This is a genomic window from Xylophilus sp. PBN-3R (assembly GCF_057747805.1).
Map to the genome: position 1 here is coordinate 828,850 of NZ_CM173225.1, position 56,116 is coordinate 884,965.

Here is a 56,116-nt window from a genome sequence, read left to right on the forward strand (position 1 = left end):
GCGCTGGTGGCGGTGCTGGCCGGGCCGACCACCAGGATCATCGGGAAACGGCCCATCAGCGTGACCGGGGCCAGCTCTTTCTCGGGGTTGTAGCTGAGCGACTTGTAGAGCACCGGGTTGAAGATCAGGGTGCCGTTGTCGGCCGACAGCACGGTGTAGCCGTCGGCTGGCGAACGAGCGACTTCAGCTGCGCCCAGGGCGGTGTTGCCGCCCGGCTTGTTGTCCACCAGCACCGGCTGGCCGACCGCGTTCGACCAGGGCTGTCCGATGGTGCGTGCCAAAAAGTCCGAGCCACCGCCGGCCGCGTACGGCACCACCCAGCGCACTGGTTTCGTCGGAAATGTCTGCGCCATCGTGGCGGTGGAAGCCAGCAGCGGCAGCGCCAGCAGGCAACTCGCGATCAGTTTGTTCATCCAGGTCTCCGTCTCTTTCTTGTCATGGGAAAATACGAATAGCGTAATTTTTGTACGCATTGCGTAATCTCGAATCTGGCGTTTACCCTTGAGCCGATGTCCGACCTTCCCATTGCCAATCGCCGCCAACGTGTTCAATCCGCCGAAACCGGCATGGCCGTGCTGAAGGGCCTGGCGCGGCTGGGCGGCCGGGCCACGTTGAGCGCACTGGCGCAGCACGTGGACGAGAGCCCGGCCAAGGTGCACCGCTACCTGGCCAGCCTGGTCGAAGAAGGTTTCGTGGCGCAGGACGCGCATTCGCCGCAGTACTACCTGGGGCCCGAGGCGATCCAGATCGGCCTGGCCGCCATGCGGCAGGCCGACCCCATCCGGTTCGCCGAACAATCGCTGATACGACTGCGCGAAAGCCTGGGCATGACCTGTTTCGTGGCGGTGATGGGCAACCGGGGTCCGACCATCATGCGGATGGAGGAACCCGGCCTGCCGGTCACGCTGAATGCCCGGGCCGGCTCGGTGATGCCGCTGTTGTGGTCGGCCACCGGGCGTGTGTTCCTGGGCCTGCTGGACGAAGCCCGGGTGCGGCAGATGGCCGACGAAGAACTGGCCGCCGCCACGCCGGGCCAGCGCGCCGCCTTGCCGGCGCGCAAGCCGGTCGAGACCATCCAGGCCGAGGTACGCCAGCTGGGCTGCGGCATCGTGGTCGACACCTACCTGCGCGGCATCAGTGCGGTGGCGGCACCGGTCTACGATTTCAACGGCCGGGTGTGCGCGGTGATCTGTGCCCTGGGCGCGACCGGCGGGTTCGATGCATCGTTCGGCGGCACGGTAGCCGAAGCGGTGCTGGCCGAAGCCACCGACACCAGCGCGCGGCTGGGGGCGGCAGCGGCAGCCTGAAGGCGCATCAGACCGGCAGGCCCTTGGCGCGCAGGGCGGCGTCGAAGCGCTCCGGGTCCGACGTGCCGGCCAGATTCTGGGCGCGGATCTTCGCTTCCTTCTCCAGGTGCGCACGGGTCTTCACCAGGACATCCGCCGCATCGGCCGACGGAATGGCGACCACGCCATCGGCATCACCCACGATCAGGTCGCCCGGCAGCACCACCATGCCGGCCACGCTGACCGGCACGTTGATCTCGCCCGGGCCGTCCTTGCTGGGGCCGCGATGGGTGTGGCCGCGGGCGAAGATCGGCATGCCGTCCTCGGCCCATTCGGTGAGGTCGCGCACCGCGCCGTCGATGACCAGCCCGCCGAGCTTCCTGACGATGCAGGTGGTGCGCATCAGCCCGCCGACCAGCGCCTGGCTGACGTCCCCGCCGCCGTCGATCACCAGCACGTCGCCGGGCTGCACCATCATCAGCGCCTTGTGGATCATCAGGTTGTCGCCGGGACGCACCCGTACGGTGACGGCGGGGCCGCACAGCACCGTGTCGAGCCGTGCGTGGTACTGGCGCAGGCCGATGGTGCCGACGTTGCGGCTCATCGCATCGCCGATGGCGGCCGCCGGCATGGTGCGGAAACCGTCCACCACTTCAGGTGACGGGCCTTCGGCGCGCGGATTGATGCGGTAGCCCGGGGGCCATTGTTTGTGGTCTGCGGTGGTCATGGGAATGTCTCTTCGAAAAACGTGCTCTTCGGAAAATGGATTCAGACGGTGGCGGTCAGCACCTGCGGATTGACGCAGGCCGACGCATCCGCTGGTTCGCCCTGCAGCCAGCCGAGCACATTGCGTGCCGCACCGCTGGCCATGCCGGCCAGGGCTGCAGGAGTGGAGCCGCCTGCATGCGGTGTCAGCACCACGTTGGGCAGGGCGGCGAGTTCGCTGTCGGCGGGCAGCGGTTCGACGGCCATGGTGTCGAGGCCGGCAGCAAAAAGCCGGCCCGAACGCAGGGCGGCGACCAGCGCCGGTTCGTCCACCACCTCGCCGCGGGCGGTGTTGATCACGATGGCCTGTGCCGGCAGCCGCTCGATCTGTGCCGCACCGATCATGTTGCGGGTGTGTTTGTTCAACGGCACATGCAGGCTCAGCACGTCGGACAGCGGCATCAGCGCGTCGACGCTGTCGACAAGCCGCACGCCCGCAACCGGACTCTGCTTGCCGGACAAGGCCGGGTCGAAGGCCGCGACCTGCATGCCGATGGCCTGGCAGACGGTGGCGACCCGCTGGCCGATCTGGCCGAAGCCGGCCAGCCCGATGGTCTTGCCGCGCAGTTCGATGCCGTCCTGCGCGCGGCTCCAGCGGCCGGCATGGAGTTCGTTGTTCATCCAGCCGAGGCGGCGGGCGGCGGCGAACATCAGTCCAAGAGTCAGTTCGGCCACCGACTGCGCATTGGCGCCCGGTGTCACATAGACCGGTATGCCCCGTGCGGTGGCGGCCTCGACGTCGATGTTGGGCACACCCACGCCGTGCTTGGAGATGACCTTCAGCGTCGGGCACGCGTCGATGGCCTTGCCGCTGAGCTGCACGGTGCGGGAGATGACCGCGTCGACCGGTTCGGTCGCCAGGATGTGTTCCACCTCGGCCACTCTGTCGCCGTCCTGCATGTAGATCACACGGCAGCCGGCGGCGGCGAGAAGGTCTGCGCCGGCCCTGGCGAGTCCGGGAGCGGTCACGAAGATGGTGAAAGGCATGGCGTTGTCTTGGGGAAAATCGAAAGCAGGCTCTTGCGGCCTGCGGTCGCCCGAATTTTGTGGGCATCGATCGATGCGGTCCAATTTAAAATCTTCCGCTTCTGAATCGTTTTGGTGATCAATACAGATGGACCTGCGCGACCTTAAGTACTTTCTCGCCGTGGCCCAGGCCGGCAACACCCGGCGTGCGGCCGAGCAGGTGTTTCGCAGCCAGCCCACGCTGACCAAGGCTATCGACCGGCTGGAGGCTTCGCTGGACGCCAGGCTGTTCGAACGTGACGGCCGGGGCCAGCGCCTCAGCGCTGCAGGCCAGGCACTGATGGCCCGCGCCGCGCCGCTGTTGCACAACGCCGATGCGGTACGCAACGAGATCCAGGCGCTGGGGCGGGGCACCGCCGGCCTGGTGCGGCTGGGGTCCGGCCCGCTGGGAGCCGAATACCTGTTGCCGCGCATCTGCGGCCTGCTGCTGGCCGAGGCGCCCGATGTGCAGCTGAACCTCACCATCCGCATGAACTACGAACTGCGAGAAGAGCTGCGCGACGGCCGCATCGACATGGTGTTGGGCTTCGTGCCGGAGCGTGAAGACGAGTTCGATTGCGACACCCTTCTGGAAGACATCGTGGTGGTGGTCGCGCGCAAGGACCATCCGGTTTTCCAGCAAGGCCGGCCGTCGCTCGAGTCGCTGTCGGCTTACCGCTGGGCGCTGCCCAACAGCGCTGTCGCCAGCCGTGTGTGGCTGGACCAGGCCTTCACCAGCCGTGGCCTGCCGCCGCCGTCGACTCAGATAGAGACCAATTCGATTCCCCTGGTGCCGCAGGTCATCGCCGGCACCGCGCTGCTGAGCTTCGTGTCGCGCCGGACCTTGAAGGCCAACGCCACACGGCTGCGGGAGGTGCCGCTCGCCGCCACCACGCTGATACGCAATTTCGGCCTGACCTATCCGCGCGCCAAGCCGCTCTCACCGGCCGCCACCCGGCTCATCGCCTTGCTGCATGCGCACGGCAAGAGCCTGTTCGACGCGGTCGAGGGCTAGGCCGGCAGCGGCTGCCGGTTCATGCGTGCGAGTAGAGCGCCAGGCCTTCGGCCGGCAGTTCCGCGACCAGCACGGCACCGGTCTGCGATTCGATCATCACGAGTTCGCGGCTGCCCGGCCTGAAGCACAGGTTGGTGACGGTGGCGCCCACCGGGCTGCGCACGTAGTGGGTGATTTCCCCGCGCGGGTTGACGACGAAGGCGCCGCCCAGGCTGGCATGACCGACCAGCAGCCGGCCGTCGACGTCGACCGCCAGTCCGTCCGGCCCGCTGCTGCCGAAGAAGGTGCGGAAGGCGCCGACCTTGCTGGTGCCGCCCGCCGCCGGCAAGGGCGTTCGCCAGATGGCGTTGGCGCGAGTCGCCGCAAGGTACAGCGCACTGCCGTCGGGTGTCAGCGCCAGACCGTTGGGGCTGGGCACGTTGTGCAGCAGGGTGTCGAGCCTGCCGTCGGTCTGCATCCGGTAGACGCAGCCGCTCGGGTCCTGCAGGCCGGTCTGGCCCTGGTCGGTGAAATAGCAGCGGCCGGTGTTGTCGAAGGTCAGGTCGTTGACGCCCTTGAAGGATTCGCTGCTGCGGGTAGCCAGCACGGACCCGGGCTGTGCCGCGCCAGGCTGCAGCTTCAATATTCCGCGACGGTAGTCGGCGATCCACAGGCTGCCGTCGCGGTGGAACGCGCTGCCGTTGGGCCAGCCGTCGTACTGGCAGGCCAGGTGCCAGCGCAGCTGGTCGTCGATGCAGAAGATGCGGCCGTTGGGAATGTCGGTCACCCACAGCCGGCCTTCGCGGTCGAAGGAAGGGCCTTCCAGAAAACTGTCGATCGCCTGTCCCGGTTTGTTGGCCTCGCTCCAGGCACTGATGCGCGGCTGGCGGAGGTTGTCGGGCAGGCGGGTGAGCACCCTGGCCTCGATGATTTTCGGCGGCTCGAAGGATAGGTTCCACATGGTTCGGATACCGGGTTCTATTGCGGTGTGAGGCCGGCGGCACGGGCGGCGGCGGTCCACTGCACGGTGTCCTTGCGGATGCGTTCGGCGAACCCCGCCGGAGACTGGCCGCCGGGTTGGGCGCCTTGTTCGACCAGTCGTTCGCGCAGGGCGGGTTCGGCCAGCGCCCTGACAACGGCCTGCTGCAGCTTGTCGACGATCTGCGGGCTGGTGCCGCGTGGCGCCGCCAGCCCGAACCAGTTGCCGATGGCATAGCCGGGCAGGCCGGTTTCGGTGAAGGTGGGCACCTCGGGCAGGGCTGCCAGGCGCTGGGTGCCGGTGACCGCCAGGGCCCGCACCTTGCCGCCCCTGATCTGCGGAATGGCGGTCGGGCTGGCGGTGATCAGCACGTCGACCTGGCTGGACACCAAGCCCAGCATGGCCTCGCCCGCGCCCTTGTAGGGCACATGGGTGAGCTGCACGCCGGCTTCCTTGTCGAACACCTCGGCCTGCAGATGGGTGGAACTGCCGGCGCCGCCCGAGCCGAAATTGAGCTTGCCAGGGTTCTGCCTTGCGGCCGCCAGCAACTCGGCGAGGCTGCGGTAGGGTGAGTTGGCCGGCACCACCAGCACCACCGGCGTCTCCAGCAGCGTGGTGACCGGCACCAGGTCGCGTGCATGGTCCCAGGGAAGTTTGGAGAACAGCGCCGGCAGCATGGTGTAGGCGGTGTCGTTGGTCAGCAGCGTGCTGCCGTCGGGCGGCGCCTTCGCCACCAGTTGGGTGCCGATGGTGCCGCTGCCGCCGGCCTTGTTCTCGACGAAGAATGACACGCCGAACTGCTCGGTGAGCTTCTGCGCGACCTGCCGCGCAGCGTAGTCGGTGGTGCCGCCGGCTGCATAGGGCACGACGATGCGGACCGGTTTGTCAGGCCATTTTTCCTGTGCGTGGATGCTGCCTGCGAAAGTGGCAAGCGCAAGGCTGGCGCCCAGCACGAACGCCGGACGAAATTTGAAAACCATGATTCGTCTCCTGTTTTTCGGTGAACCCCGGGCGGCCCTGCCGGCCGACGCTTCAGTCCAGCTTGATGCTGGCTTCGCGGATCAGCGTGCCCCACTTGGCGTATTCGGCCTGGACCAGCTGCGAGAACTGCTGCGGCGTGCCCGGTGTCGGCACGCTGCCTTCGGCGGCCAGCCGGTCCTGCGCATCCTTGCGGGCCAGGATCTGCACCGTCTCGCGGTTGATGCGGTTCACCACCTCGGCCGGCAAACCTGCCGGGCCGACCAGCCCCAGCCAGGTGACCGCCTCGAAACCGGCGTAGCCCTGTTCGGCCACGGTCGGCACCTGGGCCAGTGCCGGCAGTCGTTTCGCGGATGTCAGGCACAGCGCCCGCACCTTGCCGGCCTGCAGCTGGGTCATCACCGAAACGCTGTTGCCGAAATAGCCGGCGACCTGGCCGCCCAGCAGGTCGGTCATGGCGGGGCCGGCGCCCTTGTAGGGCACCTGCAGCACCTGGATGCCGGCGCGGCGTGCCAGCATCTCGCCGGCCAGGTGGCCGACCGTGCCGTTGCCGGCCTGGGCGATGCTCAGGGTGCCGGGTTTGTTCTTTGCCGCCTGTACGAAGTCGGCCAGCGTCTTGAAGGGCGAGTCCGCGCGCACCACCAGCACCACCGGCTGTTCGGCCACCGAAACGATGGGTGTGAAGTCCTTCAGCGGGTTGAAGGGCATGTTGGCGTACAGCGCCGGGTTGATGGCCAGATTGGACGCCTGGCCCATGCCGATGGTGTAGCCGTCCGGCGCCGACTTGGCGACCGCGTCCAGCCCGATGTTGCCGGCCGCGCCGGGTTTGTTGTCCACCACCACCGTCCAGCCCAGCAGGGTGCTGAACTTGTCGGCGATCAGGCGCGAGGTGGTGTCGGTGCCGCCGCCCGGCGGGAAGGGGACCACGAACCGGATGGGTTTCGAAGGCCAGGGCGCCTGTGCAAAGGCGGTGATGCTGGCCGCCCCGAGGCTGGCAAGGGTGGCCACGCCAGCGGCGCTCCGGATCAATTGGCGTCGTTGCATTGGATGTGTCTCGGTTGTTCTGGATTCAGGGCGAAATTCTGAAAGCTGCAACCGATACCGTCCAATGCAATGTTTTCCGTCAATGAATGCTTCTGGTGATCAATAGTCGCGGCGCCTCAGATGCTGCGGCCCCAGCTCCGACGGGCTGAGCACACCCAGCATCGCCATGTTGCGGGCGATCTCCGTCGCCAGGATGCCGATGGCATGGGTGACACCCGGCTGGCCGCCCACTGCGCCCGCGTAGTTGAAGGGCCGGCCGACGAAAACGAACTTCGCACCCAGGGCCAGCGCCATCAGCACGTCGTTGCCGCGCCGGATACCGCCGTCGATCATCACCGGATAGTCCGGTCCCAGGGCGGCTGCCACCGCCGGCAGGGCGCGCAACGACGCCAGCGATGCGTCGAGCTGGCGACCGCCGTGGTTCGACACGATCACACCGTCTGCGCCGTGGTCGCGGGCCGTCAGCGCGTCTTCGGGCGACAGGATGCCCTTGAGCACCAGCCGGCCCTTCCAGCGGGCGCGGATCTGCGCGACATGGCTCCAGTCCAGGTGGTCGCGTGCGCCGAATTCGCGCATCACGTTACGCGCCACGATGGGTGCGCCGCGGGTGGCGTGCGAGTTCTCGAAGTGCGGCATGCCGTGGTTCACCAGGGTGCGCATGGCGGTGCCCAGCAGCCAGCGCGGATGGGTGACGCCGTCCCAGGCCAGCCGCAGGTCGGGCCGCAGCGGTGTCGAGAAACGGGCGCGCACATTGTTCTCGCGGTTGCCCGACACCGGCACGTCCGCGGTCACCACCAGGGTGCGGAAACCGGCGGCTTCGACCCGGTCGAGCAGGGCCGCGATGCGTGCCGGTTCACCGGGAACGTAGGCCTGGAACCAGGCGCGCGGATTGGCCTTGGCGATGGTTTCCATCGGGATCAGCGAGGAGCCGCTCATGATGTCCGGGATGTTGGCTTCGGCGGCGGCCTGGGTCTGGATCAGGTCGCCCCGGTAGGCCGACAGGGCGCTGACACCCATGGGGGCGATACCGAAAGGCGCATCCCACTGCTCGCCGAACAGGCTGGTCGACAGGCTGCGTTCGGAGGTGTTGGTGAAGACACGCGTGACCCAGTCGTGGTCGGCGAAGGCATCGTCGTTGCCCCGCATGGCGCGGTCGGTTTCGCAGCCGCCGCTGACATAGGCGAACACCGGGCCGGGCAGGTGCTTGCGGGCCATGGTCTCGAAGTCGGCCAGCGACAGCACGCCCCGCAGGCGCTTGGGCACCACCCAGCCGCCGGCCGCCGTGTGGCGCGGGGAGGTGTGGCTGGAGACGGGATAGTCCTGCAGCCTGCGGCGGGCAACGGCCGGGGCGACCGGGATGGATTGGGTTTGTGTTTGCATCGTTCGATGCTAGTGAGCATCGCGCCAGACGTGGGCGATGATTCGTCGTTCCATCCGCAAGAAAATCTCGACATGAAACTGCAGTTCCTGGCCACGCTGTCCGCCGTCGTGTCGCACGGCAGCCTGTCGGCGGCGGCCGAGCAGGTGAACCTCACACGCAGCGCGGTCAGCCTGCAGATGAAACAGCTGGAGCTTTATTTCGGCCAGCCCTTGTTCGACCGGTCCGGCCGGCATGTGCAGCCGACCGCCTTCGCCCGAGAGGTGGCGCGCACGGTCGACCGGTCCATCGCCGACATCGAGGCGCTGCGCAACCCGGCCGGGCGGGCGCCCGCCGGGCGAGTGCGGCTGGGCATCACCGAGTCGGCGCAGACCACCTTGCTGCCGCCGGCCTTCATCGACCTGCAGCGGCGCGCCCCCGGCATCGAACTGCAGATCGAGCGGGGTTCGACGCCGGGCCTGCTGGACGACCTGAAGGCGGGGCGCATCGACGTCGCGGTGCTGATACGCCCGCCTACCGGCGGGTCGAGCCGGCTGCTGTGGGCCGACCTGCTCAGCGAACGTATGGTGCTGGTAGTGCCTGGCAGCCTGCCGTCCGCGTCGCCGGTGCGGATCCTGCGCGAACAGCCCTGGATCCGCTTCGACCGGCGGCTGATGGCGGGGCGCATCGCCGCGCAGTTCGTCGATGGCCTGGTGCCGAACCGCCAGCCCCTGCTGGACCTGGGCGGAATCGATGCCATCGTCGCCATGGTGGGCGCCGGAGTGGGAGTGTCGGTGCTGCCGCCGCTGCGGCCGGAGCATCACATGGCTCACGCGGTCCGCGAGATCAGCCTGGGCCCGAAGGCGCCGGTGCGGCAGATGTCGCTGGTGCGGCGCAAGGCCGAATCCGATCACCGGCTGCTGGATATCGTGGAGGCTGCCTTCGTGGCGGCGGCCAGGACCGAGGCGGCCTAGACGGTCGGTGCACGCCCGCCCAGGCGGCGGCTGGCCTCGCCCGCGGTTTCCTTCAGGGCCACTGCAATCGGCCCCTCCAGCGCCGTATTGAAGGTGCCGCGCGGGCCGATGGAAACAAGCGCCAGCACCAGCTCTCCGCCCGGCCCGAAGACCGGCGCCGCCATGGCGTTGATGCCTTCCACGATCTCGCTGACCGAGCGGCCCAGGCCGGTGGTGCGTACCTCGGCGAGCAGGCGCTGGAAGTCCTTCCACGAAGGCACGGACTCACGCGCGGGTGCGCCGGCGCTGGCGCGCGGCGGGGCCCTGGCGGCATCGCGTTCGGCTTCCAGCAGGCCGCGCATCCGCGCCGGTTCGAGGTAGGCAGCGAACAGCCGCCCCGATGCCGTGCCCGCCAGCGAAAAAACAGTCCCGTGGCGCAGGCTGGCGAACACCACTTCGGGCGATTCTTCGACCCGCACGATGGTCGGCCCGCGTGCACCCCACACGGCGATGGCGACCGTCTGCCCGATGCGTTCCGCCAGCGGTGCCAGCAGCGGCGTGGTCACATGCACCGGGCTGGATTGCTGCAGGCTGATCAAGCCCATCTCCAGCGCCAGCGCGCCCAGCGCATAACGCCCGTCGTCCTGCTGCGCCACCAGCCCCAGCCGGCCGAAACTCACCAGATACGGATGCGCCTTGGCGGCCGCCATGCCGGCGCCACGCGCCAGGTCTTTCAATGCCATCGGGGCGCCGTGGTGGGCGAGGGCCTGCAGCAACTGGCCGCCGACCTCGACGGACTGGATGCCGCGCTGGCCGCTGTCGGAAGGGATGGTTTCGGTGTTGTCGTTGCTCACCGCGGAATTAGACCCGCGATCCGTTCGATGTTTCAACTAATTCGTTAGGCATAGATAAATACCCTGGTCCGTGAAAACCATGATTCGTCTATCCTGAATGCGTTAGACGGAGACTCATCATGACCCTCACGACTGTCCAGGCCTATCAGAGCGGGTTTGGCAACCAGTTCGCCACCGAAAGCGTTGCCGGCGCCTTGCCCCAGGGGCGCAACAGCCCGCAGAAGCCGCCGATGCACCTGTACCCGGAGCTGGTCTCGGGCAGCGCATTCACAGCGCCGCGGAACGAAAACCTGCGCACCTGGCTGTATCGCCGCCAGCCGTCGGTCGTCTCGGGCCGCTACCGGCCCTATGCGCAGCCGCTGTGGACCAGCGGCGCTGCGGGCGGGGCGAGCATGGCACCGGACCCGCTGCGCTGGAACCCTTTTCCCATCCCGCAGGAACCCACCGATTTCGTCGATGGCCTGCGCACCCTGATGGCCAACGGCGACGTCGAGGCGCAGAGCGGCATGGGTTCGCTGGTCTATCTGGCCAACCGGTCGATGGACCGCAAGGCCCTGGTCAATGCCGACGGCGAGATGCTGCTGGTGCCCCAGCAAGGCCGGCTGCTCCTGACAACCGAGATGGGTGTGCTGGAGGTGAAACCCGGCGAGATCGCACTGATCCCGCGTGGTATCGCCTTCAAGGTCGGCCTGCCGGACGGCCCGTCGCGTGGATATGTCTGCGAGAACTACGGCGCCCACTTCCGCCTTCCCGAACTCGGCCCCATCGGCTCGAACGGCCTGGCGAATGCGCGTGATTTCCAGGCCCCGATCGCAGCGCCCGAAGCAGGCGAGGGCATGGAGGGACCCTACGAGATCGTCAAGAAATTCGGCGGCCGGCTGTGGACCGCACCACAGACCCACACGCCCTTCAACGTGATCGCCTGGCACGGCAACCTGACGCCGTACAAATACGACACGGCCAACTTCATGGTCATCGGCTCGATCAGCTTCGACCACCCGGACCCGTCGATCTTCACCGTGCTGACCTCGCCCAGCGACACGCCCGGCACCGCCAACTGCGACTTCGTGATCTTCCCGCCGCGCTGGCTGGTGATGGAAGACACCTTCCGCCCGCCCTGGTACCACCGCAACCTGATGAGCGAATTCATGGGCCTGGTCTATGGCCAGTACGACGCCAAGCCCGAGGGCTTCAAGCCGGGCGGCGCCAGCCTGCACAACTGCATGGTTCCGCACGGCCCGGACGAAGACAGCTACGAACGCGCCAGCGGCAACGACCTCAAGCCGCACAAGCTGGAAGGCACCCTGGCGTTCATGTTCGAGAGCCGCTACCGTTTTGTGCCGACCGCCTTTGCGATGGACGGCGGAGCGCTGGACATGAACTATCCGGAATGCTGGCAAGGCCTGCCGGACCAGTTCGCACCCTGATCCTGAAAAACCAAACACCAAGAGACAAGAAATGACCGTTCTGCAACCCCGCCGCAATCTGCTGGTGGCCGCCATGCTGGCCGTCACGTCCACCGCCACCTCGTTCGCATTTGCCGCCGACTTTCCCCAGAAACCCATCCGTTTCATCGTGCCTTACACACCCGGCGGCACCACCGATCTGGTGGCCCGCACGGTCGGCCAGAAGATGTCCGAGAAACTCGGTCAGCCGGTGCTGATCGACAACAAGGGCGGGGCCGGCGGCAACATCGGCATGGACGCGGTGGCCAAGGCGCCCGCCGACGGCTACACCATCGGTTTCGGCGCCATCAGCACCAATGCGCTCAATCCGCATGTCTACAGGAGCATGCCCTTCGATCCGCGCAAGGACTTCACCGCCATCAGCCTGCTGGGCAATTCGACCATCGTGCTGGAAGTCCCCGCCACGTCGCCCATCAGGACCGTCGCCGACCTGACCGCCGCCGCCCGCAAACAACCCGGTCTGCCCTACGCGACGGCCGGTGCCGGCACCTCGATGCACCTGGCCGGCGTGATGTACGCCCAGGCGGTCGGCGCCGACATGACCCTGGTCGCCTACAAGGGCAGCGGCCCGGCCATCAACGACCTGCTGGGCAACACCGTCGGCGTGATGTTCGACAACTTGCCGGCCTCGTTGCCGCACATCCAGTCGGGCCGCCTGCGTGCCCTGGCCGTGGCCGGGGCGCAGCGCTCGCCTTCGTTGCCCAACGTGCCGACCATGGCCGAAGCCGGGCTGCCGGGTTATGCGCTGGAACCCTGGTTCGGTGTCTACGGGCCGGCCAATATGCCACCGGCCGTGGTTGCCGTACTCAATCAGGCGATCGTCGAGGCACTGGCACAGCCCGATGTGAAGGACAAGCTGGCGCAGGCCGGTTTCTCGCCGAAATCGTCCACGCCGCAGCAACTGGAAAGCCTCACCCAGTCCGAATACCAGCGCCTGGGCGCCGTCGCCAAACGCGCCGGCATGTCTGCCGAATAACGTTCCAACCGACCTCAAGCCGACCCATGACCGAATCCAGAATCGACAGCACCCACGACGTTTCCCTGCAGAGCTGGGTGACATCGGCCAACGCGGCCGACACCGATTTCCCCATCCAGAACCTGCCGTTCGGCATGTTCCGCACTGCGGGCAGCGACGAGGCCTTCCGGCCCGGCACCGCCATCGGCGACCAGGTCATCGACCTGCTTGCGCTGGTCGGGGCCGGCCTGCTGACCGGCGATGCCGCGGCCGCCTTGCAGGGCACGGACACCGGCAGCCTCAACCCGCTGATGGGCCGGGGCCGCGCCGCGCGTGTGGCCCTGCGCCTGGCGCTGTCGGAAGGGCTGCGTGCCGGTGCCTCGAGGCAGGCCGACTGGCAGGCAGCGCTGTTGCCGCAGGCCCGGGCCGAATACGCCATGCCGGCCCGCGTCGGCGACTACACCGACTTCTATGCCGGCATCCACCACGCCACCACCGTCGGCAAGCTGTTCCGCCCCGACAACCCATTGCTGCCCAACTACAAATGGGTGCCCATCGGCTACCACGGCCGGGCTTCGTCGCTGCGCACCACCGGCCTGCAGTTCCACCGTCCCAAGGGCCAGACCAAGGGACCGGACGATGCCGCACCGAGGATGCAGCCGAGCCAGCGCCTGGACTACGAACTGGAGCTGGGCGTGTTCGTCGGCAAGTCCAACGAAATGGGCGAGCCGGTTTCCATCCAGGATGCCGAAGAGCACCTGTTCGGCCTGACCCTGCTGAATGACTGGTCCGCTCGCGACATCCAGGCCTGGGAATACCAGCCGCTGGGCCCCTTCCTGTCCAAGAGCTTCGCCAGCACCCTGTCGCCCTGGGTGGTGACGCTGGAGGCGATGGAACCCTTCCGCATGCCCTTCACCCGGCCGGAAGGCGACCCGCAACCGCTGCCCTACCTCGACAGCGAAGAAGTACGCGCCCGCGGTGCGCTGAACCTCGAACTCGAAGTCTGGCTGCAGACCGAAAAGATGCGCACCGAAGGCCAGCCGCACCAGCGCCTGATGCGGTCCAACTTCAAGGACACCTACTGGACCATGTCGCAACTGTTGGCCCACCACACCGTCAACGGCTGCAACCTGCAGCCGGGCGACCTCATGGGCAGCGGCACGCTGTCCGGCGAAGACCCCAGCCAGGGCGGATCCCTGCTCGAACTGTCGATGGGCGGCAAGAACCCGCTGGTGCTGGCGAACGGTGAGAAACGCACCTTCCTGCAGGACGGCGACAGCGTGATGCTGCGCGGCCGCAGCAGCCGTGAAGGCTTCCGCAGCATCGGTTTCGGCGAATGCGAAGGCCGCGTGCTTCCGGCACGTGCGTGAATCGGTAGGCCATCGCCCGCATGAAGCTCTACAGCTACTTCCGCAGCTCGGCCAGCTACCGGGTGCGCATCGCGCTCAACCTGAAGGGGTTGGACTACGACTACCTGCCGGTTCACCTGGTGCGAGGCGAGCAGTCTGGTGCCGCCTATCTGGGCGTGTCGCCCGACGGGCTGGTGCCGCTGCTGGAAACCGACGATGGCGAGCATCTGTCGCAGTCGCTGGCCATCGTCGAATACCTCGATGAAATGTTTCCGCAGGTGCCGCTGCTGCCTGCCGACCCCACCGGCCGGGCGCGGGTGCGGGCCATGGCGCAGACCATCGCCTGCGAAATCCATCCGGTCAACAACCTGCGGGTGGTCAGGTACCTGACGCAGGAGCTGGGCGTGGACGATGCGGGCAAGACCGCCTGGTACCGGCATTGGGTACGGGTGGGACTGGAAGCCTTCGAAAGGCAGCTTGCGGCGGTACCCACCGATGCGCGAGGTCGTTTCTGCCATGGCGACATACCCACGCTGGCCGACTGCTGCCTGGCGCCGCAGGTGTTCAATGCCCGCCGCTTCGAATGCGACCTTTCAGGCTTGCCATTGACGATGGCGGCATACGAAGCCGGCGCGGCGCTGGAATCTTTCAAGGCCGCTGAGCCGGGTGCCTGTCCGGACGCCGGCTGAAAAAGCCCAAAGGGCCGATACACTACGGCCTTCGTTTTTCTGGAAGATCGGTGGCAGGTCTCCCAGTTTCCTCACCTGTCGACCGGGTGCGGAAGTCTGCATGGACAGGAACAGGAAGCGTGGCAGAGTGGTCGATTGCACTAGTCTTGAAAACTAGCAAACCGAAAGGTTTCCAGGGTTCGAATCCCTGCGCTTCCGCCAACTCCCGGCAGCACCCCAGATCGGCCCGAGGGCCGGACTCCACTTCTGCGATGGCGGAGCAGCAGGTTCAACTGGCGTGCAACTCGCAATATTCGAAAAACTCGTCCAGCTGGCTGGACTTGTCGAAGAACGCATCGGCACCGAGTTCGAGGCAACGGCGCTTCATGTCCTTGGTCGCGTAGTTGGTGAGCACCACGACCTGTGAATCAGGCTTGCGTGCCTTGCAGTCGGTGATGACTCCGAGGCCCGAACCCTCCTTCAGGAACAGGTCGACGATCACCAGGTTCCACAGGCCTTCGTGCCTCTGGAGCCATTCCATGGCTTCTGCCTGCCCTTCGGCGAAGGCCACCACGCTGACGCCACCCAGCTCGGCCAGGGTGGGGATGAGGTTGTTGCGGATGACCGCGTTGTCTTCGACAAGAAAAGCTGGGACTGGCATGTGGTGTACGTCTTTTGCCATGACGATAGGTGTTCGAGCCACCCGCGTCACAGGTCAATGGTGCTTCCCGGTCGTAGGACGAAACCGGCAGCGGCCGGATCGTCCTATTGACGGGGATACGCAGGAACGTGGCCGTTCAGCACCAGGAAACTCGAAACCATCAGCATCAGTTCGATGTTGATCTGTTCGGGATCCCGCGGCACCACGTCGTAGTGGCAGAGGGTGCCCAACACTTCACCGGCACTGTCCATCAGCGGAACACCGCAATAGGTGCGCACGACGTCCTGGGCCGGATGTCCGGTGACCCGGTCGTCGAGCATCGCGTCGCCGGTCATGAAGGGCTCTTCGGTGTCCCGCACGATGGTGCAGTAGGTCGCGGTCTCCGGCACTTCGTCCGCATTTTGCTGGTCCGGCTGTTCCCTGTCGAAATGCGCCGCCGCCGCAGCCATGCCTTCCTCGAATCGCCAGAGGCCGATGAACCGGTAGTCGGTCAGTGCAAGCAGCTGCGAAAGCGCGGGGCGCAGGCCTTCCGATTCGAATGCACGCCGGAATTTCTGGTAGGACTCGGAGGTGGTCGGGGCGGTGGTGGGCATCTGGGTTTTTCTCGGGGCGACATTTGCGGGGGCGGTGGAGTGTCCCATTGCCAGGGTGTGCTGGCTGTAGGGAAGTTCACTGCCACGGGCGGGGCGGCTTCCTACGTGGGCCGGAACCACGCGCGGGACAAGCTGCCGCGCCGAAGATCGGTCGACCTGCGCCTCCAGCACAAGGCGACCCACCGATGACAAGGGGTAAACCCTAGGTGTCTAAAATGCCACCCGCCGCTAGAACGGCAGCCATCCAGTCCGCCTGCACCAGCTCCGAAAACCGGCTCCACGGCAGCGACTCAACATAGGCCCGGCATCACGGGCGGATGTCACCCCCCCAACCAGACAAGACAAGCGTCGGAGGAGACCGGCCGGCCATCGCTGCAGCACGTGATCGTGCGCGCCTGGGCCGGATGTTTTGTTGTCCATTGAAGCGAGATTGAGATCAGGTCATGAAAAGAAGAATGTTCCCGGCTGTGCTGGGCTTGGTGGTGGCGGCCGGTGCGCTGTCGTTCGCCCCACTGTCCGCCTCGGCGGCCGAGCCCCGCAAGGTCGATGTGCTGCTGGTCGGCGGCGGCATCATGAGCACTACGCTGGGCATCTGGCTCAACGAACTCGAGCCGGGCTGGTCGATGGAAATGGTCGAGCGCCTGGACGAAGTCGCCAAGGAAAGCTCCAACGGCTGGAACAACGCCGGCACCGGCCATTCGGCCCTGGCCGAGCTCAACTACACCCCCGAGAACAAGGACGGCAAGGTCGAGATCTCCAAGGCGATCGAGATCAACGAGGCCTTCCAGGTGTCGCGCCAGTTCTGGTCGTGGCAGGTGAAGAACAAGGTATTGAACAACCCGCGTTCCTTCATCAATTCGACGCCGCACATGAGTTTCGTCTGGGGCGACAACAACATCGCTTTCCTCAAGAAGCGTTACGACGCGCTGCAGGCCAGCCCGCTGTTCCGCCCGATGCAGTATTCGGAAGACCCGGAGCAGATCCGCAAGTGGGTGCCGCTGATGATGGCCGGGCGTGACCCGAAGCAGAAGCTGGCCGCCACCTGGACGCCGATCGGCACCGACGTGAACTTCGGCGAGATCACCCGTCAGTTCGCCGGTTATCTGCAGGGCAGGCCCAATTTCTCGATGAAGCTGTCGAGCGAAGTGCAGGACATCACCCGCAACGCCGACAACTCCTGGCGCGTCAGCTACAAGAACCTGAAGACCGGTGCGGTCACCGAGACCGACGCACGTTTCCTGTTCATCGGCGCGGGCGGCGGTGCGCTGCACCTGCTGCAGAAGTCAGGCATTCCGGAAGCGCGTGAATACGGCGCCTTCCCGGTGGGCGGCTCCTTTCTGGTCACCGAAAACCCGACCGTCGCCATGCAGCACCTGGCCAAGGCCTACGGCATCGCGTCGGTGGGCGCGCCGCCGATGTCGGTGCCCCACCTGGACACCCGGGTGCTGGACGGCAAACGCGTGATCCTGTTCGGACCCTTCGCCACTTTCTCGACCAAGTTCCTGAAGGAAGGCTCGTACCTCGACCTGCTGACCAGCACCACCGGCCACAACGTCTGGCCGATGACCAAGGTGGGCGTCGATCAGTTCGACCTGGTGCAGTACCTTGCCGGCCAGCTGATGATGTCCGACGACGACCGCTTCAATGCACTGAAGCAGTACTTTCCCCAGGCCAGGAAGGAAGACTGGCGCCTGTGGCAGGCCGGCCAGCGGGTGCAGATCATCAAGCGTGACGCCGAAAAGGGCGGCGTGCTGAAGCTGGGCACCGAAATCGTGGCTTCCAGGGACGGCACCATCGCCGGCCTGCTGGGCGCATCGCCCGGCGCCTCCACCGCGGCGCCCATCATGCTGAGCGTGCTGGAGAAGGTCTTCAAGGACAAGGTCGCCACGCCCGCCTGGCAAGAGAAGATCCGCCAGATCGTGCCGAGCTACGGCACCCGGCTCAACGACAGCCCTGCCGCCGTGGTCCAGGAATGGAACTACACCGGCGGTGTACTGCAGTTGACCCCGGCGCCGGCTATCGACATGTCGCCCACGCCCCAGCCGGCCGTGAAGGGTGAACCCGCCCGCACCAAGAGCCAGCCGGCTCGCGACATGGCCCTTTAAGGCCTTCAAGGACGAGGCCGCCCGACCCCTTCGCAGGGTCAGGCCTGGCTGGCGATCAGCTCGGCGATCGCCACGCCCATCTCGGTGGTGGACGCCGTGCCGCCCATGTCGGGTGTGCGCGGGCCGTTCACCAGCACGGTCTGGATGGCCTTCACCATGCAGTCGTGCGCCGCACGGGCCGGGCCTTCGCTTTTGCCCAGGAAGTCGAGCATCAGCGCACCCGACCACACCATGGCGACCGGGTTGGCGATGTTCTTGCCGTAGATGTCCGGCGCCGAGCCATGGACCGGTTCGAACAGCGACGGAAACACACCTTCGGGGTTCAGGTTGGCGGAAGGCGCCAGGCCGATGGTGCCGGTGCAGGCCGGGCCCAGGTCCGAAAGGATGTCACCGAACAGGTTGGTGGCGACCACCACGTCGAAGCGGTCGGGCTGCAACACGAAACGCGCCGACAGGATGTCGATGTGCTGCTTGTCCATCGCGACCTCGGGATAGTGCCTGCCCATGGCTTCGGCGCACTTGTCCCACCACGGCATGCTGATGGCGATGCCGTTGCTTTTGGTAGCGACGGTCAGTTTCTTCTTGCGGGTCATGGCCAGTTCGTAGGCGTACTTCAGCACCCGGTCCGAGCCCTTCCGGGTATAGACCGATTCCTGGATGACCATCTCGCGGTCGGAGCCTTCGAACATCACGCCGCCCAGCGAGGTGTATTCGCCCTCGGTGTTTTCTCGCACCACGAAGAAGTCGATGTCGCCCGGTTTGCGGTTGGCCAGCGGGCAGGGCACGCCTTCCAGCAGGCGCACCGGGCGCAAATTGATGTACTGGTCGAACTCGCGGCGGAACTTGAGCAGCGAACCCCACAGCGACACATGGTCCGGCACCGTGGCGGGCCATCCGACCGCGCCGAAGTAGATGGCGTCGAACCCTTCGAGCTGCGCCTTCCAGTCGTCGGGCATCATTTTTCCGTGCACCGCGTAGTAGTCGCAGCTCGCCCACTCGAAGGTGGTGAAGGCGATGTCGAGGTTGAAACGTTGGCGGGCGGCTTCGAGTGCGCGCAGGCCCTCGGGCATCACTTCCTTGCCGATGCCGTCACCGGCGAGAACGGCGACCTTGAACTGTTGGGCTGGCATGTCTTTTTGTCCTGGATGGTTGGGGAACGGGTGAAAACGGAGAACAGTGGCCTGCATTCTCGATTGGTCATGCAATACATTCAATCCGGTTTTGCATGAATGCTTTGTCAACGAATCGTGATCAACGACAAGATTTCCGCCCCTTTTTCCGGACCTGCCGCGCCGGCCATCGAAGACCTTCGGGTGTTCGTGGTGCTGGCCCGCAAGTCGAGTTTCGTGGCAGCGGCCACGGCGCTGGGTGTTTCGCGGGCCTACGTCAGCAAACGCATGCAGCTGCTCGAGAAGGCGCTTGGCACCCGCCTGTTGCACCGCACCACCCGCCAGGTGACGGTGACGGAAGAGGGCGATAAGGTCTATCGGTGGGCGCTGCGCATCCTCGACGACATGGAGCAGCTGATGCAGGAGGTGGCGGTCACCCGGCGGTTGCCGCGCGGCACGTTGCGCATCAGCAGCAGTTTCGGCTTCGGCCGCAAGGTGGTCGCGCCCATGCTGTCGCGGCTGAACGAGGCCTACCCCGAACTCCAGGTGCGGCTGGAGGTGTTCGACCGGCTGGTCGACGTGGCCGCCGAGGGCGTGGACCTGGACGTGCGTATCGGCGATGAGATCGCGCCGCATCTCATCGCCCGCCAGCTGGCATCCAACCACCGGGTGCTGTGCGCTTCACCGGCCTACATCGCCCGGCGCGGTGCGCCGCAGAACCTGGCGGAACTGGCCGGGCATGACTGCCTGGTGATCAAGGAACGCGACCATCCCTTCGGCGTGTGGACGCTGCAGTCCGGCGGACGGACACATACCGTGAAAGTGAGCGGGCCGCTGTCGTCCAACCATGGCGAGATCGCGGTGCAGTGGGCGATGGACGGCAAGGGCATCGTGCTGCGTTCGCGCTGGGACGTGGACCCGCTGCTGCGCGACGGCACGCTGGTGCAACTGCTGCCGGGCCATGTACAGCCAGCCAATATCTGGGCCGTGTATCCGTCGCGGCTGGTGCATTCGGCCAAGGTGCGGGTGTGCGTCGAATACCTTCAGAAATGCTTCGAGCAGGTTCCAGCGGACAGGGTCGGGTGATGCGCCGGCGCATCACTTTCGGGGCCTCCAAGGTTTACCCGAATAGTTATTAAATATATCGACTTGGAAAATCGGCTCCTCGGACGGCATCCACACAAGGTGCCGGCGAACCCACTTATTCGGAGGAGATTCCAGATGATCGGTCAGCGTTTGATCAAGAGCGCGGTTGCTTTGGCTGTTTTGGCAGCATCCGTCGGCGCCATGGCGCAGTCGTCAGTCACCTTGTTCGGTGTCGTCGACGTCGCCATGACCCGTGTCAGCGGCGACGGTGCGGGCAACCGCATCGGCCTGTCGAGCGGCAGCAGCGCTCCCAGCCGGCTGGGTTTCCGCGGCACGGAAGACCTGGGCGGCGGCTTGTCGGCCGGCTTCTGGCTCGAAGGTTCGCTGGGCGTCGATGCCGGCACCGGCACCGCCGGCGGCGCCCTGTTCTTCCAGCGCCGTTCGACCGTCAGCCTGGCCAGCAATACGCTGGGTGAGCTGCGCCTGGGCCGCGACTTCGCACCCACCTGGTGGAACCTGGCGCAGCTCGATCCTTTCGGCGCACGCGGCATCGGCACCACCCAGGCAGCCAACAACTTCGGTTATGCGACCACCTGGAACAACAACACCATCGGCTACATCCTGCCGCAGAACCTGGGCGGCTTCTATGGCCAGTTGCAGTACGCGTTCGGCGAGAAGAACAGCACCTCGCCCAACGACAAGCAAGGCAACTTCATCGGCGGCCGTTTCGGCTACCAGAGCGGCCCGCTGAACGTGGTGGGTTCTTACGGCCAGACCAAGCAGATCATCGGCACCTCCGATGTGGCGCCCATCGTCATCGGCCGTGACCTGAAGGTCGCCAACATCGCCGCCACCTGGGACTTCGGCGTGGTCAAGCCCATCGTGTTCTACGGCACCGAAAAGGTCGACGGCAACCCCACCGGCAACAACCAGCTGAACTCGCTGCTGATCGGTGCCACCGCGCCCATCGGCGCAGGCGAACTGCGCGCCACCGTGGCCCGCTACGACATCAAGGACAGCGCGAACGACTTCAACAAGTTCGCACTGGGCTACGGCTACAACCTGTCGAAGCGCACCCAGGTCTACGGCACCGTGGCCCGCCTGGCCAACAAGGGCGCGGGCACCCGCAGCCTGTCGGCCGACGGCCTGGCCACCCTGGCACCGATCCGCGCAGGCGGAAATTCCAACGGCTTCGAAATCGGCATCCGCCACGCCTTCTGATGGCGCAAGGCCCGGGGCCGTCCGCACGGCCGCCGGGTGCTTGTTACCCTGCTGGGTCAGTTGATCTGGAACACGTCGATGACCACCTGTGTCGCGTACCGGCTGCCCATTCCAACCGCCAGCGTGCGGTTGAGGTGCCGCCAGTCCGGCGCGCCGGTGGTCAGGCGGATGGCCGTCCGGAAGAAGTATTCGTGCGGCGCGACCGCCTCGCCGGCCGCCAGGCGTTGCATCACCTCGGGTGCGCCATGACGCAGGCCCCGGCTTTCCACTTCCACCCGCGCGCCGTCGCTCAGTTCGAGCACATATCGGGCGTCGATTTCCAGCACGTCGTCGGCGCGGGCGATCTGCCAGTCGACACCGCCCTGCATCACCACGCCCTCGAAATGCGGCCCTTCGACCCGGCCGCCGAGCAATTGCACGAACCTGCGTTCACCGAGCGGAGCCTGCCCCAGCGACACCAGCGGACCGACGTCGCAGACGATGCGGCAGAGCGCCGTGGGCGCCGGGAAAACGGGAATGGTCATGTCTTGCATGGCCCGACATTAATGGACCGCAGATGCCGTGCCGTCATCCGAAAGGACGACGTCGTGCGCCGGGGGCCACATGGCTAGCTGCACCATCGCGCCGTCGGTCTTCAGGCCCGAACAGCAACTGCTGGCGCGGGTCATATCGCACATCGGCGCACCGGCTTTCGCGCAGGACACCCTGGCCGGGCTGGGCGGCCTGCTGGCCATCGGTTCCTGGTCGGTCTATGAGCTGATGCCGGGCCGCGCCCCGCACATGCATCTTTCGTCCAGCCTGCTGCCGGTGGACACCACGGCGGCGTGTTTCGCCATCTACCGCAATGAAGGCCTTTACCGCACCGACCGCAGCTTCGACGTCGCCCGCCAGTCGGCCGCCGCGGACGGCGCGGTGCTGCTCAAGACCGGCGCCGGCGACCTGGCGGAACCGCACCGCCAGGCCATCTACGAACGCCACGCCATGCTCGAACGGCTGTCGGTGGTGCAGCCAGGTGCCGGCGGCGGCGTGCTGGCGGTCAACCTCTACCGGCACCAGGGCCAGGGCTGTTTCGCGGCGGCCGACATCGAACACCTGGCAGCCGTCGCCCTGCCGCTGGTGGCCGCCGTGCGGCGCCACATCGACTGCCGCAGCGAAGACGACCCCGCAGCCGGCGCGCGCGAATGGCTGCGACGCCACCGGCCCGGCCTGACCGACCGCGAACTCGACGTGCTCGAACTGCTGCTGCGCGGCCTGACCTACGATGGCATCGCCGCGCAGCTGGACCTCGGTGTCGGCACCGTCAAGACCTACCGCGCACGCGCTTTCGAGCGGCTCGGCATTCATTTCAAGAACGAACTCTTCGCACTGGTGATGCGGGCCTGAGCTGTCATCTTTTCGACCGACAGCAGGACGGTGCCGTGCGGCCACACTGACCTCTTCAAAAAAAAAAAGAATCGGAGACAACCATGCTGCGCCGCCAACTACTGCTTTCCAGCCCCCTGATCGCGCTGCTGCCGATGGCCGCCTTTGCCCAGGCATACCCCGACCATGCGGTGAAACTGATCATCGGTTTCCCCGCCGGCACCGGCCCCGACGTGGTGGGCCGCACCCTGGGCCTGCAGCTCCAGGAAAAACTCAGGCAGCCGGTGGTCGTCGACAACCGCGCCGGTGCCGGCGGGCAGATCGGTGCGCTGGCCGTGGCCAAGGCAGCACCCGACGGCTACACCCTGCTGCTGGCCGAAGTCGGCTCCATCAGCATCGCGCCGGCGGCCTACAGCAAGCTGGCCTACGACCCGGTGAAGGAACTGGTGCCGGTGGCCGAAGTGGTGCGGTCCGACTTCGTGCTGGTGGTGCCGCCGCAGTCGCCGGTGAAGGATGTGAAGGGTTTCATCGCCGCCGCCAGGGCCAATGGCGACCGGGTCAACTTCGGTACTTTCGGAGCCGGCACACCGGGGCATTTCGGCGCGGAGATGTTCGGTGAACAGGGCGGTTTCCGCATCGAACCCATTCATTACCGCAACACAGGCGACGCCATCACCGCACTGGTTGCAGGCGATGTGCAGGGCGCATTCGTCACCACCGCGCTGGCCGCGCCGCAGATCAAGGCCGGCAAGGTGCGCGCCCTGGCCACCACCGCGCAGGCCCGCAGTGGCCAGTTGCCGGATTTACCGACCTTCGGCGAGGCCGGCATGCCCAAGGTCGATTTCTCCGCCTGGTTCGCCCTGATGGCACCGGCCGAAACGCCCGCCGCCACGCTGGATCTACTGAACCGCGCCGCCCTGGACGCACTGCAATCCCCCCAGGTGCGACGCACGCTGGAGGAAGCCGGTTTCACCATCACCGGCACCAGCCGCGCCGACAGCGCACGGATGCTGAAAGCCGAGTCCGGCCGCTGGGCAGCGGCCGTCAAGGCTTCGGGGTTCAAGGCCGATTAAGCCGGGTTGATCGCGGCGGCGAGGCCGCCCCAGGTTTCGCGGAACAGCGCGGGGTCCATGGTGCGGACCTCGCCCATCACCGGCTTGAACGCCATGTGCGCCAGCACGTCGCGTTCGATGTCCACCCCCGGCGCCACCTCGGTCAGCACCAGTCCTTCGGTGCCCAGCCGGAACACCGCGCGTTCGGTGACGAAAACCACTTCCTGCTCGCGCCGGGCCGCATCCAGTCCGTTGAAGGTGACCTGTTCCACCTGGTCGATGAACTTGCGCGAACGGCCTTCCTGGACGATGGTGAGCCTGCCGTCGCCCACTTCGACCTTCAGCCCGCCGGCGGTGAAGGTTCCGCAGAACACCAGCTTCTTCGTCGATCGGGTGATGTTGATGAAACCGCCGCAACCCACCGGCCGGCCGTTGAACTTGCTGACATTGACGTTGCCGCGCGCATCGGCCTGCGCCAGCCCCAGGAAACTCGCGTCCAGCCCGCCGCCGTCGTAGAAGTCGAACTGGCTGGTCTGCTCGATGATGGACTGCGGGTTGTAGCCCAGCGCGAAGTCGCCGCCCTGCGCGGGAATGCCGCCGTTGACGCCGCTTTCGACGCTCAGCTTCAGGAGGTGCGCCACGCCTTCCTCGGCCGCCACCGAAGGCACGCCGGCCGGAATGCCGATGCCCAGGTTGGTCACCGCGCCGGGGGTCAGTTCCAGCGCCGCGCGGCGGGCGATCACCTTGCGTTCGTCCAGCGCCATCACCGGCAGGCCGTGAATGGGGATGCGCACATCGCCGCACAGGGCCGGGTCGAACGCGGTGGTGATGGTCTGCATGTGGTTCTCGGGTTTGCCGATCACCACGTAGTCGACCACCAGGCCCGGGATCTTCACCGCCTTGGGATGAAGGCTGCCGGCCGCCACCACACGCTCGACCTGCACGATGACGATGCCGCCGCAGGCGCGCGCAGCCTGGGCGATGGACAACTGCTCCAGCAGCACACCTTCCTTGTCGAGCGTGATGTTGCCGTCTTCATCCGCCACCGTGCCGCGGATCAGCGCCACATCGACCTGCGGGCACGGGTAGTGAAGCCATTCCTTTCCCGCGAATTCGACCCGGCGCACCAGGTCCTCGGTGCAGGCGGTGTTGAGTTTTCCGCCCTCCAGGCGCGGGTCGACGAAGGTACCCAGGCCGACCTTCGTCAGCAGGCCGGGCGAGCGGCTGGCGATGTGGCGGGTAAGTTGCGACAAGGAGCCCTGTGGGAAGTTGTAGGCCTCCACCTCGCCGTCGAACACCATCTTCATCATCTCGGCGCCGGTCTGTCCGAAGTGGCCGGCCACCACCCGCCGCACCATGCCGGGATGGGCGAAATGGGTCATGCCGCCATCGCGGCTGTTGCCCACCGCACCACAGGCCCAGGTGGCCAGGTTGCGCGGGTGGCCGGTGTCTAGGAAGCAGCGTTCGATGCCCTTGAGGATTTCTTCCGGCAGGCTGCTCATGGCCAGGCCGCCGAGGAACAGCGTGGCGTCGTCGCGGATGAGTGCGCCGGCCTGTTCGGGGGTGATGACTTTCATTGTTTCTGTCTCGTTTTCTTGTAGATGAATTTCAGCGCGAAACCGATGCGCTGTCGGTGACTCGCAGCACGATCGCCATGCCGGTGTCGCCAGCCGCGCAGCCGGTGAACAAACCCGTGCCGCCGCCGCGCAGCACCAGTTCCTCGATGAGTTCGATCACCGAGCGCAGGCCGGTCGGCGCTTGCGGATGGCCCCACACCAGCGAACTGCCGTAGTTGTTCATGCGTTCCCAGGCAAAACCGGTGTCGCGCGCCAGGGCGATGTCGTTGATGGCGAACGGGTTATGGGTGTTCACCGCATCGATGTCCGCCATCTGCAGGCCGGCCGCCCTGAGCGCGTTGAGGCAGGCGGGCGAGGGGGCCATCGGCATGTGGCCGGGCTCCACGCGGGCCATGCCGAAACCGAGAATCTCGACCTCGATCTCGGGCCGCGACGACATCGTGCGGGCCTGTTCACGGGTGGTGACGATGGCGCCGGCATGGCCGTCCGCCGGATGCGTCTGGCCGCCGTAGGTGATGGTGCCGTCGGGTCGCACCGGCTTGAGTTTCGCCAGGCCTTCCGCGGTGGTCGGAAAGATGCCTTCGTCCTCCGACAGCGACCCCTTCTTGCCCAGCGGCACATCCACCATGTAGCGCTGCTGGAAGGCCCGGTCATCGGCCAGCGCCCGCTGGTATTGGCCGTAGCGGTGCAGCTTGACAGCATGCTGTTCGGCGGTGTCGATGCCGTAGCGGCGGGCCACGTTCTCGCCGGTTTCGAGCATGGCGTTCTTCGCGTACGGGTCGAACGCCATGTTGTCGATCACCCAGTTCTCGGACTTGCCGTAACCGCCCGGGCCGGCCGGATTGGGGTAATGCACGACCGGGCCGTTCGACTGCTTGTCGGCCATCACCAGCAGGGCACAACTGGCGCTGCCCAGGGCGACCTCTTGCGCGGCCATCTGCAGCGCACGCACGCTGGTGGCGCAGGCCTGCTGCACCGTCGGGCCGCCGACCCGGTCGATGCCCATCAGGCCGGTGACATAGGGCAGGCCGTAGAAACTGCCGGGGTAGGGATTGGTGTGGCCCAGCACGGCCAGGTCGATCGCCGCGGTGTCGATGCCCCGGCTGTCCAGGGCGGCGCGGGCGATGCGGGCGGCCAGCGGCAGCGGGTCGAGCGTGGACAACGAACCCTGCCATTTGGCGAAGGGGGTCGACCAATACGCGCCATAGGGAATGAAGGCGTCCATGTCTTTTTTGTCTCCTTGGTGTTTACCCGGCCGGGCGTTGTTGCACCCGATAACTGGTTATAAACTATAACGAACGAAGCCCTGCAGAACAAGACTTCATCGCTCATCCGCCCTCATTTCACCGAGTCGCCCACTTCATGACCGCACCGCAAATCAGTACCGACGTGCTGCTGGAAATCCAGGACACCGTCGCCGTCATCCGCATCAACCGGCCGGCCAAACGCAACGCGCTCAACGACGGCCTGGTGCTGGCGCTGCGCAACGTCTTCGAGACCCTGCCGGAGTCGGTGGGTGCGGCGGTCATCCACGGCAGCGGCGAGCATTTCTGCGCCGGGCTGGATCTGTCGGAACTCAGCGAACGCGACGCGGTGCAGGGCCTGCACCACTCGCGCATGTGGCACAAGGCGCTGGACGCGGTGCAGTTCGGCCGGGTGCCGGTGGTGGCGGCGCTGCATGGTGCGGTGGTCGGCGGCGGGCTCGAACTGGCCAGCGCCGCGCATATCCGGGTGGCCGACGCGAGCACTTTCTACGCACTGCCCGAAGGTTCGCGCGGCATCTTCGTCGGCGGCGGCGCTTCGGTGCGGGTGCCGCGCCTGATCGGCGCCGCCCGCATGACCGACATGATGCTGACCGGCCGTGTGTATGGCGCGGAAGAGGGCGAACGCGCCGGTTTCGCGCAGTACCTGGTGCCGGCCGGCGAATCACTGCAGAAGGCGGTGGAGCTGGCCCGCCGCATCGCTGCCAACACACCCATGACCAACTACGCGCTCACCCAGGTGCTGCCGCGCATCGCCGAGCAGTCGACCGACCACGGCCTGCTGACCGAATCGCTGGTGGCGGCCATCGCGCAGTCGGCGCCCGAAGCCAAACAACGCCTCGCCGACTTCTTGCAGGGCCGAGCCGAGAAGGTGCGCCGCACGGGCTGACTCCACACAGTCACCGTCGCCACGTTCGGCCCCAAGAAAAATCAGGAGACAAGCCAGTGAACGAAAGACAGACACCCCGCTACCGCCCGGTGCAGTTCGGCGTGGACCGCGTCGAACTGCGTGAAGAACAGCAGACCGGTGCGGACGGCAAACCACAGACCGTGCAATACCTGCGCAGCACAGCGCAGTTGCTGCCGTACCCGCGTTCGCTGGCCGATCGGCTGGAGCACTGGGCCGGACAACGGCCGCAACGCACCCTGTTCGCCCGCCGCCGGAAGTCCACCGACGGCACATTTCTCGAATGGGAACACCTGTCCTTCGCCGACGCACTGGCCGACGCCCGCCGCATCGGCCAGGCCCTGGTCGACCGCAGCCTGGACCGTGACCGGCCGGTGCTGATCGTCAGCGAGAACGACCTGGACCACGCCCGGCTGACCCTGGCCTGCCTGTGGGTCGGCGTGCCCTTCTGCGCAGTGTCGCCGGCCTATTCGTTGATGAGCCAGGACTTCGGGAAACTGCGCCACGCGGTCCAGTCGCTGACGCCCGGACTGGTCTTCGCGGCCGACGCCGAACGCTACGGAGGCGCGCTGCAAGCCGTGGTGCCGGCTGGCTGCGAGGTGGTTCTGGCGCGCGGCGCCGAAAGTTTCCGCCACCCGCACGGCGACCGTGTCACCGACTTCGCCGAACTGCGTGCCACGCCGCCCGGCGAAACCGCCCAGGCCGCGCACGACGCAGTGTTGCCGGAGTCCATCGCGCGTTTCATGTTCACTTCGGGTTCGACCCGGCTGCCCAAGGCGGTGGTCATCAGCCACCGCATGTGGAGCGCCAACCAGCAGCAGATGGCGCAGTCGATGCCGGCGCTGGCCGACGGCGACTTGGTGCTGGTCGACTGGCTGCCGTGGAACCACACCTTCGGCGGCAACCACAACTTCGGCATGGCGGTGTTCAATGGCGGCACGCTGTACATCGACGACGGCAAACCCACACCCGCCGGCATGGCCGAGACCCTGCGCAACCTGCGCGAGATCGCGCCGACGGTGTATTTCAACGTGCCCACCGGATTCGAGGCCATCGCCCGGGCCATGCAGCACGACGCCGAACTGCGCCGCAAGCTGCTGAGCCGGGTGCAGCTGTTCTATTACGCGGCCGCCGGCCTGTCGCAACCGGTGTGGGACGCCCTGCACGGCGCACAGGAAAAAGAACTGGGCGAACGTATCGTCATGGGCACCGGACTGGGCATGACCGAGTCCGGGCCGTTCGCACTGTTCGTCAATGCGACCGGCGTCAGGTCCGGCGATGTCGGCGTGCCCTGCCCGGGCCTGGAGATCAAGCTGGTGCCGGTCGACGGCAAGCTGGAAGTGCGTTACCGCGGCCCCAACATCACCACCGAATACTGGCGCAACCCCGAGGCCACCCGCGAGTGTTTCGATGCGGAAGGTTTCTTCTGCACCGGCGACGCGCTGGCCTGGATCGACCCGGCCCGGCCCGAGCGCGGCCTGCGTTTCGACGGGCGTATCGCAGAAGACTTCAAGCTGGCCACCGGCACCTTCGTCAACGTCGGGCCGCTGCGGGCCCGCATCTCGGCGGCGGGTGCGCCCTATGTCCACGACAGCGTCATCACCGGTATCAACCGGCACGAGATCGGCGCCATGATTTTCCCGACTCCGGCGGTGCGCGAGCTGGCCGGCGCAGCAGCCGACACACCTATCGCGCAGGTGCTGGCCATGCCACCGGTTCGGGCTTTTTTCCAGCAACTCGCCGACCGGATGAGCAGCGAGGGCACTGGCAGCGCGACCCGCGTGGCACGTCTGCTGGTGCTGGCCGAGCCGCCGTCCATCGACCGGGGCGAGGCGACGGACAAAGGGTCGATCAACCAGCGTGCGGTGCTGCAGCACCGGGCCGCGCTGGTCGAGGCGCTGCACGAAGGCAATGCCATCGACGGCCTCGTCCTGCCACGCCAGGCGGCTTGAAACAAACGGACATCAAGGACTTTCCCACCATGCAGATTTCCCAGCAGACCGCCATCGTTTCCGGCGGCGCATCCGGCCTCGGCGAAGCCACTGCCCGCGAATTCGCGCGCCTCGGCGCGCGGGTCGCCATCTTCGACCGCAACATCGAACGAGGCCGCGAGGTGGCCGCCGACATCGGTGCCGACAAGGCGCGGGCCTTCGCCTGCGACATCACCGACACCGACAGCGTCAATGCCGCACTGGACGCCGCCACCGCGGCCTTCGGCCCGGCGCGCCTGCTGCTGAACGTAGCCGGCATCGGCACCGCCAAACGGCTGGTGCAGCGCGACGGTTCAGCGGCGCCGCTGGAAGACTTCGCCAGGGTGGTGAACGTCAACCTGATCGGCACCTACAACCTGACCCGGCTGTTCGCCGCCCGCTGCGCCGCGCTGGCGCCGCTGGAAGACGGCGAGCGCGGCGTGATCCTGTTCACCGCCTCCATCGCCGCCTACGACGGCCAGGTGGGGCAGCAGGCCTACAGCGCTTCCAAGGGCGGCATCGTCGGCATGACGCTGCCGATGGCACGCGACCTTGCGCAGCACGGCATCCGGGCCAACACCATAGCGCCGGGCTTGTTCTCGACGCCACTATTGCTGGAGCTGCCGGAAGCGGTGCAGGAGACATTGGCCAAGTCGATCCCGTTCCCGCCCCGCCTCGGCCGGCCCGACGAATTCGCCCGCCTCGCCGTTCACATCGCCGAGAACCTGCACCTGAACGGCGAGGTGATACGCCTCGACGGCGCACTGCGCATGGCGCCGCGCTGACCTGCCGATTCGACCCATAAAAGAAGGAGACAAACCATGAAGAACCTGAATCGTCGTTCCCTGCTGGCCGCCACCGGTGGCGCCACCCTGGCCTCGCTGTTTCCCATGTCTGCCTTCGCGCAGAACCTGGAGACCGCCCGCATCGTCTGCGGCTTTCCAGCGGGCGGCACCGCCGACGTGATGTCGCGGCGGGTGGCCGAAAAACTCAACACCACCGGTTATGTGCGAACCGCCGGCGTGGTCGACAACAAGACCGGCGCCAGCGGCCGCATCGCCGTCGAGACAGTGAAGAACGCCGTGCCCGACGGCACCTCGCTGCTGCTGACGCCGCATTCCATCCTCACCGTGGCGCCGGGCATCTACAAGAAACTGTCGTACGACCCGTTCACCGACCTGGCGCCGGTGTCGCTGGGTGCCAGTTTTTCGCACGGCCTGGCGGTCGGCCCGGTGGTGCCGGCGAGTGTCCGGACGGTGTCCGATTACCTGGCGTGGGCCAAGGCGCATCCGGACCTGGCCAGCTACGGCTCGCCGGCGGCCGGCTCCATTCCGCATTTCATCGGTGCCCTGCTGGCCAAGAACAGCGGGGTCGAACTCAAGCACATTCCCTATCGCGGCTCAGTACCCGGCATCACCGATGTGATGGGCGGCCAGCTGGCCTCGATGTTCACGCCGGTGGGCGACTTCGTGCCGAACGCCAAGGCGGGCAAGCTGCGCATCCTGGCGACCTCGGGCCCCAAACGCACGCCCTTCACGCCGGACGTGCCGACTTTTGCCGAGCAGGGTTTCGGCTACATCAACTTCGACGAGTGGTACGGCTTCTACGCACCGGCCAAGACCCCGGCCGCCGTGGTGAGCGCCGCCAGCACGGCCATCAACAAGGCGCTGCGCGAGCAGGCGGTGGTCGACAGCCTGGCCACCTTCGGCCTGGTCGCGGCCGGCTCGACACCGGAAGCGCTGGGCCGCATGACCCGGGAGGAATACGACCGCTGGATGCCCATCGTCAAGGAAATCGGTTTCACCGCCGAATCCTGACCCGATGCCCATGTCCGCCAGCCTTGCCGACGCCAGTTTCCTGCTGTTCGACGTACTGAAGGCACCGGCCCGCTGGCAGTCGCTGCCGGTGCGGGCTGACACCGACGCCGACCTGGCGCGGCAGGTGATCGAGGAGGCCGCCGCCTTCATCGACGGCCGCATCGCCCCGCTGCAGGCCACGGGCGACCGCGAGGGTTGCCGCTACGACCCGGTGACCGGCAGGGTGACCATGCCGCCGGGTTTTGCCGAGTCCTACGCGGACTGGTGGCAGGCCGGCTGGCCTTCGCTGGCGCGGCCGGTCGAAGAGGGCGGGCAGGGCCTGCCGCCGGTCATCGAAAGCCTGATCGACGACCTGCTGGCCCAGGCCAACCAGGCCTGGAACATGGCGCCCGGCCTGCTGGCCGGCGCCTGCGAATGTCTGCGCCACGCGGGTGACGACGCCCTGCGCGCGGCCTGGCTGCCGGGGCTGGTCAGCGGCGAGACGCTGGCCACCATGTGCCTGACCGAATCGCATGCGGGCAGCGACCTGGGCCTGCTGCGCACGACCGGCACGCCGCAGGCAGATGGCAGCCTGAGGGTCAGGGGCAGCAAGATCTTCATCACCGGCGGCGACCACGACCTGACGGCCAACATCGTTCACCTGGTGCTGGGGCGGTTGCCGGATGCGCCGCCCGGGCCGCGCGGGCTGTCGCTCTTCCTGGTGCCGAAGCTGCTGGCCGACGGCAGTACCAACGGCGTGGTCTGCGACGGCATCGAACACAAGATGGGCCTGCACGCCAGCAGCACCTGCAGCTTGCGTTTCGACGATGCCACCGGCTGGCTGCTGGGCGGCCCGCACCAGGGACTGGCGGCCATGTTCCGCATGATGAATGCGGCGCGGTTGCACACGGCTTTCCAGGGTGTGGGCCTGCTCGAAGCGGCGTGGCGCATCGCCGATGGGTATGCGGCCGAACGCCGGCAGATGCGGGCTCCCGGTGCCGCTGGCGACAGCCCCAGCCTGCTTCACGACCACCCCGCGATCCGGCGGATCCTCGATGTGCAGCGCGCCTGGATCGACGGCGGCCGGCTGCTCGGTTTTCGCACCGCCCTGGCGCTGGACGAGGCCGAGCACCATGCCGACGCGGCCCGGCGCGCGCAGGCCGGACGCTGGTGCAGTTTCATCACCCCGGTGCTGAAGGCCGCGCTGACCGCCCAGGCCTTCCAGGGCGCCAGCGAATGCCTGCAGGTGCTGGGCGGCCACGGCTATGTGCGGGACTGGGGCATCGAGCAGATCGTGCGCGACGCACGGGTGACCATGATCTACGAGGGCAGCAACGAAATCCAGGCGATCGACCTGCTGGTCCGCAAGACGCTGCCCGACGGTGGCGCGGCGTTCGGCCTGTGGCTGTCGGACCTGCTGGACGAATGCCCGCCGGGGCCCGGGCACGCGGCGCTGGCAGACCGGGCCGACGTGCTGCGCCAGACTGTGCTGCGCATCGCCGCCGCCCAGCGGGCCGACGCTGCAGCACCGCACCGGCTGGCCGACGACTGGCTGCAGGCCGTGGCCATCTGGCTGCTGGACTGGGCTTGGCGACACATCGCCGCCGTGGTTCCCGCGGGTGATGCCCGCTGGAGCGCACCGGCGCTGGCCTTGGGCGAAAGGGTGCTGCCCGGCTTCGATGCCCGCCTGGCACTGGTCGGCCGGCAACTGGTCGCCTGAAAAGTCATGGCCTCAGGGCAGAATCGGCCGATGGCAAGCCCCTCTACCGAAGTCGTTCCCGTCGCGAACACAGGTCTCGACAGCACCTTCCTGGACACCCTGGTCGGCTACAACGCCCGCCGCGCCGCCCTGTCGATCATCGACGTGTTCATGGAACGCATGAGTGTCTACGGCCTGACGGTGGTCGATTTCTCGGTGCTTTCGCTGATCGCCCACAACCCGGGCGCCACCTCGCGCCAGCTGTGCACCGCGCTCAACATATTGCCGCCCAACTTCGTCAGCCTGGTCGGTTCTCTGGACAAGCGCGGCTGGGTGGCCCGCAAGCCGCATCCGACCGACGGCCGGGCCATCGGGCTGCATCTCACACGTTCCGGAGCGGCGCTGGTGCGCAAGGCCGAACAGAGCGTGGCGCAACTGGAAATCGACGCCACGGCGCGCCTGTCGGCAGAAGAACGGCAGACGCTGCTGGATCTGCTGAAGAAGGTCTACACCTGAACGTCTGCGGCCCGGTCGTGGTTCAGGCTGGCCCCACGAAACCATAGGGTGCGAACCGGCTTTCGTTCTCGTCCACGTGCAGCGGCCGGCCGATGAACGGAAACGCCCGCTGCGGGCAGGCCGGCCGCTCGCAGACCTTGCAGCCCATGCCGATGGGCGTCGGCACGGCGGCGTCTTGCAGGTCGAGCCCGCGGGAATACACCAGCCGCGGTGCATGGCGGATGTCGCAGCCCAGGCCGATGGAAAAGGTCTTGCGCGGTGAGCGGTAGCCACCCTGCTCGTGCGAGACCATCCGCGCGATCCACAGGTAGGCACGGCCGTCCGGCATGCGGGCCAGCTGCCGCAGCACCCGGCCGGGCTGGGCAAAGGCTTCGTACACGTTCCACAGCGGGCAGGTGCCACCGATCTTGCTGAAGTGGAAATGCGTGGCGGACTGGCGCTTGGAGATGTTGCCCGCCCGGTCCACCCGGATAAAAAAGAAGGGCACGCCCGGCGACTCCGGCCGCTGCAGGCTCGAAAGGCGGTGGCAGACCGATTCGAAACCCACGCCGAAACGATGGGCAAGCTGGTCGATGTCGTAGCGCTGGCGTTCGGCCTCGGCCAGGAAGAGCGTATAGGGCAGCAGCAATGCGCCCGCCACATAGTTGGACAGGCCGATGCGGGCCAGCGCGCCGGCCTGCGGACTGCCGAGCCCGCCCGACTCGATCAGCGCGGCGATGGGTTCGCCCATTTCCATCATCGCCAGCTGGGTGGCCAGCTGGAAGTTGCGCTGCCCCGGCTCCAGGGCGGCGGAAAGCCACAGCACCTGGCGCTCGGCGTCGTAGCGGCGCGGGTTCTGCAGCCGGTCGTCCTGAGATTCCATCACCCGCAGGCCGTGGCGCGACACCAGGCGCTGCTGCAGCCAGTCGGCCAGCGGCAGGTTGGTTCCGCGCGCCTCCGCGGCCAGGGCTTCGGCGGCGCGGTCCAGCCCATCGAAGTAGTTGTTGTTGGCGAAGAAGAAGTCGCGCACCACCTCGAAGGGCATGGGTTCGGCAAAGGCGAGTTCGTCGCGGCCGTCTCCCAGCCGTGCGGCCAGCGCCTCCAGCCGCTGGCTGGCTTCGTGGTGCCGCCGGTGCAGGGCCAGCAAGGCCCGGCCCAGCGCCGGCATCTGCGCGGCGACTTCCTGCAGTTCGGGCAGCGACACCACTTCACCGCCGGGGTTATCGGCCAGGGCGGCATGCATGTCGGCCACCAGGCGGGCTTCCTCGTCGTCGGAGAACTGCTGCACATCCACACCCAGCGCCTGGCTGATCTTCAGCAGCACCGCCACGGTGAGCGGCCGCTGGTTCTGCTCGATCTGGTTCAGGTAGCTTGGCGACAGGCCCAGGGCCTGCGCCAGCGCGCCTTGCGACAGCCCGCGTTCGGCGCGCAGCTTGCGCAGTCGTACGCCGATGAATTTCTTGTTCATGGATAGGCTCTTCTTCGCAAAGTTCGCAGAAATTTAGGGCTGCATTCGCAGAATTTCAGCCGGAAACCCTGGCGGAAACAAACCATTTTGCGTAGATTGCGAAAAATAACAACCGCGAGACACGACATGAGCGAAACCGCCGCCCCCGCCTTCAAGCCAAAGAAATCCGTCGCACTGTCGGGCGTCACCGCCGGCAACACCGCGCTGTGCACCGTGGGCCGCACCGGCAACGACCTGCACTACCGCGGCTACGACATCCTGGACATCGCCACCCGCTGCGAATTCGAGGAGATCGCCTACCTGCTGGTGCACGGCAAGCTGCCGACCGAAGCCGAGCTGCGCGGCTACAAGGCCCGCCTGAAATCCTTGCGCGGCGTGCCGGCTTCGGTGCGGACGGTGCTGGAACAGATCCCCGCCGCCGCCCATCCGATGGACGTGATGCGCACGGCGGTTTCGGCCCTGGGCTGCGTGCTGCCCGAGAAGGACGACCACAACGCGCCCGGCGCACGCGACATCGCCGACCGGCTGATGGCATCGCTCGGTTCGATGCTGCTGTACTGGTACCACTTCTCGCACAACGGCAAACGCATCGAGGTCGAGACCGACGACGACTCCATCGGCGGCCACTTCCTCACGCTGCTGCACGGCCGCAAGGCACCCGAGAGCTGGCAGAAGGCGATGCATGTGTCGCTCAACCTGTATGCCGAACATGAATTCAACGCATCCACCTTCGCCTGCCGGGTAGTGGCGGGCACCGGCTCTGACATGCATTCGTCCATTGTCGCGGGCATCGGCGCCTTGCGCGGCCCCAAGCACGGCGGCGCCAACGAGGTCGCCTTCGAGGTCCAGAAACGCTACGACACACCCGACGAAGCCGAGGCCGACGTGCGCCGCCGGGTCGAGGCCAAGGAAGTGGTGATCGGTTTCGGCCACCCGGTCTACACGGTGAGCGACCCACGCAACGTGGTCATCAAGGAAGTCGCCCGGCAACTGTCCGACGAGGCCGGTTCGCGCAAGATGTTCGACATCGCCGAGCGGCTCGAAACCGTGATGTGGGACGCCAAGAAGATGTTCCCCAACCTCGACTGGTTCAGCGCCGTCAGCTACCACATGATGGGTGTGCCTACCGCCATGTTCACACCGCTGTTCGTCATCGCACGCACGGCGGGCTGGGCGGCGCACATCATGGAGCAGCGGGTCGACAACAAGATCATCCGGCCGAGCGCCAACTACACCGGCCCGGAAGACCTGACGTTTGTCCCGATTGCCGAGCGGGTGTGACGGTTGCAGGTTCAGGGGTGTCGCAGAACAACCCTGACCGGAGACACAACATGACCCTCGACCGCCGTACCTTCACCGCTGGCGCCATCGCCTCGGCCACCGCCTCCGCCATATCCCTGCCGGGCCTGGCCCGGGCGCAGGCGGCCTTCCCGAATCATCCGCTGCGCATCGTCTGCCCGTTCACGCCGGGTGGCGGTTCGGATTTCATGGCACGGGTGGCGGCCGGGGTGCTGACCGAAAGGCTGGGCCAGTCCGTGGTGGTCGAGAACCGGCCCGGCGCGGGCGGCTTGCTGGGCACCGAATATGCGGTGAAGACCGCGCCCGACGGCTACACCCTGCTGCTGGTCGCCGGCAGCTACACGGTCAACCCGGCGCTCTACAAACTCAACTTCGACCCGGTGGCCGACATCACCCCGGTGATCCAGTTGTCGCGGGGTGCCTATGTGCTGTGTGTCAATGCCAAGGTGCCGGCGAAGAACCTGCAGGAACTGCTGGCGCTCGCCCGCAAGGACCCGGGCAAGCTGACCTTCGCTTCCAGCGGCGCGGGCGGCCACCTGCATGTGGTCACCGAATACCTGTTCGACATGGCCAAGGTGAAATGCACCCACGTGCCCTACAAGGGCACCGGCCCGGCGGTCAACGACCTGCTGGCCGGCAACGTGGACATGCTGTTCGCCGGCACCGAGGCGCTGATGCAGCACGTCAAGTCCGGCAAGCTGCGGGCGCTTTGCGTGGGCACCGCCAGACGGCTGCCGGCTTACCCGGACATTCCGTCGGTGGCCGAAAGCGGCCTGCCCGATTACGACGTGGTCGCCTGGCACGGCCTGGTGGCGCCGCGCGGTGTTCCGCCCGCGGTGATCGCCCGGCTGAATGCCGAACTCAACACCGGCCTGCGCGGCAAGGAGATGGAAGCCCGGCTGGAACCCACCGGCGTGGGCGCGGCGGGTGGTTCACCCGAGCAGTTCGGCGCCTTGCTCAAGGCCGAGATCGTGCGTTACGGCAAGGTCATCAAGGACGCAGGAATCAAGGCCACCGAATGACCCGGTGGCATGCAGTCAGGACACGATGAATACCCGATACAGAAAAAACCTCCCGGGCACCACGCTCGATTATTTCGACACCCGCGAAGCCGTCGATACCATCCAGCCGGGTGCCTACGACAAGCTGCCCTACACCTCGCGGGTGCATGCCGAGAACCTGGTGCGGCGCTGCGACCCGGCCATCCTGGAACAGTCGCTGCGCCAGCTGATCGAACGCAGACGCGACCATGACTTCCCTTGGTTTCCGGCCAGGGTGGTCTGCCACGACATCCTGGGCCAGACCGCGCTGGTGGACCTGGCCGGCCTGCGCGATGCCATCGCCGACATGGGCGGCGACCCCGCCAAGGTCAATCCGGTGGTGCAGACCCAGCTGATCGTCGACCATTCGCTGGCGGTGGAGTTCGCGGGTTTCGATCCCGATGCCTTCGCCAAGAACCGGGCCATCGAAGACCGACGCAACGAGGACCGTTTCCATTTCATCGAATGGACCAAGAAGGCCTTCGAGAACGTCGAGGTGATACCGCCGGGGAACGGGATCATGCACCAGATCAACCTCGAGAGAATGAGCCCGGTGGTGCACACGAAAGACGGTGTCGCGTTTCCCGACACCTTGGTCGGAACCGACAGCCACACCCCCCATGTCGACGCGCTCGGCGTGATCGCCATCGGCGTCGGCGGACTGGAGGCCGAAAGCGTGATGCTGGGCCGGGCCTCGTGGATGCGCCTGCCCGACATCATCGGCGTCGAACTGACCGGCCGGCCGCGGCCCGACATCACCGCCACCGACATCGTGCTGGCGCTGACCGAATTCCTGCGCCTGCAGAAGGTGGTCGGCGCCTACCTGGAGTTCCACGGCGAAGGGGCTGCCGCCCTGACCCTGGGCGACCGCGCCACCATCTCCAACATGACCCCCGAGTTCGGTGCGACGGCGGCGATGTTTTCCATCGACCGCATGACCATCGACTACCTGCGCCTGACCGGCCGCGAAGACGAACAGGTGCGCCTGGTGGAGTTGTATGCAAAACAGACGGGGCTGTGGTCCGACGCCTTGAGGACCGCCGAATACGAACGCACCCTCAGCTTCGACCTGTCGAGCGTGGTGCGCAACATGGCCGGCCCGTCGAACCCGCACAAACGCCTGCCGACATCGGACCTGACTGCGCGCGGCATCGCAGGTAAGTGGGAAGAAACCCCCGGCCGGATGCCCGACGGCGCGGTGATCATCGCGGCCATCACCAGCTGCACCAACACCAGCAATCCACGCAACGTGATCGCCGCAGCGCTGCTGGCGCGCAACGCCAACCGTCTGGGCCTGACCCGCAAACCGTGGGTCAAGTCGTCCCTGGCGCCGGGCTCGAAAGCAGTGCAGCTGTACCTGGAAGAAGCCGGCCTGCTGAGCGAGCTGGAGCAGCTGGGTTTCGGCATCGTCGCCTTTGCCTGCACCACCTGCAACGGCATGTCTGGCGCGCTGGATCCGGCCATCCAGCAGGAGGTCATCGACCGCGACCTGTACGCCACGGCGGTGCTGTCGGGCAACCGGAATTTCGACGGGCGGATCCACCCGTACGCCAAGCAGGCCTTCCTGGCATCGCCGCCGCTGGTGGTGGCCTATGCGATCGCCGGCACGGTGCGTTTCGACATCGAGAAGGACACGCTGGGCACCGATGCCCAGGGCCGCCCGGTCACCCTGAAGGACATCTGGCCGAGCGACGCCGAGATCGACGCCATCGTGGCCAGCAGCGTCAAGCCCGAGCATTTCCGCCGGGTGTACGACCCGATGTTCAGGATCGGCGTGGCCAGCAGCGAGGCGATCAGCCCGCTGTACGACTGGCGTCCCCAGAGCACCTACATCCGCCGGCCGCCGTACTGGGAAGGCGCATTGGCAGGCATTCGTACTCTGACCGGCCTGCGTCCGCTGGCCGTGCTGCCGGACAACATCACCACCGACCACCTGTCGCCGTCCAATGCCATCCTGCGGGACAGCGCGGCCGGCGAATACCTGCACATGATGGGCCTGCCGGAGGAGGACTTCAATTCGTACGCCACCCATCGCGGCGACCACCTGACCGCCCAGCGCGCGACCTTCGCCAACCCGCAACTGGTCAATGAGATGGCGGTTGTCGACGGCAAGGTCCAGAAGGGTTCGCTCACCCGGCTGGAACCCGAGGGAACCGTGCTGCGCATGTGGGAAGGCATAGAGGCCTACATGCAGCGCAAGCAGCCGCTGATCATCATCGCCGGTGCCGACTACGGCCAGGGCAGCTCGCGCGACTGGGCGGCCAAGGGCGTGCGGCTGGCGGGGGTCGAGGCGATCGCGGCCGAGGGTTTCGAGCGCATCCACCGCACCAACCTGATCGGCATGGGTGTGCTGCCGCTGGAGTTCAAGCCGGGCGTCAACCGGCTGACGCTTGGGCTGGACGGGACCGAAACCTACGACGTGGTGGGCGAGCGGGTGCCGCGCGCCGACCTTACCCTGGTGATCCATCGTCGCAGTGGTGAACGTGTGGATGTGCCCATGACCTGCCGGCTGGATACGGCGGAAGAGGTTTCCATTTACGAGGCCGGCGGGGTGCTGCAACGGTTTGCTCAGGACTTCCTGGCTTCCTCTTCTTCCTCTTCTTCTGCTGGTTCTGCTACTGCTGCGCAGGCCGCATGAAGGACATACGCGTTGGCAGGGCAGGGGCCGATCGCGCCGACGGCGCACTCTGCTCCGCGAATGTCCCCCGGCCTGCGGCCTCCTCCTTTACTTCGCCGAGCAGAGCGCACCGCCGACCCGATCCATCGACGGCCTGGGTAATTCCCGGACGATCGAGCATGGTCGTCGGGCGAGGACCGGCGACGGGTGGGCCACGCAGGAAAGTGAAGGAGGAGGAATGCGCGCAGCGCAGTCCGGGGGACATTTGCGGAGGGGACTACCCGGCGGCGGTCTTCGCTGCCCGCCGACCTCAATGACAGGACATACAAGATGAGCTATCAACCCCAGATCAAGATCCCCGCCACCTACCTGCGCGGCGGCACCAGCAAGGGCGTTTTCTTTCGCCTGCAGGACCTGCCCGAAGCGGCGCAACAGGCCGGCTCCGCACGCGACAAGCTGCTGCTGCGGGTCATCGGCAGCCCGGACCCCTATGGCAAGCAGACCGACGGCATGGGCGCTGCCACGTCGAGCACCAGCAAGACGGTAATCCTGTCCAGGAGCACACGGCCCGGCCACGATGTGGATTACCTGTTCGGACAGGTCTCCATCGACCAGCCCTTCATCGACTGGAGCGGCAACTGCGGCAACCTGTCTGCGGCTGTCGGGCCGTTCGCCATTTCCAACGGCCTGATCGACCCGGCGCGGGTTCCGCGCGACGGCCTGGCCACGGTGCGCATCTGGCAGGCCAACATCGGCAAGACCATCGTCGCCCATGTGCAGATGACCGATGGCGCGGTGCAGGAAACCGGTGACTTCGAACTCGACGGCGTCACATTTCCGGCAGCCGAGGTGCAGCTGGAATTCATCGATCCGGCGGAAGAGGGCGACGGTGACGGCGGCGGCGCGATGTTCCCGACCGGCAACCTGGTCGACGACCTGGATGTGCCCGGCGTCGGCACCCTGAAGGCGACGCTGATCAACGCGGGCATCCCGACCATCTTCGTCAACGCCGAGTCCATCGGCTACACCGGCACCGAACTGCAGGACGCGATCAACGGCGACCCGGCGGCGCTGGCGAAGTTCGAGACCATCCGTGCCCACGGCGCAGTGCGCATGGGACTCATCGGCCACATCGACGAAGCCGGCAAACGGCAACACACACCCAAGGTGGCCTTCGTCGCGCCTCCCGCGGCCTATGCGGCTTCCAGCGGAAAGCAGGTGGGCACGGACGATGTCGACCTGCTGGTGCGGGCGCTTTCCATGGGCAAACTTCACCACGCGATGATGGGCACGGCCGCGGTGGCCATCGGCACGGCGGCAGCGATCCCGGGTACGCTGGTCAACCTGGCGGCGGGCGGCGGCGAACGCACGGCGGTGCGTTTCGGTCACCCTTCCGGCACCTTGCGGGTAGGGGCCGAGGCTTCGCTGGTGGACGGCGAGTGGGTCGTCACCAAGGCGCTGATGAGCCGCAGCGCGCGCGTGCTGATGGAAGGTTTCGTCCGGGTGCCGGGCGACTGCTTCTGAGCCGTCGACCCCGGCAGGCGCGGTAGATTCCGGGGCATGACTCCCAGCCCCCGTTCGCCGCGCCTCATCTGTTTCAACAAGCCCTACGGCGTGCTCAGCCAGTTCACCGCTGAAGGCCGCTGGCAGGGGTTGAAGGACTTCATCGACCTGCCCGGCGTTCATGTGGCCGGCAGGCTGGACGCCGACAGCGAAGGCCTGCTGCTGCTGACCGACAACGGCCAGTTGCAGGCGCGTATCTCCAGCCCCCGTTTCAAGATGGAGAAGACCTACTGGGTGCAGGTCGAAGGCCGGCCGGACGAAGCCGCACTGCAGGTGCTGCGCCAGGGTGTGCAACTCAACGACGGCCCGACGCTGCCGGCCCGCGCGCGCCTGCTGGAGCCGGCGCCGCAGCTGTGGGAACGGCAACCGCCGATCCGCAACCGTCAGTCCATACCGACCGCCTGGATCGAACTGGTCATCCGGGAAGGCCGCAACCGGCAGGTTCGGCGCATGACGGCGGCGGTGGGCTACCCGACCTTGCGCCTGGTACGGGCCGCCGTAGGCCCTTTCAGGGTGCTGGACATCGCCCCGGGCACCTGGCGCGAGGAAGACGCCGGCCGCATCGCATCGCACGTTGTTCACAGCTGGTAGCAAGCCGCCGCAGCAGCGGGCCAATGATGGGTAAAAAAACCCACGAAGGCCTTCATGGAATTCACCATCAACGGACAGTTGGTGCAGGCGACGATCGACCTGCGGACCTCATTGCTGGACCTGTTGCGCGACCACCTGGGGCTGACCGGCTCCAAGAAGGGCTGCAACCAGGGCGCCTGCGGTGCCTGCACCGTGCTGGTCGACGGCGAACGCATCAACAGCTGCCTGGCACTCGCGGTGCAGTACCAGGGCCGCGGCATCACCACGGTAGAGGGGCTGGCCGGGCCCGACGGCCTGCATCCGCTGCAGCAGGCATTCGTGGAACACGACGGTTTCCAGTGCGGCTACTGCACGCCCGGCCAGTTGTGTTCGGCGGTGGGCATGATGGCCGAGGCACGGCGCGGAATGCCGAGTGTGGTGACGGTGGACCTGTCGCGTCCGACGGTGGTGCTGGACCACGACGAACTGCGCGAACGCATGAGCGGCAACCTCTGTCGCTGCGGTGCCTACAACGGCATCGTGGAGGCCATCTCCGAAACCTACGAAGCCGCGACACCGGCCGCCTCGAAGGAGGCCGCATGACCCCCTTCACCTACCAGCGCGCCGACAACGCCGCCGCCGCCCTGCAATGGGTCGGAGCATCGTCCCGGTACCTTGGCGGCGGCACCAACCTGGTCGACCTGATGCGCGAGAACATCGAGCGGCCCGATGTGCTGGTCGATGTATCCGGCCTGTCGAAAGACATCCGGGCGCGGGACGACGGCAGTCTGTGGATCGGCGCCGCCGCCAGCAACAGCGCGGTGGCCGCCGACCCCGCCGTCCGCGAACGTTTCCCGGTGCTGGCGCGGGCCATCCTGGCGGGCGCCAGCGGGCAGATCCGCAATATGGCGACCGTCGGCGGCAACCTGCTTCAGCGCACCCGCTGCCAGTATTTCTACGACCAGACGACCCGCTGCAACAAACGCAGTCCGGGTGCCGGCTGCGACGCGGTGGACGGCTTCAATCGCATCCACGCCATCCTCGGCGCATCGGCCGCCTGCATCGCCACGCACCCGTCCGACATGTGCGTGGCGCTGGCCGCCCTTGACGCGGTGGTGCATCTGCAAGGCCAGGCCGGCGAACGGACGGTGGCGTTGGTGGACCTGCACCGGCTGCCGGGCGGTGAACCGCAGATCGAACATGTGCTGCAACCTGGCGAACTCATCGTGGGCGTGGAGATTCCGCCGCTCGCCTTCGGAGCCCGATCCACCTACCGCAAGGTGCGCGACAGGGCGAGCTATGCCTTTGCGCTGGTATCGGTGGCCGCTGCCCTGCAGGTCGAAGGCGGCCTGGTGAAGGACCTGCGGCTGGCGCTGGGCGGCGTGGCCGCCAAACCCTGGCGGGCGTTGAAGGCGGAAGGGATATTGCGGGGATCGCCGGCCACCGAGGCCAATTTCCAGGCCGCCGCAGAGGCCGAACTGGCGGATGCCGCCGGTCTGCGTGACAACGCTTTCAAGATCGATCTGGCCCAACGCACGCTGGTTGCGGTGATGGGTTCGCTGGCAGGAGAAACCGCATGAGCATCATCCAGGACCTTACCAAGGAAGCCATGCAGAAGGTGCTCGGCGTGGTGCCCGACCGTTGGCTGCCCGGCGGCACACCCGACCCGCTGCGCAATGACCGAGGCTTGCTCGGCAAGGAGGTGTCACGTGTCGACGGCCCGCTGAAGGTGACCGGCCAGGCCCGGTTCGCCGCGGAGATCGACCTCGACGGAATGCTGTACGCGGCGCTGGCCTATAGCAGCATCCCGGCCGGCCGCATCGTGTCGATGGACACCACGGCGGCCGAGGCCGCGCCGGGCGTGGCGCTGGTCATGACGTATCGCAACGCGCCGCGCCTGAAGCCGCCGCCGATCATGATGACCAAGCCCAAGGCGGCCGGGCCCAGCGACCTGCCCATCATGCAGGACGAAAACATCCACTGGAACGGCCAGCCGGTGGCGGTGGTGCTGGCCGAAACCCAGGAACAGGCCGACCACGCGAAGTCACTGATCCGGGTCTCCTACGAAGCCGGCCCAGCGGTGACATCTTTCGAGAAGGCGATCGAAAAGGCCCGTGAGCCGGACAATATCCTGGGCGAACCCACACGTATCGAAGTGGGCCACGCCGAGGCTGTGCTGAAGGATGCGGCCTTCGTCACGGATGCCGAATACGAGACCCCGCGCCACAACCACAACGCCATCGAACTGCATGCCGCCACGGTCGCCTGGCAAGGCGAAAGCCTGCTGGTGCACGACGCGACCCAGATGGTCAACGCCACCGCCTGGACCCTGGCCCAGGTCTTCGGTCTGAAGGAAGAGGATGTGCGGGTGATCTCGCCCTTCGTCGGTGGCGGATTCGGCGGCAAGGGCCTGTGGGACCACCAGATACTGGCGGCGGCCGCGTCGAAGATGGCGGGCCGGCCTGTGCGCGTGATGCTGTCGCGCGAAGGCGTGTTCCGCGCCGTCGGCGGCCGCACCACCACACGCCAGCGGGTGGCACTGGGAGCGAAGGCCGACGGCACGCTGTCCGCGCTCATCCATACCGGCTGCGCTGCCATGACACCGCACAACAACTGCCCGGAGCAGTTCACCTTTCCTGCCCGCCACCTGTATGCCGCCGACAACCTGCTGGTGGCGCAGAAGGTGGCCGACATGAACATGGTGGCCAACACCTTCATGCGGGCGCCGGGCGAGTCGGTCGGCACCTTCGCACTCGAAAGCGCGCTGGACGAACTGGCGCACGGCATGCAGGTCGACCCGGTGGAACTGCGCCGCCGCATCGAACCCGAGAACGACCCCAGTTCCGACCGGCCGTTCTCGTCGCGCCATTTGACGAAAGCCATGCAGGACGGCGCCGAGCGGTTCGGCTGGAGCCGGCGTTCGGCTACGCCGGGCAGCCGGCGCGAAGGCGAATGGCTGGTCGGCATGGGCATGGCCACCGCTACCTATCCCTACATGCGCATGCCGGGCGGCACCGCACGCATCCGCGTCACGGCCGACGGCCGCGGCATCGTGCAGATCGCCAGCCACGAGATGGGCATGGGCACTGCCACCGTGCAGGCCCAGCATGCGGCGGTGCGCCTGGGCCTGCCGCTGGACAGGGTGACGTTCGAATACGGCGACACCGCCTTGCCGCCCGGCACGTTGGCGGGTGGTTCTTCGCAGACGGCCTCCATCGGCGGGGCGGTCATCGCGGCGCACGAGGAACTGGTGAAGAGCCTGCTGAAAATGGCGGGCAAGGATTCTCCCCTGGCCGGCTTGGACGCGGACGAAGTCGCGACCCGCGACGGCGGCCTGGGGCATCTGCAGGACACCGCGCGCTGGGTGTCCTATGCGGACATCCTCGCCGGTGCCGGCGTATCGGAGGTGGCAGCCGAAGGCAAGGCGCCGCCGCCGCTGGAGATGATGAAATATTCCATGCATTCCTACGGCGCGCAGTTCTGCGAGGTGCGGGTGAACGCGGTCACCGGCGAGGCGCGCATCTCTCGCTTCCTGGGCTCTTTCGACTGCGGCCGGATCCTCAACCCCAAGACGGCGACCAGCCAGTTCAAGGGCGGCATCATCATGGGCCTGGGCCTGGCGCTGACCGAAGAAACCTTCTTCGACGAACGCTACGGCCGCATCATGAACGCCACCCTCGCCGAGTACCACGTGCCGGTGCAGATGGACGTGCCGGCCATCGAGGTCATGTGGACCGACATCCCCGACCCGCATGCGCCGATGGGTGCACACGGCATCGGCGAGATCGGCATCACGGGTGTCGGTGCGGCGGTGGCCAACGCCGTCTTCAACGCCACCGGCAAAAGGGTGCGGAGCCTGCCGATCACGCTCGACAAGCTGCTGTGATCAGCGCCCGGCGCAGACTGCGCCGTGCGGTATCTGCCGGCTCTTGGCCAGCTGCGAATTGCTGTAGCGCAGGTCGGATGTCACTTCTGCTCCAAGCCAGGCGGGCGAGGGCGGCTGGATGTCTTCGGAGGCCAGTTCGATCTCGGCCGTGACCAGCCCGGCGAGCGGGCCCTCGAACACGTCGACCTCGAAGTCGAAACCATCCACCGGCACGATGTAGCGGACCTTGTCGAGGGCGCCGTGCGAACAGTGGTCGGCCAGCAGGGCCTCGGCGTCGGCCAGCGGGATCTCGTATTCGAATTCGGCACGCAACATGCCGCGCGACGGGCCCTTCAGGGTGAGGTACCCGGCGCTGCCCGCGATGCGCACACGCACCCACATGCCGTTGTCCGCGATATAGCCCTGGGCCATGCGAACGCCTGTCAGGCCCGCCAGGACGGAAGGGTCGGCGACCAGGTATTTGCGTTCGATCTCGACTGCCATATGCGCGCCCTCCGGGCCGGTTGAGAGAAGGGCGCGCAGTCTAGCGCGCCGCCTTGCCGACCGGGTGCCGTCGCTGAGGCGAGAATGTGCGCGCCTTGCCCGCGCAACCTTCGCCCGGGCTGAACCTATGGATGAGGACGATGCGGATAGAACGGGAACGGAACCACGGATTGCAGTTGCCGAATGGCTATTCTGCGTGGGGGCTGGCGTGGCGTCTGCTGGCGGTTTTCTCGGGCAGTTTTCTTTTCATCGTCCTGCTGTCCATCCGCGAGGTCGACCTGTATGACGAGGGCATCATCCTGACGGCCGCATGGCGCGTGCTGCATGGGGATGTGCCGCACCGCGATTTCTATACGAACTACGGACCGGCACCGTATTACCTGCTGGCCGGCTTGTTCAAGTTGTTCGGGAGCAGCGTGCTGGTGGAACGCCTGCTCGACGCCACCATGCGCGCGGGTGTGCTGACGGCGGTGTACGCCCTGGTGTTGCCGTATTGCCGGAAGCTGGTCGCGCTGCTCCCGGTGTTCATCTGCCTGCTCTGGCTCTCGACGGTCGGTAATGCGGGTTATCCGGTTTATCCGGCTTTGCTCTGCACATTGGCCAGCACGCTGATCATGGTGCGGGTGCTGACGCGGGGCGCCGGCCCCACCCCGGCCTTTCTGGCCGGCCTGCTGACGGGGCTGACCGCGTTCTTCCGTTACGACGTCGGTTTTTTTGCCCTGGTAGCGCACTTGCTGGCCCCGGGTGTGCTGATGCTGCTGGCGCGTGCGACCGGTGTGTCGATGCCCCCGGGTTTTGCGGCCCGGCTCTTGCCCTACATCGCTGGCGCGGCCCTTCCGCTGCTGCTGCTGGCCATGTATGCCGTTACCGGCGCGCTGGGCCCTTTCTTCCACGACATCGTGTCGTTTCCGCTCCACGCCTACGCAGCCAATCGGAGCCTCCCGTTTCCGGATCTCTGGCGGGTGTGGCAACGCCAGGGGACTTTCAGCGCGCTGACCAACCTGTCGATCTACGTGCCCCTGGTCACGGCGGCGCTCGCCAGTGTCTATCTGCTGGCGGAGCGCCGCCGGGTGTTCGAGGGCGGCGGCGCTGGTGGTCGCTCGGGCAACACCGCCGATCCGATGATCACCGCGATGCTGCTGCTGGTATGTGTGTCCGGCTTTTTCTATCTGAAGGGTGTCGTTCGTGTCAGCTTCGAGCACATGCAGCTGTCTCTTCTGCCGTCGTACGTGGCGCTGACGCTGCTGTGTGTGCTGGTGCAGGGAAGCCCGAAGTTTCTGACGTGGTGCGTCCGGGGTTTCATGGCGCTGGCCTGCGTGTCGTGCGTCTGCGTGGTGCTGATGGCGAGCGAGGAGCCGAAGAGGATCAAGAACTCGCTGGCTCAGGTGATACGGGTTCTGGAGTCACCGCAACGGGAGGTCGCCGATGTCTCGCTGGACCCCACGGTGCGGGAGGTCGGGGAGGCTTCCTTGTACACCGTGCCGTGGTATCGGCGGGACGCCGCTGCATACCTCGTCCAGCACACCCGGCCCGACCAACGGATATTCGTCGGGCTGGGGAGGCACGACAAGATCTTCCTCAACGACGTGTCGGTCTATTTTCTGACCCGCCGGATGCCGGCGACCCGCTGGCACCACTTCGATCCGGGCCTGCAGACCGGCGAGCGGGTGCAACGCGAGATGGTCGCCGAACTCGAACGGGACCAGACAAGCTACGCATGGCTCGAGAGCACTTTCGACTCCGTGCGTGAACCCAATGCCAGTGCGGTGAGCAGCGGTGTGACGGTGCTCGACGACTACCTGCGCTCGCACTACCGGGCCGAGGTCGGCTTCGGACCGATCATCCTTTATCGGAGGATCGAGCCGCATCCTTCACCAGCGCCGGCTCCTGCCGGTACCGTGCGCTGAAATTCTTCTTCAGCGCCGCCACCTTCGGCAGGTCGTTCACCACGATGTACCCGTGATTGGGGTGCTCGGTCAGGAAGTCCTGATGGTAGGCCTCCGCCGGGTAGAAGGTGGTGCCGTTCTCGATGCGGGTGACGATGGGCACCGACCACGCCCTGGCGGCGTCGAGCTGGGCGATATAGGCCTTCGCGACGGCCTGCTGGCTCGCATCGACGGGGAACAGCGCCGACCGGTACTGGGTGCCGGTGTCCGGACCCTGGCGGTTCAGTTCGGTGGGGTTGTGGGCGACCGAAAAGAAGATCTGCAGCAGCGCGCCGTAGCTCACCTTGGCGGGGTCGTAGGTGACCTCGACCGCCTCGGCATGGCCGCTGCGGCCGCCGCTCACGGTATCGTAATTGGCCGTGGCGGCCTGGCCGCCGGCGTAGCCCGACACCGCGTTCTGCACGCCCTGCACATGCTGGAACACGCCCTGCACGCCCCAGAAGCAGCCGCCGGCAAAAACCGCCTTCTGCAGCCGGGCGCCCGGGGCGACGGCGACGTCCTGCAGCGGGGGCGGAATGGCGACGTATTCCTCGGCGGCCGATGCGCCGGGCATGGCCTGCCACACCAGCGCGATCGCCAGCGTGCCTCCCAGCAGCCAGCCCATGGAGCGGCGGCGGGCGATGTCTGTGGCGGGGAGCGTACGGGTCTTCGGAGTCGTGGTTTTCATGGTGCGAATGCCTTGCGGTCGGAGGAGTGGAATCAGCCGGCGGCCGGCGTGAAGGTCATGGCCACGCCGTTCATGCAGTAGCGCAGGCCGGTGGGTTTGGGGCCGTCGTCGAATACGTGGCCCAGGTGGCCGCCGCAGCGGCTGCAGTGGGCTTCGGTCCGCACCATGCCGAAGGTGGTGTCCATGTGGTTGGCGACCGCCTTGTCGAGCGGCTGCCAGAAGCTGGGCCAGCCGGTGCCGCTCTCGAACTTGGTGGTGGACGAGAACACCGGCTGGGCGCAGCCTGCGCACGCGAAGGTGCCGGCCCGGTGTTCCTTGTTCAGCGGGCTGCTGAACGGGCGTTCGGTGCCTTCCTTGCGCAACACCGAATACTGGTCGGGCGACAGGCGCTTGCGCCATTCGGCATCGCTGTAGGTGACGGCGAATGTTTCCGCGGCTGCGGCGGCCGTGGCGGTGGGCCGTAGCGCAAGGCCAGTGCCGACGACGGCGCCGGCGGCGGTGAGGATTCCGAAGAAGTTGCGGCGGCTGCTCATGGCGTGTCTCCAGTCTGCCCTGGCTCGGGCGGATGTTCGCAGCGTAGCGGGCGTGCATCCCCGAGTCATCACGCAAAGTTCAACAAATCGTGATAACTCAAAGCGCCGCCGCCTGCGCAGAATGCGGGCATGACAACGCCTCCAAGCATCCTGCTGGTCGAAGACGACCAGCCCATCGCCGACCTGCTGCAACTGCACCTGCGCGACGAGAACTGGGACGTCACCCACTGTGCCCGCGGCGACGACGGACTGCAGGCGCTGAACTCGGGCGACTGGAGCCTGCTGATCCTGGACATCATGCTGCCGGGCGGTGTGGACGGACTCGAGATCTGCCGCCGCGCCCGGGCTTCGGCACGCTACACACCCATCATCATGATCAGCGCCCGCTCGAGCGAAGTGCAACGGATATTGGGGCTGGAACTGGGGGCCGACGACTACCTGCCCAAGCCGTTTTCGGTGCTCGAACTGGTGGCCCGCGCCAAGGCACTGTTGCGGCGGGTGGATGCGCTGGCGCAAAACGCAAGGCTCGAATCCGGCAGCGTCGCGGTGCACGGCGTGGCCATCGATCCGGTGGCCCGGCAGGCGCGACTGGCCGACCAGGTGCTGGACCTCACCCCGCGTGAATTCGACCTGCTGTATTACTTCGCCCGACATCCGGGAAAGGTGTTCTCGCGGCTCGACCTGCTGAACGCGGTGTGGGGTTACCAGCACGAAGGCTACGAACACACGGTCAACACCCACATCAACCGGCTTCGCGCCAAGATCGAGGACAACCCGGCGCAGCCGACCCGCATCCTCACCGTGTGGGGCCGCGGCTACCGGTTCACGCCGGCCGAGGGCCAGGCATGAAGCTCAGCTTCACCCAGCGCCTGTCGCTGGTCTTCGCGGTGCTGCTGCTGGTATGCAGCGGCGCATCGGCCTGGCTGCAGGTACGCAGCAACCGGATGCATGAGCTGGAAGTGGTGCAGGGCCTGTCGCGCGACCTGGCAGGCCACATCGCGCTGAGCGCACAGCTGACCATGGCCGACGACGCATCGCCCGGCCAAGTGCGGCGGCTGTTCGACCAGCTGATGGTGGTCAACCCAAGCGTGGAGGTCTACCTGCTCGACAGCGCCGGTCGCGTGGCCGGCCATGCGGCCCCGGAAGGCGCCATCAGGCGTCGGCAGGTCGACCTGCAGCCGGTGCGGCGGCTGCTGGCAGGCGGCATGCTGCCGATCCTGGGCGACGACCCGCGCAGCACGGACGGCCGCAAGGTCTTCAGCGCCGCACCGATCCACCTGCAGGGCGGCATGGACGGTTTCATCTACGTGGTGCTGCTGGGCGAAGCCCACGACCGGGTGGCGGCCCAGGGCAACACAGGCGCCGTGCTTCGGACAGCCTTGTGGTCCATTGCGATGGTGGCGGCCAGCTGCCTGCTGGCAGGGTTGGCGGCGTTCTCGTGGATCACCCGGCCGCTGCGCCGCCTGACACGGCGGGTGCAGGATTTCGACATGGAAGGCGCGCCCGCCGAGACGCCCGAATTGCCGCCGTCCAGTGCGGGCGGAAGCGACGAGATCGGTCGGCTGGATACCGCCTTCCGGCTGATGTCCGTCCGCCTGGGCGAGCAGTGGCGCACCCTCAGCCAGCAGGACCAGCAGCGCCGCGAACTCATCGCCAACGTGTCGCACGACCTGCGCACGCCTCTGTCGTCACTGCACGGGTACCTGGAGACCCTGCAGCTGAAGGACGCCACGCTGGATGCCGGCGAGCGCCGCCGTTACCTGGGCATCGCGCTGGACCAGAGTCGCCGGGTCGGGGCGCTGGCGCAGTCGTTGTTCGAACTGGCTCGGCTCGAATACGGCTTCGTGCAGCCCGAGGCCGAGGTCTTTCTGCTGGCTGACCTGCTGCAGGATGTGTTCGCCAAGTTCGAGTTGACCGCCGAGGCGCGGCAGGTGACGCTGGCGGCCGACATCGCGCCGGGCCTGCCGCAGGTCTGGGCCGACCTGGGGCTGGTCGAACGGGTGCTGAGCAACCTGCTGGACAACGCACTGCGCCACGTGCCCGCGGGCGGTTCGGTCACGGTCAGCCTGCAGGCTTTGGACGATGACGTGGCGATAACCGTGTGCGACACCGGCCCGGGCATCGCCCCCGAAATGCGCGCCAGGTTGTTTCACCAGCCCTTCAACGGCGGCAGTGGCCAGCGGGCCGGCGGCCTCGGCCTGCGGATCGTGCAGCGCATTCTCGAACTTCACGGGAGCGCCATCGAGTTGCTGGATCTGCCGGGGCTGGGCGCGGTGTTCCGCTTCCGGCTACCCGGCCGACCGGCCGGTTAACCAAGGCCCTCTCCGATCCTGCGGATTTGCGGTCCGGTCGATGGACTCGGGCCCAGTTTCGCGGATACTGCTGGATACATGCCCATCAGCGGCCACCCAGGTCCTTCCTCCGTGACGCCAGCGCCAGATTCCGTCCCTGCCGAATTTCCCGCACCGCCACCACGGCGCGGACGTCCTGTCCTTCATCCCTGGATCATGGCTGCCCTCGCCGGCCTGGTCGCCATCGGGATCCGGTCCCTGGTGCAGCCCTGGATCGGCGGCGAACTGGCTTTCGTGGTCGCCTTTCCGGCCACGGTGCTGGCCGCGCTGATGTGGGGCACCGGCCCCGCGCTGCTGACGGCGCTGATGTGTGCCTTTGGCGCATCGCTGCCTTTGCCGCCGGCTTTTTCGGCCAGCGTGCAGCCGCCGCTCCAGGTGGGTGTCTTCATGCTGTCGGCCATCGTCATCTGCCTGGTGGCAGGGCCGCTGGGGCAGGTGCGCCGCCAGCACCGTGCCATGCGGCCGGCGCTGGGGTCGGTCGGCACGCCGCTGAGCACGTGGCTGCGGATGGTGTTGCTGGGCGCGGTGCTGATCCCGCTGACGGTCTTCATCGCCGTGGCATGGTGGGGGCTGGATGCCGCACGCGCCGACGCCGAAGGCGTGGCCTCGCGTGCCGGCAAATTGACCGCCGACCATGCGCGGGCGGCCTTCGACGTGGCGGCCGACGTGGCCCACAAGACATCCGCCATCAGCGCCATGCCCGACGCCGACCTGCTGGCACGGGATACCGCGCTGCGCCAGCGCCTGGGCGACATGGCGACCGGTCTGCCGGTGGTGGTCAACATCAATATCTGGGACGCTGCCGGCCGGCCGCTGGCACGCAGCGATGCCGAACCCAACCGTCTGGCCACGGTGGCCGACCGCGCGTATTTCAGGGAGCAGCGCGACCATCCGGAAAAGCTGGCCCGTTTCAGTGGTTTCAACGTCAGCGAGGTGATCTCGGGGCGGCAAAGCGGAAAGCCGCTGATGAACCTGACCCTGCGCAGGCCGTCGGCCGACGGCAGCTTCCGCGGCGTGGTGGCGGTGTCTCTTTCACCCGAATATTTCTTGCAGTATTACCAGGCGCTGGCCGCCGAAGACCAGCGGCTGGCCACGTTCTCGCTGGTGCGTGACGACGGCGTGGTGCTGGCGCGCTGGCCCGGCACCGACGGCCTGACCCGCATGTCCGAAGACAGCGAAGTGCTGCAGCGCATGCGGGCGGGCGAAACGGACGGCACGGTGATCCGCATGGCAGGCATCGGCCGCGACACCCGGCTGGTGAGTTTTCGGCAAGTATCCGGTTATCCGCTTTACGTGGTGGCGGGTTTCAGTCAGCAGGCGGTGTTCGCGCGCTGGCTGCATTTCCTGATGTTGCTGGTGGTGGTGCTGGCGCCGATCAGCGCGGGTCTGGTCTATGTTTCCTGGGTGGCGCTGCGCAAGACCCACCAGGAAAGCGCCACTGCCGCAGCGCTGCGCGACGAGATCCGCCGTCGTTCGGCGGCCGAAAAGAACATCCTCGAATCGCAGCGCCTGGAGACGCTGGCGGTGCTGACCGGTGGTGTGGCGCACGACTTCAACAACCTGCTGGCCATCGTCAACGCGAGCCTGCATCTGCACACCCGCAAACATCCCGCCGAGGCCCACGAGCCGCAGGTGAAGGCGATGGAGCGGGCCATCCAGTCGGGCGTGCGGCTCACCCGCCAGTTGCTGTCCTTCACCCGCAAGCAAGCGCTGCATCCGGAAAGGGTCGAGCTCCAGACCTGGCTGCCGGGCGCCGCCGACCTGCTGCGCACCACGCTCGGCGCCATGATCGAACTGCGCTACGACGTGGCGGCCGATACCGCGCCCATCCTGGTGGACACGGCCGAACTCGAACTGGCGCTGATCAACCTCGCTGTGAACGCCCGCCACGCGCTACCCAAGGGCGGCCATCTGACGATCGTCGCCACCAACGCGCTGCCGGCGCAGGATGGCGGCGCGGCCCAGGTGCTGCTGATGGTGCGCGACGACGGCGTGGGCATTCCGGCCGACGTGCTGCCGCGGGTGCTGGAACCTTTCTTCACGACACGCGAGCGCGGCGCCGGCTCGGGCCTGGGGCTGAGCCAGGTAAACGGCCTGGTGATGCAGTCCGGCGGTCACCTCAAGATCGACAGCAAGCCGGGTTTCGGCACCACCATCAAGCTGTTCTTCCCGACAGTGGAGGCGGTCGTGGGCGTGCGTGCCGCCGAGCCCGAACCCGAGGCACCGCTGAGCGGCAAGCTGCTGCTGGTGGAGGACAACGCCGAAGTGGCTGCATCCATGGCGGGCATGCTGCTGGCGTCGGGCCTTCGCATCGAGCGGGCCGCCAGTGCCGACGAAGCGCTGGAACGCCTGGCCGCCTCGGTGGTGCTGCCGGACGTGGTGCTGAGCGACATCGCCATGCCCGGCACCATCGACGGCATCGAACTTGCGTTCCGTCTGCGGGAACGCTACCCCGGCCTGCCGGTGGTGCTGGCCACCGGTTATGCCGACAAGCTGGAAGTCGCGACACGCGGCGGCCTCGAGGTGCTGGCCAAGCCGCTGTCGCCGACCCTCCTGCTGCGGCGCCTTCGGGAGCTGACGCAATCCCGATGAGGGGCGGTGCACCGGCCCGTTTAATTTCGAATGTCTTACCGTCCATCCGCCGACCGATATCCATGACTACCGTCGCCAACGCCCTGCAGAACCTCGACCTGACCGAACTGGCCGCCCGACTGGCCGATGGCCGGCTCACCAGCACGCAACTGGTCGAAGAAGCACTTGCCGCCATCGACGCCCCTGGAGGCGAGGGCGGCCGCTGTTTCATCCAGGTGCATGCAGAACGTTCGCGTGCCGAGGCCGCGCAGGTCGATGCACACCGCAAGGCCGGGCAGTTGCTGCCGGTGCTGGCGGGCATTCCTGTCTCGCTGAAGGACCTGTTCGACGAAACCGGCGTGACCACGCTGGGCGGCTCGAAGGCCATGGTCGGCGAGCCGGCCGCCACGCAGGATTCGCCGGTGGTCAGCCGCCTGCGTGAAGCCGGCGCCATCCTCATCGGCCGCACCAACATGGTCGAATTCGCGTACAGCGGCCTGGGGGTCAATCCGCACTACGGCACACCGCGTTCGGTATTCGACCGGGAGACCGGCCGTATTCCGGGCGGTTCGACTTCGGGCGGCGCGATCTCGGTGTCCGACGGCATGGCGGCGGCGGCCATCGGCAGCGATACCGGCGGTTCGCTGCGCATTCCGGCGGCGCTCAACGGCCTGGTGGGTTTCAAGCCGACCCAGCGCCGCATTCCGCTCGACCATGTGATGCCGCTGGCGACGAGTTTCGATTCGGCCGGTGCCATCGGCCGCACGGTGCGGGACTGCGCGCTGGTCGACGCCATCCTGGCCGGTGAAACGCCGGGCGATTTCCAGTCGCTGCCGCTGTCGTCGCTGCGCCTGGCGGTGCCGCGCACTTATTTTCTGGACGACCTGTCGCCCGATGTCGCGAGTGCGTTTGCACGTGCGCTCTCGCGCCTGTCAGCGGCCGGCGCCGCCATCGTCGAACTTGAAATGCCCGAGTTCGGGCGCACGGCGGACATCAACCCGCGCGGCATGGTCACCGCCGTCGAGGCCTACACCTTTCACCGTGGCCTGATCGAACGTAAGGCTGACCTGTACGACCCGCGGGTGCTGGGCCGCATCCGCACCGGTGCCCCGGTGCTGGCGGCGGACTATGTGCAGCGACTCGATCTGCGCCGCGCCTACATCGCATCGGTGAACCGCGCTGCCGCCGGCTTTGACGCCATGCTGATGCCCACTACGCCTGATACCGCGCCGACCATCGCCGAGGTGACGGCCAGTGACGAGGCCTATTACCGTTTCAACGGCCGCATGCTGCGCAATCCGTCCGCCGTCAATACCTTCGACGGCTGCGCCCTGTCAGTGCCCTGCCACGAGGCCGGCAAGGCACCGGTCGGTCTGATGATCGCCGGCTGCGCCGGCACCGACGCCCATGTCCTGGCGGTGGGCAGCGCCATCGAAGGCGCAGTCGCCTGATCAGGCCGCCTGATCAAGTCGCATAGACGGCTTCCAGGTCGCGGAAGCCCTTGATCTCGATCGGGTTGCCGAACGGGTCGAGGAAGAACATCGTCCACTGCTCGCCCGGTTCGCCCAGGAAAC

The 56,116-nt window shown here is 67.1% G+C and carries 50 protein-coding genes and 1 tRNA gene (2 of these 51 running past the window's edge); 32 read left to right on the forward strand and 19 right to left on the reverse strand.

The window, feature by feature from the left end:
* A protein-coding gene (locus AC3ANW_RS03830) for a Bug family tripartite tricarboxylate transporter substrate binding protein (RefSeq protein ID WP_488343878.1) crosses the window boundary here: on the reverse strand, positions 1-413 show its 5' portion. It extends 556 nt beyond the left edge of the window; only the first 413 of its 969 coding nucleotides appear in the window; its start codon is at positions 411-413; its stop codon lies off the left edge, out of view.
* A gap of 96 nt (positions 414-509) precedes the next feature.
* On the opposite strand from AC3ANW_RS03830, the gene AC3ANW_RS03835 reads away from it, so the two are divergent.
* Positions 510-1,307, forward strand: a complete 798-nt coding sequence (locus AC3ANW_RS03835) for an IclR family transcriptional regulator (protein WP_488343879.1) — start codon at positions 510-512, stop codon at positions 1,305-1,307.
* 7 nt (positions 1,308-1,314) lie between these two features.
* Here the strand turns inward: AC3ANW_RS03835 and AC3ANW_RS03840 are convergent, their stop codons facing one another.
* On the reverse strand, positions 1,315-2,013 hold the full coding sequence (locus AC3ANW_RS03840) for an RraA family protein (protein ID WP_488343880.1): 699 nt from the start codon (positions 2,011-2,013) through the stop codon (positions 1,315-1,317).
* Between the two features lie 41 nt (positions 2,014-2,054).
* A complete protein-coding gene (locus AC3ANW_RS03845) occupies positions 2,055-3,038 on the reverse strand; it encodes a hydroxyacid dehydrogenase (protein ID WP_488343881.1) in 984 nt (327 codons plus the stop codon).
* Between the two features lie 127 nt (positions 3,039-3,165).
* Here AC3ANW_RS03845 and AC3ANW_RS03850 point away from each other — a divergent pair, with 127 nt between their 5' ends.
* The gene (locus AC3ANW_RS03850; protein WP_488343882.1) at positions 3,166-4,071 is read left to right on the forward strand and encodes a LysR family transcriptional regulator; all 906 of its coding nucleotides are present in this window, start codon (positions 3,166-3,168) and stop codon (positions 4,069-4,071) included.
* Between the two features lie 19 nt (positions 4,072-4,090).
* On the opposite strand, the gene AC3ANW_RS03855 is transcribed toward AC3ANW_RS03850, so the two are convergent.
* The 4 genes from AC3ANW_RS03855 to AC3ANW_RS03870 form a co-directional block, all read right to left on the reverse strand.
* Positions 4,091-5,011 (reverse strand): SMP-30/gluconolactonase/LRE family protein, encoded by a 921-nt coding sequence (locus tag AC3ANW_RS03855; protein WP_488343883.1) that lies wholly within the window; start codon positions 5,009-5,011, stop codon positions 4,091-4,093.
* A gap of 17 nt (positions 5,012-5,028) precedes the next feature.
* The gene (locus tag AC3ANW_RS03860) at positions 5,029-6,009 is read right to left on the reverse strand and encodes a Bug family tripartite tricarboxylate transporter substrate binding protein (RefSeq protein ID WP_488343884.1); all 981 of its coding nucleotides are present in this window, start codon (positions 6,007-6,009) and stop codon (positions 5,029-5,031) included.
* Positions 6,010-6,061: 52 nt separating this feature from the next.
* The gene (locus AC3ANW_RS03865) at positions 6,062-7,051 is read right to left on the reverse strand and encodes a Bug family tripartite tricarboxylate transporter substrate binding protein (protein WP_488343885.1); all 990 of its coding nucleotides are present in this window, start codon (positions 7,049-7,051) and stop codon (positions 6,062-6,064) included.
* Positions 7,052-7,150: 99 nt separating this feature from the next.
* Positions 7,151-8,431, reverse strand: coding sequence for an alpha-hydroxy acid oxidase (locus tag AC3ANW_RS03870; protein WP_488343886.1), 1,281 nt, complete (start codon positions 8,429-8,431; stop codon positions 7,151-7,153).
* A gap of 72 nt (positions 8,432-8,503) precedes the next feature.
* Here AC3ANW_RS03870 and AC3ANW_RS03875 point away from each other — a divergent pair, with 72 nt between their 5' ends.
* A complete protein-coding gene (locus AC3ANW_RS03875; RefSeq protein WP_488343887.1) occupies positions 8,504-9,382 on the forward strand; it encodes a LysR family transcriptional regulator in 879 nt (292 codons plus the stop codon).
* Here AC3ANW_RS03875 and AC3ANW_RS03880 read toward each other — a convergent pair.
* Positions 9,379-10,215, reverse strand: coding sequence for an IclR family transcriptional regulator (locus AC3ANW_RS03880; protein WP_488343888.1), 837 nt, complete (start codon positions 10,213-10,215; stop codon positions 9,379-9,381). The genes AC3ANW_RS03875 and AC3ANW_RS03880 overlap by 4 nt on opposite strands.
* A 119-nt stretch (positions 10,216-10,334) precedes the next feature.
* Here AC3ANW_RS03880 and hmgA point away from each other — a divergent pair, with 119 nt between their 5' ends.
* The 5 genes from hmgA to AC3ANW_RS03905 all read left to right on the forward strand — a co-directional run bounded on the left by hmgA (position 10,335) and on the right by AC3ANW_RS03905 (position 14,875).
* Positions 10,335-11,642 (forward strand): homogentisate 1,2-dioxygenase, encoded by a 1,308-nt coding sequence (gene hmgA / locus AC3ANW_RS03885; RefSeq protein ID WP_488343889.1) that lies wholly within the window; start codon positions 10,335-10,337, stop codon positions 11,640-11,642.
* 31 nt (positions 11,643-11,673) lie between these two features.
* Complete coding sequence (locus AC3ANW_RS03890; protein WP_488343890.1) at positions 11,674-12,657, forward strand: Bug family tripartite tricarboxylate transporter substrate binding protein; 984 nt, start codon at positions 11,674-11,676, stop codon at positions 12,655-12,657.
* Between the two features lie 26 nt (positions 12,658-12,683).
* Positions 12,684-14,006 carry a fumarylacetoacetase gene (gene fahA, locus AC3ANW_RS03895; RefSeq protein WP_488343891.1) on the forward strand — a complete coding sequence of 441 codons (1,323 nt, stop codon included), beginning with the start codon at positions 12,684-12,686 and terminating at the stop codon, positions 14,004-14,006.
* A 20-nt stretch (positions 14,007-14,026) separates the two neighbouring features.
* A complete protein-coding gene (gene maiA / locus AC3ANW_RS03900) occupies positions 14,027-14,674 on the forward strand; it encodes a maleylacetoacetate isomerase (RefSeq protein WP_488343892.1) in 648 nt (215 codons plus the stop codon).
* A 113-nt stretch (positions 14,675-14,787) separates the two neighbouring features.
* A tRNA-Ser gene (locus AC3ANW_RS03905) sits at positions 14,788-14,875 on the forward strand.
* A gap of 67 nt (positions 14,876-14,942) precedes the next feature.
* Here the strand turns inward: AC3ANW_RS03905 and AC3ANW_RS03910 are convergent.
* Both AC3ANW_RS03910 and AC3ANW_RS03915 read right to left on the reverse strand, forming a co-directional pair.
* Positions 14,943-15,314 (reverse strand): response regulator, encoded by a 372-nt coding sequence (locus AC3ANW_RS03910; RefSeq protein WP_488343893.1) that lies wholly within the window; start codon positions 15,312-15,314, stop codon positions 14,943-14,945.
* A 104-nt stretch (positions 15,315-15,418) separates the two neighbouring features.
* On the reverse strand, positions 15,419-15,907 hold the full coding sequence (locus AC3ANW_RS03915; RefSeq protein ID WP_488343894.1) for a GAF domain-containing protein: 489 nt from the start codon (positions 15,905-15,907) through the stop codon (positions 15,419-15,421).
* 443 nt (positions 15,908-16,350) lie between these two features.
* Between AC3ANW_RS03915 and mqo the strand changes: the two genes are divergently transcribed.
* Positions 16,351-18,012 (forward strand): malate dehydrogenase (quinone), encoded by a 1,662-nt coding sequence (gene mqo, locus AC3ANW_RS03920; RefSeq protein ID WP_488343895.1) that lies wholly within the window; start codon positions 16,351-16,353, stop codon positions 18,010-18,012.
* Positions 18,013-18,050: 38 nt separating this feature from the next.
* Here the strand turns inward: mqo and AC3ANW_RS03925 are convergent, their stop codons facing one another.
* Positions 18,051-19,142: a tartrate dehydrogenase gene (locus AC3ANW_RS03925; RefSeq protein WP_488343896.1), complete on the reverse strand. Its 1,092-nt coding sequence runs from the start codon at positions 19,140-19,142 to the stop codon at positions 18,051-18,053.
* A gap of 99 nt (positions 19,143-19,241) precedes the next feature.
* On the opposite strand from AC3ANW_RS03925, the gene AC3ANW_RS03930 reads away from it, so the two are divergent.
* On the forward strand, positions 19,242-20,207 hold the full coding sequence (locus AC3ANW_RS03930) for a LysR substrate-binding domain-containing protein (RefSeq protein WP_488343897.1): 966 nt from the start codon (positions 19,242-19,244) through the stop codon (positions 20,205-20,207).
* Positions 20,208-20,408: 201 nt separating this feature from the next.
* Positions 20,409-21,428 carry a porin gene (locus tag AC3ANW_RS03935; protein ID WP_488343898.1) on the forward strand — a complete coding sequence of 340 codons (1,020 nt, stop codon included), beginning with the start codon at positions 20,409-20,411 and terminating at the stop codon, positions 21,426-21,428.
* Positions 21,429-21,484: 56 nt separating this feature from the next.
* Here AC3ANW_RS03935 and AC3ANW_RS03940 read toward each other — a convergent pair whose 3' ends face one another.
* Positions 21,485-21,952: a DUF3237 domain-containing protein gene (locus tag AC3ANW_RS03940; protein WP_488343899.1), complete on the reverse strand. Its 468-nt coding sequence runs from the start codon at positions 21,950-21,952 to the stop codon at positions 21,485-21,487.
* Positions 21,953-22,031: 79 nt separating this feature from the next.
* Between AC3ANW_RS03940 and AC3ANW_RS03945 the strand changes: the two genes are divergently transcribed.
* Both AC3ANW_RS03945 and AC3ANW_RS03950 read left to right on the forward strand, forming a co-directional pair.
* Entirely contained in the window at positions 22,032-22,811 is a 780-nt protein-coding gene (locus AC3ANW_RS03945; RefSeq protein ID WP_488343900.1) for a helix-turn-helix transcriptional regulator, read from the forward strand.
* A gap of 83 nt (positions 22,812-22,894) precedes the next feature.
* Positions 22,895-23,863 (forward strand): Bug family tripartite tricarboxylate transporter substrate binding protein, encoded by a 969-nt coding sequence (locus tag AC3ANW_RS03950; protein WP_488343901.1) that lies wholly within the window; start codon positions 22,895-22,897, stop codon positions 23,861-23,863.
* On the opposite strand, the gene AC3ANW_RS03955 is transcribed toward AC3ANW_RS03950, so the two are convergent.
* Positions 23,860-25,419, reverse strand: a complete 1,560-nt coding sequence (locus AC3ANW_RS03955; protein ID WP_488343902.1) for an acyl CoA:acetate/3-ketoacid CoA transferase — start codon at positions 25,417-25,419, stop codon at positions 23,860-23,862. The two genes, AC3ANW_RS03950 and AC3ANW_RS03955, sit on opposite strands and share 4 nt — an antisense overlap.
* Before the next feature lie 31 nt (positions 25,420-25,450).
* Positions 25,451-26,644, reverse strand: coding sequence for a thiolase family protein (locus AC3ANW_RS03960; protein ID WP_488343903.1), 1,194 nt, complete (start codon positions 26,642-26,644; stop codon positions 25,451-25,453).
* A 137-nt stretch (positions 26,645-26,781) separates the two neighbouring features.
* On the opposite strand from AC3ANW_RS03960, the gene AC3ANW_RS03965 reads away from it, so the two are divergent.
* Genes AC3ANW_RS03965 through AC3ANW_RS03990 form a run of 6 tightly spaced genes read left to right on the forward strand, consistent with a single transcriptional unit; the run spans position 26,782 to position 33,569 of the window.
* A complete protein-coding gene (locus tag AC3ANW_RS03965; protein WP_488343904.1) occupies positions 26,782-27,570 on the forward strand; it encodes a crotonase/enoyl-CoA hydratase family protein in 789 nt (262 codons plus the stop codon).
* A 56-nt stretch (positions 27,571-27,626) separates the two neighbouring features.
* Positions 27,627-29,540 carry a feruloyl-CoA synthase gene (locus tag AC3ANW_RS03970; RefSeq protein ID WP_488343905.1) on the forward strand — a complete coding sequence of 638 codons (1,914 nt, stop codon included), beginning with the start codon at positions 27,627-27,629 and terminating at the stop codon, positions 29,538-29,540.
* Between the two features lie 29 nt (positions 29,541-29,569).
* The gene (locus tag AC3ANW_RS03975) at positions 29,570-30,343 is read left to right on the forward strand and encodes an SDR family NAD(P)-dependent oxidoreductase (RefSeq protein ID WP_488343906.1); all 774 of its coding nucleotides are present in this window, start codon (positions 29,570-29,572) and stop codon (positions 30,341-30,343) included.
* A 36-nt stretch (positions 30,344-30,379) separates the two neighbouring features.
* Complete coding sequence (locus AC3ANW_RS03980; protein ID WP_488343907.1) at positions 30,380-31,375, forward strand: Bug family tripartite tricarboxylate transporter substrate binding protein; 996 nt, start codon at positions 30,380-30,382, stop codon at positions 31,373-31,375.
* A gap of 4 nt (positions 31,376-31,379) precedes the next feature.
* On the forward strand, positions 31,380-33,074 hold the full coding sequence (locus AC3ANW_RS03985; protein WP_488343908.1) for an acyl-CoA dehydrogenase family protein: 1,695 nt from the start codon (positions 31,380-31,382) through the stop codon (positions 33,072-33,074).
* A gap of 30 nt (positions 33,075-33,104) precedes the next feature.
* Complete coding sequence (locus AC3ANW_RS03990; protein ID WP_488343909.1) at positions 33,105-33,569, forward strand: MarR family winged helix-turn-helix transcriptional regulator; 465 nt, start codon at positions 33,105-33,107, stop codon at positions 33,567-33,569.
* Positions 33,570-33,591: 22 nt separating this feature from the next.
* Here the strand turns inward: AC3ANW_RS03990 and AC3ANW_RS03995 are convergent, their stop codons facing one another.
* Complete coding sequence (locus AC3ANW_RS03995; protein WP_488343910.1) at positions 33,592-35,016, reverse strand: short-chain fatty acyl-CoA regulator family protein; 1,425 nt, start codon at positions 35,014-35,016, stop codon at positions 33,592-33,594.
* 126 nt (positions 35,017-35,142) lie between these two features.
* Between AC3ANW_RS03995 and prpC the strand changes: the two genes are divergently transcribed.
* The 8 genes from prpC to AC3ANW_RS04035 all read left to right on the forward strand — a co-directional run bounded on the left by prpC (position 35,143) and on the right by AC3ANW_RS04035 (position 45,991).
* The gene (gene prpC / locus AC3ANW_RS04000; protein WP_488343911.1) at positions 35,143-36,297 is read left to right on the forward strand and encodes a bifunctional 2-methylcitrate synthase/citrate synthase; all 1,155 of its coding nucleotides are present in this window, start codon (positions 35,143-35,145) and stop codon (positions 36,295-36,297) included.
* A 50-nt stretch (positions 36,298-36,347) separates the two neighbouring features.
* Positions 36,348-37,337: a tripartite tricarboxylate transporter substrate binding protein gene (locus tag AC3ANW_RS04005; protein WP_488343912.1), complete on the forward strand. Its 990-nt coding sequence runs from the start codon at positions 36,348-36,350 to the stop codon at positions 37,335-37,337.
* A 25-nt stretch (positions 37,338-37,362) separates the two neighbouring features.
* On the forward strand, positions 37,363-39,993 hold the full coding sequence (gene acnD / locus AC3ANW_RS04010; protein ID WP_488343913.1) for a Fe/S-dependent 2-methylisocitrate dehydratase AcnD: 2,631 nt from the start codon (positions 37,363-37,365) through the stop codon (positions 39,991-39,993).
* Positions 39,994-40,302: 309 nt separating this feature from the next.
* Positions 40,303-41,496 carry a 2-methylaconitate cis-trans isomerase PrpF gene (prpF, locus tag AC3ANW_RS04015; protein WP_488343914.1) on the forward strand — a complete coding sequence of 398 codons (1,194 nt, stop codon included), beginning with the start codon at positions 40,303-40,305 and terminating at the stop codon, positions 41,494-41,496.
* A 36-nt stretch (positions 41,497-41,532) separates the two neighbouring features.
* The gene (locus AC3ANW_RS04020; RefSeq protein WP_488343915.1) at positions 41,533-42,126 is read left to right on the forward strand and encodes a pseudouridine synthase; all 594 of its coding nucleotides are present in this window, start codon (positions 41,533-41,535) and stop codon (positions 42,124-42,126) included.
* 54 nt (positions 42,127-42,180) lie between these two features.
* Positions 42,181-42,708 (forward strand): 2Fe-2S iron-sulfur cluster-binding protein, encoded by a 528-nt coding sequence (locus tag AC3ANW_RS04025; protein WP_488343916.1) that lies wholly within the window; start codon positions 42,181-42,183, stop codon positions 42,706-42,708.
* On the forward strand, positions 42,705-43,685 hold the full coding sequence (locus tag AC3ANW_RS04030) for an FAD binding domain-containing protein (protein ID WP_488343917.1): 981 nt from the start codon (positions 42,705-42,707) through the stop codon (positions 43,683-43,685). The genes AC3ANW_RS04025 and AC3ANW_RS04030 overlap by 4 nt, the downstream gene beginning before the upstream one ends.
* Positions 43,682-45,991: a xanthine dehydrogenase family protein molybdopterin-binding subunit gene (locus tag AC3ANW_RS04035; protein ID WP_488343918.1), complete on the forward strand. Its 2,310-nt coding sequence runs from the start codon at positions 43,682-43,684 to the stop codon at positions 45,989-45,991. Before AC3ANW_RS04030 ends, AC3ANW_RS04035 begins: the two co-directional genes overlap by 4 nt.
* Here AC3ANW_RS04035 and AC3ANW_RS04040 read toward each other — a convergent pair whose 3' ends face one another.
* Complete coding sequence (locus tag AC3ANW_RS04040; RefSeq protein ID WP_488343919.1) at positions 45,992-46,474, reverse strand: CYTH domain-containing protein; 483 nt, start codon at positions 46,472-46,474, stop codon at positions 45,992-45,994.
* 170 nt (positions 46,475-46,644) lie between these two features.
* Between AC3ANW_RS04040 and AC3ANW_RS04045 the strand changes: the two genes are divergently transcribed.
* Positions 46,645-48,381 carry an ArnT family glycosyltransferase gene (locus tag AC3ANW_RS04045; RefSeq protein ID WP_488343920.1) on the forward strand — a complete coding sequence of 579 codons (1,737 nt, stop codon included), beginning with the start codon at positions 46,645-46,647 and terminating at the stop codon, positions 48,379-48,381.
* Here the strand turns inward: AC3ANW_RS04045 and msrA are convergent.
* Both msrA and msrB read right to left on the reverse strand, forming a co-directional pair.
* The gene (msrA, locus tag AC3ANW_RS04050) at positions 48,314-49,087 is read right to left on the reverse strand and encodes a peptide-methionine (S)-S-oxide reductase MsrA (RefSeq protein ID WP_488343921.1); all 774 of its coding nucleotides are present in this window, start codon (positions 49,085-49,087) and stop codon (positions 48,314-48,316) included. The genes AC3ANW_RS04045 and msrA overlap by 68 nt on opposite strands.
* Before the next feature lie 32 nt (positions 49,088-49,119).
* Positions 49,120-49,620, reverse strand: a complete 501-nt coding sequence (gene msrB, locus AC3ANW_RS04055) for a peptide-methionine (R)-S-oxide reductase MsrB (RefSeq protein WP_488343922.1) — start codon at positions 49,618-49,620, stop codon at positions 49,120-49,122.
* A 129-nt stretch (positions 49,621-49,749) separates the two neighbouring features.
* Between msrB and AC3ANW_RS04060 the strand changes: the two genes are divergently transcribed.
* From AC3ANW_RS04060 to AC3ANW_RS04075, 4 genes are all read left to right on the forward strand, one after another.
* The gene (locus AC3ANW_RS04060) at positions 49,750-50,469 is read left to right on the forward strand and encodes a response regulator transcription factor (RefSeq protein WP_488343923.1); all 720 of its coding nucleotides are present in this window, start codon (positions 49,750-49,752) and stop codon (positions 50,467-50,469) included.
* The gene (locus AC3ANW_RS04065) at positions 50,466-51,932 is read left to right on the forward strand and encodes a sensor histidine kinase (RefSeq protein ID WP_488343924.1); all 1,467 of its coding nucleotides are present in this window, start codon (positions 50,466-50,468) and stop codon (positions 51,930-51,932) included. Before AC3ANW_RS04060 ends, AC3ANW_RS04065 begins: the two co-directional genes overlap by 4 nt.
* A 195-nt stretch (positions 51,933-52,127) precedes the next feature.
* Positions 52,128-54,563, forward strand: a complete 2,436-nt coding sequence (locus tag AC3ANW_RS04070) for a hybrid sensor histidine kinase/response regulator (RefSeq protein WP_488343925.1) — start codon at positions 52,128-52,130, stop codon at positions 54,561-54,563.
* A 62-nt stretch (positions 54,564-54,625) separates the two neighbouring features.
* Positions 54,626-55,993: an amidase gene (locus AC3ANW_RS04075; protein ID WP_488343926.1), complete on the forward strand. Its 1,368-nt coding sequence runs from the start codon at positions 54,626-54,628 to the stop codon at positions 55,991-55,993.
* A gap of 13 nt (positions 55,994-56,006) precedes the next feature.
* Here AC3ANW_RS04075 and AC3ANW_RS04080 read toward each other — a convergent pair whose 3' ends face one another.
* Positions 56,007-56,116: the final stretch of a VOC family protein gene (locus tag AC3ANW_RS04080; RefSeq protein ID WP_488343927.1), read on the reverse strand. Its footprint extends 304 nt past the window's final position; the window shows 110 of its 414 coding nt (coding positions 305-414); its start codon lies beyond the right edge, outside the window; its stop codon occupies positions 56,007-56,009.

Excerpts from the sequence above, each read along its gene's own strand:
- prpC (WP_488343911.1), top strand. The coding sequence starts at position 35,143 with ATGAGCGAAACCGCCGCCCCCGCCTTCAAGCCAAAGAAATCCGTCGCA.
- AC3ANW_RS03975 (WP_488343906.1), top strand. The coding sequence starts at position 29,570 with ATGCAGATTTCCCAGCAGACCGCCATCGTTTCCGGCGGCGCATCCGGC.
- mqo (WP_488343895.1), top strand. The coding sequence starts at position 16,351 with ATGAAAAGAAGAATGTTCCCGGCTGTGCTGGGCTTGGTGGTGGCGGCC.
- AC3ANW_RS03995 (WP_488343910.1), bottom strand. The coding sequence starts at position 35,016 with ATGAACAAGAAATTCATCGGCGTACGACTGCGCAAGCTGCGCGCCGAA.
- hmgA (WP_488343889.1), top strand. The coding sequence starts at position 10,335 with ATGACCCTCACGACTGTCCAGGCCTATCAGAGCGGGTTTGGCAACCAG.
- AC3ANW_RS04070 (WP_488343925.1), top strand. The coding sequence starts at position 52,128 with ATGGCTGCCCTCGCCGGCCTGGTCGCCATCGGGATCCGGTCCCTGGTG.
- AC3ANW_RS04030 (WP_488343917.1), top strand. The coding sequence starts at position 42,705 with ATGACCCCCTTCACCTACCAGCGCGCCGACAACGCCGCCGCCGCCCTG.
- AC3ANW_RS04035 (WP_488343918.1), top strand. The coding sequence starts at position 43,682 with ATGAGCATCATCCAGGACCTTACCAAGGAAGCCATGCAGAAGGTGCTC.
- AC3ANW_RS03935 (WP_488343898.1), top strand. The coding sequence starts at position 20,409 with ATGGCGCAGTCGTCAGTCACCTTGTTCGGTGTCGTCGACGTCGCCATG.
- AC3ANW_RS04040 (WP_488343919.1), bottom strand. The coding sequence starts at position 46,474 with ATGGCAGTCGAGATCGAACGCAAATACCTGGTCGCCGACCCTTCCGTC.
- AC3ANW_RS04020 (WP_488343915.1), top strand. The coding sequence starts at position 41,533 with ATGACTCCCAGCCCCCGTTCGCCGCGCCTCATCTGTTTCAACAAGCCC.
- AC3ANW_RS03870 (WP_488343886.1), bottom strand. The coding sequence starts at position 8,431 with ATGCAAACACAAACCCAATCCATCCCGGTCGCCCCGGCCGTTGCCCGC.
- AC3ANW_RS03910 (WP_488343893.1), bottom strand. The coding sequence starts at position 15,314 with ATGCCAGTCCCAGCTTTTCTTGTCGAAGACAACGCGGTCATCCGCAAC.
- AC3ANW_RS03950 (WP_488343901.1), top strand. The coding sequence starts at position 22,895 with ATGCTGCGCCGCCAACTACTGCTTTCCAGCCCCCTGATCGCGCTGCTG.
- AC3ANW_RS03985 (WP_488343908.1), top strand. The coding sequence starts at position 31,380 with ATGCCCATGTCCGCCAGCCTTGCCGACGCCAGTTTCCTGCTGTTCGAC.
- AC3ANW_RS03940 (WP_488343899.1), bottom strand. The coding sequence starts at position 21,952 with ATGACCATTCCCGTTTTCCCGGCGCCCACGGCGCTCTGCCGCATCGTC.
- AC3ANW_RS04005 (WP_488343912.1), top strand. The coding sequence starts at position 36,348 with ATGACCCTCGACCGCCGTACCTTCACCGCTGGCGCCATCGCCTCGGCC.
- maiA (WP_488343892.1), top strand. The coding sequence starts at position 14,027 with ATGAAGCTCTACAGCTACTTCCGCAGCTCGGCCAGCTACCGGGTGCGC.
- AC3ANW_RS03845 (WP_488343881.1), bottom strand. The coding sequence starts at position 3,038 with ATGCCTTTCACCATCTTCGTGACCGCTCCCGGACTCGCCAGGGCCGGC.
- prpF (WP_488343914.1), top strand. The coding sequence starts at position 40,303 with ATGAGCTATCAACCCCAGATCAAGATCCCCGCCACCTACCTGCGCGGC.
- AC3ANW_RS03960 (WP_488343903.1), bottom strand. The coding sequence starts at position 26,644 with ATGGACGCCTTCATTCCCTATGGCGCGTATTGGTCGACCCCCTTCGCC.
- AC3ANW_RS04075 (WP_488343926.1), top strand. The coding sequence starts at position 54,626 with ATGACTACCGTCGCCAACGCCCTGCAGAACCTCGACCTGACCGAACTG.
- AC3ANW_RS03945 (WP_488343900.1), top strand. The coding sequence starts at position 22,032 with ATGGCTAGCTGCACCATCGCGCCGTCGGTCTTCAGGCCCGAACAGCAA.
- msrA (WP_488343921.1), bottom strand. The coding sequence starts at position 49,087 with ATGAAAACCACGACTCCGAAGACCCGTACGCTCCCCGCCACAGACATC.
- AC3ANW_RS04065 (WP_488343924.1), top strand. The coding sequence starts at position 50,466 with ATGAAGCTCAGCTTCACCCAGCGCCTGTCGCTGGTCTTCGCGGTGCTG.
- AC3ANW_RS03915 (WP_488343894.1), bottom strand. The coding sequence starts at position 15,907 with ATGCCCACCACCGCCCCGACCACCTCCGAGTCCTACCAGAAATTCCGG.
- AC3ANW_RS03860 (WP_488343884.1), bottom strand. The coding sequence starts at position 6,009 with ATGGTTTTCAAATTTCGTCCGGCGTTCGTGCTGGGCGCCAGCCTTGCG.
- AC3ANW_RS03855 (WP_488343883.1), bottom strand. The coding sequence starts at position 5,011 with ATGTGGAACCTATCCTTCGAGCCGCCGAAAATCATCGAGGCCAGGGTG.
- msrB (WP_488343922.1), bottom strand. The coding sequence starts at position 49,620 with ATGAGCAGCCGCCGCAACTTCTTCGGAATCCTCACCGCCGCCGGCGCC.
- AC3ANW_RS03925 (WP_488343896.1), bottom strand. The coding sequence starts at position 19,142 with ATGCCAGCCCAACAGTTCAAGGTCGCCGTTCTCGCCGGTGACGGCATC.
- AC3ANW_RS03990 (WP_488343909.1), top strand. The coding sequence starts at position 33,105 with ATGGCAAGCCCCTCTACCGAAGTCGTTCCCGTCGCGAACACAGGTCTC.
- AC3ANW_RS03890 (WP_488343890.1), top strand. The coding sequence starts at position 11,674 with ATGACCGTTCTGCAACCCCGCCGCAATCTGCTGGTGGCCGCCATGCTG.
- AC3ANW_RS03955 (WP_488343902.1), bottom strand. The coding sequence starts at position 25,419 with ATGAAAGTCATCACCCCCGAACAGGCCGGCGCACTCATCCGCGACGAC.
- AC3ANW_RS03840 (WP_488343880.1), bottom strand. The coding sequence starts at position 2,013 with ATGACCACCGCAGACCACAAACAATGGCCCCCGGGCTACCGCATCAAT.
- AC3ANW_RS03965 (WP_488343904.1), top strand. The coding sequence starts at position 26,782 with ATGACCGCACCGCAAATCAGTACCGACGTGCTGCTGGAAATCCAGGAC.
- acnD (WP_488343913.1), top strand. The coding sequence starts at position 37,363 with ATGAATACCCGATACAGAAAAAACCTCCCGGGCACCACGCTCGATTAT.
- AC3ANW_RS04060 (WP_488343923.1), top strand. The coding sequence starts at position 49,750 with ATGACAACGCCTCCAAGCATCCTGCTGGTCGAAGACGACCAGCCCATC.
- AC3ANW_RS03930 (WP_488343897.1), top strand. The coding sequence starts at position 19,242 with ATGCTTTGTCAACGAATCGTGATCAACGACAAGATTTCCGCCCCTTTT.
- AC3ANW_RS03980 (WP_488343907.1), top strand. The coding sequence starts at position 30,380 with ATGAAGAACCTGAATCGTCGTTCCCTGCTGGCCGCCACCGGTGGCGCC.
- AC3ANW_RS03875 (WP_488343887.1), top strand. The coding sequence starts at position 8,504 with ATGAAACTGCAGTTCCTGGCCACGCTGTCCGCCGTCGTGTCGCACGGC.
- AC3ANW_RS03850 (WP_488343882.1), top strand. The coding sequence starts at position 3,166 with ATGGACCTGCGCGACCTTAAGTACTTTCTCGCCGTGGCCCAGGCCGGC.
- AC3ANW_RS04025 (WP_488343916.1), top strand. The coding sequence starts at position 42,181 with ATGGAATTCACCATCAACGGACAGTTGGTGCAGGCGACGATCGACCTG.
- AC3ANW_RS03835 (WP_488343879.1), top strand. The coding sequence starts at position 510 with ATGTCCGACCTTCCCATTGCCAATCGCCGCCAACGTGTTCAATCCGCC.
- AC3ANW_RS03865 (WP_488343885.1), bottom strand. The coding sequence starts at position 7,051 with ATGCAACGACGCCAATTGATCCGGAGCGCCGCTGGCGTGGCCACCCTT.
- fahA (WP_488343891.1), top strand. The coding sequence starts at position 12,684 with ATGACCGAATCCAGAATCGACAGCACCCACGACGTTTCCCTGCAGAGC.